Origin of the sequence: Bartonella sp. MR90HLJMH, from assembly GCF_042194115.1 — a bacterium.
GTDB classification, from domain to species: domain Bacteria; phylum Pseudomonadota; class Alphaproteobacteria; order Rhizobiales; family Rhizobiaceae; genus Bartonella; species Bartonella grahamii.
On the sequence record NZ_JBHIMM010000001.1, the window covers coordinates 173015 to 230685 of the forward strand.

38 protein-coding genes, 1 tRNA gene and 2 pseudogenes (2 of these 41 running past the window's edge) are annotated in these 57671 nt (G+C 37.6%); 21 read left to right on the forward strand and 20 right to left on the reverse strand.

Features of this window, described 5'->3' with window-relative positions:
• Window positions 1-721: the beginning of a YifB family Mg chelatase-like AAA ATPase gene (locus ACFIJ9_RS00700; protein ID WP_375635385.1), read on the reverse strand. The gene continues 812 nt to the left of window position 1, outside the view; only the first 721 of its 1533 coding nucleotides appear in the window; its start codon is at window positions 719-721; the stop codon falls past the left edge of the window.
• Between the two features lie 406 nt (window positions 722-1127).
• Here ACFIJ9_RS00700 and ACFIJ9_RS00705 point away from each other — a divergent pair, with 406 nt between their 5' ends.
• From ACFIJ9_RS00705 to ACFIJ9_RS00715, 3 genes and pseudogenes are all read left to right on the forward strand, one after another.
• Window positions 1128-3092, forward strand: coding sequence for an autotransporter assembly complex family protein (locus ACFIJ9_RS00705; RefSeq protein ID WP_375635386.1), 1965 nt, complete (start codon window positions 1128-1130; stop codon window positions 3090-3092).
• Window positions 3092-7750, forward strand: a complete 4659-nt coding sequence (locus ACFIJ9_RS00710; protein WP_375635387.1) for a translocation/assembly module TamB domain-containing protein — start codon at window positions 3092-3094, stop codon at window positions 7748-7750. Before ACFIJ9_RS00705 ends, ACFIJ9_RS00710 begins: the two co-directional genes overlap by 1 nt.
• A 307-nt stretch (window positions 7751-8057) precedes the next feature.
• Window positions 8058-8337, forward strand: a pseudogene (locus ACFIJ9_RS00715) (integrase arm-type DNA-binding domain-containing protein); the annotation flags it as partial.
• Window positions 8338-9860: 1523 nt separating this feature from the next.
• Here ACFIJ9_RS00715 and ACFIJ9_RS00720 read toward each other — a convergent pair.
• The 3 genes from ACFIJ9_RS00720 to infC all read right to left on the reverse strand — a co-directional run bounded on the left by ACFIJ9_RS00720 (window position 9861) and on the right by infC (window position 12768).
• Window positions 9861-11633, reverse strand: a complete 1773-nt coding sequence (locus tag ACFIJ9_RS00720) for an ABC transporter ATP-binding protein (protein ID WP_375635388.1) — start codon at window positions 11631-11633, stop codon at window positions 9861-9863.
• Window positions 11634-11697: 64 nt separating this feature from the next.
• Complete coding sequence (locus ACFIJ9_RS00725) at window positions 11698-11883, reverse strand: hypothetical protein (protein WP_375635389.1); 186 nt, start codon at window positions 11881-11883, stop codon at window positions 11698-11700.
• A gap of 366 nt (window positions 11884-12249) precedes the next feature.
• Window positions 12250-12768: a translation initiation factor IF-3 gene (gene infC, locus ACFIJ9_RS00730; RefSeq protein ID WP_026500140.1), complete on the reverse strand. Its 519-nt coding sequence runs from the start codon at window positions 12766-12768 to the stop codon at window positions 12250-12252.
• Window positions 12769-12963: 195 nt separating this feature from the next.
• Between infC and ACFIJ9_RS00735 the strand changes: the two genes are divergently transcribed.
• The 3 genes from ACFIJ9_RS00735 (at window position 12964) to dapE (ending at window position 15918) form a co-directional block, all read left to right on the forward strand.
• Window positions 12964-13743: an alpha/beta hydrolase gene (locus ACFIJ9_RS00735; RefSeq protein ID WP_375635390.1), complete on the forward strand. Its 780-nt coding sequence runs from the start codon at window positions 12964-12966 to the stop codon at window positions 13741-13743.
• Between the two features lie 31 nt (window positions 13744-13774).
• Window positions 13775-14521 carry a M48 family metallopeptidase gene (locus tag ACFIJ9_RS00740; protein ID WP_375635391.1) on the forward strand — a complete coding sequence of 249 codons (747 nt, stop codon included), beginning with the start codon at window positions 13775-13777 and terminating at the stop codon, window positions 14519-14521.
• A 224-nt stretch (window positions 14522-14745) separates the two neighbouring features.
• Window positions 14746-15918, forward strand: a complete 1173-nt coding sequence (gene dapE, locus ACFIJ9_RS00745; protein WP_375635392.1) for a succinyl-diaminopimelate desuccinylase — start codon at window positions 14746-14748, stop codon at window positions 15916-15918.
• Window positions 15919-17545: 1627 nt separating this feature from the next.
• Here dapE and hemW read toward each other — a convergent pair.
• Complete coding sequence (gene hemW, locus ACFIJ9_RS00750; protein WP_375635393.1) at window positions 17546-18745, reverse strand: radical SAM family heme chaperone HemW; 1200 nt, start codon at window positions 18743-18745, stop codon at window positions 17546-17548.
• The gene (gene rdgB, locus ACFIJ9_RS00755; protein ID WP_375635394.1) at window positions 18742-19389 is read right to left on the reverse strand and encodes an RdgB/HAM1 family non-canonical purine NTP pyrophosphatase; all 648 of its coding nucleotides are present in this window, start codon (window positions 19387-19389) and stop codon (window positions 18742-18744) included. The genes hemW and rdgB overlap by 4 nt, the downstream gene beginning before the upstream one ends.
• A 528-nt stretch (window positions 19390-19917) precedes the next feature.
• Here rdgB and hrcA point away from each other — a divergent pair.
• Window positions 19918-20988: a heat-inducible transcriptional repressor HrcA gene (gene hrcA / locus ACFIJ9_RS00760; protein ID WP_375635395.1), complete on the forward strand. Its 1071-nt coding sequence runs from the start codon at window positions 19918-19920 to the stop codon at window positions 20986-20988.
• Window positions 20989-21112: 124 nt separating this feature from the next.
• Window positions 21113-21775: a nucleotide exchange factor GrpE gene (gene grpE / locus ACFIJ9_RS00765; RefSeq protein WP_375635396.1), complete on the forward strand. Its 663-nt coding sequence runs from the start codon at window positions 21113-21115 to the stop codon at window positions 21773-21775.
• 106 nt (window positions 21776-21881) lie between these two features.
• Here grpE and thpR read toward each other — a convergent pair whose 3' ends face one another.
• From thpR to ACFIJ9_RS00795, 6 genes are all read right to left on the reverse strand, one after another.
• A complete protein-coding gene (thpR, locus tag ACFIJ9_RS00770; RefSeq protein ID WP_375635397.1) occupies window positions 21882-22421 on the reverse strand; it encodes an RNA 2',3'-cyclic phosphodiesterase in 540 nt (179 codons plus the stop codon).
• A 627-nt stretch (window positions 22422-23048) separates the two neighbouring features.
• Window positions 23049-23342 (reverse strand): HPr family phosphocarrier protein, encoded by a 294-nt coding sequence (locus ACFIJ9_RS00775; protein WP_012754483.1) that lies wholly within the window; start codon window positions 23340-23342, stop codon window positions 23049-23051.
• A 17-nt stretch (window positions 23343-23359) separates the two neighbouring features.
• Window positions 23360-23758, reverse strand: a complete 399-nt coding sequence (locus ACFIJ9_RS00780) for a PTS sugar transporter subunit IIA (protein WP_375635398.1) — start codon at window positions 23756-23758, stop codon at window positions 23360-23362.
• A 135-nt stretch (window positions 23759-23893) separates the two neighbouring features.
• On the reverse strand, window positions 23894-24358 hold the full coding sequence (locus ACFIJ9_RS00785; protein WP_375635399.1) for an HPr kinase/phosphatase C-terminal domain-containing protein: 465 nt from the start codon (window positions 24356-24358) through the stop codon (window positions 23894-23896).
• A 23-nt stretch (window positions 24359-24381) separates the two neighbouring features.
• Entirely contained in the window at window positions 24382-26169 is a 1788-nt protein-coding gene (locus ACFIJ9_RS00790; RefSeq protein WP_375635400.1) for a stimulus-sensing domain-containing protein, read from the reverse strand.
• 39 nt (window positions 26170-26208) lie between these two features.
• Window positions 26209-26931 (reverse strand): response regulator transcription factor, encoded by a 723-nt coding sequence (locus ACFIJ9_RS00795; protein ID WP_005774392.1) that lies wholly within the window; start codon window positions 26929-26931, stop codon window positions 26209-26211.
• A 386-nt stretch (window positions 26932-27317) separates the two neighbouring features.
• Between ACFIJ9_RS00795 and lysM the strand changes: the two genes are divergently transcribed.
• Window positions 27318-27773 carry a peptidoglycan-binding protein LysM gene (gene lysM / locus ACFIJ9_RS00800; RefSeq protein WP_012754487.1) on the forward strand — a complete coding sequence of 152 codons (456 nt, stop codon included), beginning with the start codon at window positions 27318-27320 and terminating at the stop codon, window positions 27771-27773.
• A gap of 108 nt (window positions 27774-27881) precedes the next feature.
• On the opposite strand, the gene ACFIJ9_RS00805 is transcribed toward lysM, so the two are convergent.
• Window positions 27882-28436, reverse strand: coding sequence for a copper chaperone PCu(A)C (locus tag ACFIJ9_RS00805; protein ID WP_375635401.1), 555 nt, complete (start codon window positions 28434-28436; stop codon window positions 27882-27884).
• 968 nt (window positions 28437-29404) lie between these two features.
• Between ACFIJ9_RS00805 and dnaK the strand changes: the two genes are divergently transcribed.
• The 5 genes from dnaK to lepA all read left to right on the forward strand — a co-directional run bounded on the left by dnaK (window position 29405) and on the right by lepA (window position 38559).
• Window positions 29405-31297, forward strand: coding sequence for a molecular chaperone DnaK (gene dnaK / locus ACFIJ9_RS00810; protein WP_375635402.1), 1893 nt, complete (start codon window positions 29405-29407; stop codon window positions 31295-31297).
• A gap of 156 nt (window positions 31298-31453) precedes the next feature.
• Window positions 31454-32596, forward strand: a complete 1143-nt coding sequence (gene dnaJ / locus ACFIJ9_RS00815; RefSeq protein WP_012754490.1) for a molecular chaperone DnaJ — start codon at window positions 31454-31456, stop codon at window positions 32594-32596.
• Between the two features lie 856 nt (window positions 32597-33452).
• Window positions 33453-34358, forward strand: a complete 906-nt coding sequence (argB, locus tag ACFIJ9_RS00820; protein ID WP_012754491.1) for an acetylglutamate kinase — start codon at window positions 33453-33455, stop codon at window positions 34356-34358.
• A 32-nt stretch (window positions 34359-34390) separates the two neighbouring features.
• On the forward strand, window positions 34391-35305 hold the full coding sequence (locus tag ACFIJ9_RS00825; RefSeq protein WP_012754492.1) for a DMT family transporter: 915 nt from the start codon (window positions 34391-34393) through the stop codon (window positions 35303-35305).
• Between the two features lie 1448 nt (window positions 35306-36753).
• On the forward strand, window positions 36754-38559 hold the full coding sequence (gene lepA / locus ACFIJ9_RS00830; RefSeq protein WP_012754493.1) for a translation elongation factor 4: 1806 nt from the start codon (window positions 36754-36756) through the stop codon (window positions 38557-38559).
• A gap of 167 nt (window positions 38560-38726) precedes the next feature.
• Here lepA and ACFIJ9_RS00835 read toward each other — a convergent pair whose 3' ends face one another.
• Complete coding sequence (locus ACFIJ9_RS00835) at window positions 38727-38897, reverse strand: hypothetical protein (protein ID WP_375635403.1); 171 nt, start codon at window positions 38895-38897, stop codon at window positions 38727-38729.
• 240 nt (window positions 38898-39137) lie between these two features.
• The gene (gene dapD / locus ACFIJ9_RS00840) at window positions 39138-39986 is read right to left on the reverse strand and encodes a 2,3,4,5-tetrahydropyridine-2,6-dicarboxylate N-succinyltransferase (protein ID WP_375635404.1); all 849 of its coding nucleotides are present in this window, start codon (window positions 39984-39986) and stop codon (window positions 39138-39140) included.
• A 106-nt stretch (window positions 39987-40092) separates the two neighbouring features.
• On the opposite strand from dapD, the gene ACFIJ9_RS00845 reads away from it, so the two are divergent.
• The gene (locus ACFIJ9_RS00845) at window positions 40093-40956 is read left to right on the forward strand and encodes an LOG family protein (RefSeq protein ID WP_375635405.1); all 864 of its coding nucleotides are present in this window, start codon (window positions 40093-40095) and stop codon (window positions 40954-40956) included.
• A gap of 32 nt (window positions 40957-40988) precedes the next feature.
• Here ACFIJ9_RS00845 and truA read toward each other — a convergent pair whose 3' ends face one another.
• The 3 genes from truA to def are packed head-to-tail and all read right to left on the reverse strand — an operon-like array spanning window position 40989 to window position 43199.
• Window positions 40989-41732: a tRNA pseudouridine(38-40) synthase TruA gene (gene truA / locus ACFIJ9_RS00850; RefSeq protein ID WP_375635406.1), complete on the reverse strand. Its 744-nt coding sequence runs from the start codon at window positions 41730-41732 to the stop codon at window positions 40989-40991.
• Between the two features lies 1 nt (window position 41733).
• The gene (gene fmt / locus ACFIJ9_RS00855) at window positions 41734-42663 is read right to left on the reverse strand and encodes a methionyl-tRNA formyltransferase (protein WP_375635407.1); all 930 of its coding nucleotides are present in this window, start codon (window positions 42661-42663) and stop codon (window positions 41734-41736) included.
• Complete coding sequence (gene def, locus ACFIJ9_RS00860) at window positions 42663-43199, reverse strand: peptide deformylase (RefSeq protein ID WP_375635408.1); 537 nt, start codon at window positions 43197-43199, stop codon at window positions 42663-42665. Before def ends, fmt begins: the two co-directional genes overlap by 1 nt.
• A gap of 90 nt (window positions 43200-43289) precedes the next feature.
• Here def and ACFIJ9_RS00865 point away from each other — a divergent pair, with 90 nt between their 5' ends.
• Both ACFIJ9_RS00865 and ACFIJ9_RS00870 read left to right on the forward strand, forming a co-directional pair.
• Entirely contained in the window at window positions 43290-44471 is a 1182-nt protein-coding gene (locus tag ACFIJ9_RS00865) for a DNA recombination protein RmuC (protein WP_375635409.1), read from the forward strand.
• A gap of 111 nt (window positions 44472-44582) precedes the next feature.
• Window positions 44583-45170 carry a hypothetical protein gene (locus ACFIJ9_RS00870; RefSeq protein ID WP_375635410.1) on the forward strand — a complete coding sequence of 196 codons (588 nt, stop codon included), beginning with the start codon at window positions 44583-44585 and terminating at the stop codon, window positions 45168-45170.
• Window positions 45171-46356: 1186 nt separating this feature from the next.
• Here the strand turns inward: ACFIJ9_RS00870 and ACFIJ9_RS00875 are convergent.
• Window positions 46357-46432: transfer RNA gene (locus tag ACFIJ9_RS00875), tRNA-Ala, on the reverse strand.
• A gap of 117 nt (window positions 46433-46549) precedes the next feature.
• Window positions 46550-46930 (reverse strand): TIGR02300 family protein, encoded by a 381-nt coding sequence (locus tag ACFIJ9_RS00880; RefSeq protein ID WP_375635411.1) that lies wholly within the window; start codon window positions 46928-46930, stop codon window positions 46550-46552.
• Between the two features lie 187 nt (window positions 46931-47117).
• Between ACFIJ9_RS00880 and aroA the strand changes: the two genes are divergently transcribed.
• The 4 genes and pseudogenes from aroA to ACFIJ9_RS00900 all read left to right on the forward strand — a co-directional run.
• A complete protein-coding gene (gene aroA / locus ACFIJ9_RS00885; protein WP_375635412.1) occupies window positions 47118-48446 on the forward strand; it encodes a 3-phosphoshikimate 1-carboxyvinyltransferase in 1329 nt (442 codons plus the stop codon).
• The gene (gene cmk / locus ACFIJ9_RS00890; RefSeq protein ID WP_375635413.1) at window positions 48443-49090 is read left to right on the forward strand and encodes a (d)CMP kinase; all 648 of its coding nucleotides are present in this window, start codon (window positions 48443-48445) and stop codon (window positions 49088-49090) included. Before aroA ends, cmk begins: the two co-directional genes overlap by 4 nt.
• A gap of 132 nt (window positions 49091-49222) precedes the next feature.
• A complete protein-coding gene (gene rpsA, locus ACFIJ9_RS00895; RefSeq protein ID WP_026500132.1) occupies window positions 49223-50923 on the forward strand; it encodes a 30S ribosomal protein S1 in 1701 nt (566 codons plus the stop codon).
• 228 nt (window positions 50924-51151) lie between these two features.
• Window positions 51152-57671: pseudogene (locus tag ACFIJ9_RS00900) on the forward strand (GH36-type glycosyl hydrolase domain-containing protein) (it continues 2050 nt past the right edge of the window).

Sequence of the window (57671 nt, forward strand, 5' to 3'; positions counted from 1 at the left end):
CACGGCTATCAAGAGGTGGCAAAATGGAAGGTAAGCGTTGCGCTAACATAGATTTCCCAGCACCAGGAGGTCCTACAAACAAAAGGTTATGGCGTCCAGCAGCACAAACTTCTAAGGCACGTTTGGCTGTTTTCTGTCCTTTGATTTCGCAAAGATCTGGGAGTTCAGTTTCGATAGTATATTGGCGTGGTTGTGGACGTTTTTGAATTTGGGTTCCTTTGAAATGGTTGACTATAGTGAGCAGAGTCTCTGGGGCAAGAATATTTATTTCTGCATTTGCCCAAGCAGCTTCAGGTCCACATTGGAAGGGACAAATCAGTCCTTTATCGAGTGATAAAGCTGTCATGGCAGCTGGTAAAACACCATTAACAGCGGTAAGTGAACCATCCAGTGATAATTCTCCCAAAATGATATAGTCTTGTGCTACTTCAGGAGGGAGGATTCCCATAGCAAGCATTAAGCCTACAGCGATTGGCAAATCATAATGCGAGCCCTCTTTAGGCAAATCAGCTGGTGCAAGATTAATCGTAATCCGTTTAGTAGGCATAGAAAGTCCACAAGCGTGGAGGGCTGCTTGCACACGTTCACGGCTTTCTGCAACTGCCTTATCAGCTAATCCAACAATAGCCATTCCTATTTTACCAGACGAAATCATAACCTGTACATCGACAGGGACTGCTTCTAGACCGCGAAAAGCAACAGTTGTAACACGTGCGATCATTTATTTATTTTCCCCTTTAGACTTTGTAGAGACAATCATATCTATGCATAAAAATCAAGAAGCATCTCTATGGTTTTTTTTATAGAGAGATCTATATACATAGGCAGTTTTTTAGCGTCCTCATGGAAAGTCATTTGTACAAATTTAACCATGATAGTATGGGACGCAATAAAACATTTATAATAAGCTAAATAAATATGTTAAGGAAAAAGAATGAGGCTGTTCGTGTTATACAACAGTGCAAAATTTTATGAAAATATAAGGGGAGGGTGACGTTATGTATCGCAGAGTGTTATTTGATGTGATAAAACGTGTAAAATGTGCAAAGTAATTACATTTACCTTTCTTATTTTTATATTATTTAAAGTATAGTAGATGCAAAGTGTATTATAAGGTATCTGATTTTATGGTATACCAGGCAAGAATTTTGTTAAAATCAGGGACTGTGCGCTGTGTATTTATAGGCTTGTGTTTCGCTTTTGCTTTTCCACAGCCACTTGCTGCATTTGATTTTTTCGGCATACCTTTTTTTGGTCAAAAGAAAACAAATTCTCCTTCAAATTATGCCAAAAGTACAGAGAGATTTTATAAAGTTGATGTTGTTGCACCGCCAGGCGCGCCATTAGAAGGTATAAAAATAGTTAAATCTGTTTCTTCTCTTGTTGCTGATAAAGAGAAAGCATCCGCCAGTTCTTCTGGTTTGCTAGCCAAGGCGCGCTCAGATTATCGAGCAATTCTTTCTGCTCTTTATGCTGATGGGCGCTACGGTGGTGTTATTAGTATTAAAATTAATGGCTTAGAAGTCGCTGATTTAAGTCCGGTAACTCAACTTCCAGCACAATCCAATATTGCTATTACAATTAATGCCGGTCCACAATATGTTTTTAGTATTGCAGATATTGATAAAGTAGCTCCGTTTGAAAAACGTAAAGCGCATAAAATGCCCACAATTGAAGAATTGGGCTATAAAGTTGGGGCTATTGCTAAATCTGAAACCATTTTGAAAGCAGAAAAATGGGCGATAGAAGGATGGCGTCAACAAGGTTATGCTAAAGCTAAAATTATGAAAAGTGAGGTCGTGGCTGATCATGCTGCGTTGCGTGTTGAAGGACGGATTGTTGTTGATCTTGGACAAAAGGCTCATTATGGTCCTTTAAGTGTGCGTAATATAAGTAATAAACCACGTGTAGATTCAGCTTATATCGCATGGATGACCGGATTGAAGCAAGGTCAGAAGTACGATTCCGATGCGTTAGCGAAGGCAAATGAACGTCTTGCGCGCCTTGGTGTTTTTCGCGCTATCAATATACGTGAGGCTGATACCATTAATCCAGATGGCAGTTTACCGCTTTCACTTGTTGTACAAGAACGTAAACCGCGCCGTTTTGGTATAGGCGGTAGCTATTCAACATTAGATGGTGCTGGTTTTGAAGCTTATTGGATGCATAACAATCTTTTTGGTCATGCAGAGGTTCTTAAAATTGAAACAAAGATAGGCGGTGTTGGTAGCAATAAAAAGCAATCGTATAATTTTAAAAATTTTGATTATCTTTTCGGTGGCACGTTTATAAAGCCTGGTGTACTTACGCCAGATACAGATCTCAGGTCAGAATTAAAAATACAACAAGATGTTCTAGAAAATTATACGACAAAAGCCATCAAAGGAAGATTAGGGATTACGCATATTTTCAATGGTAATCTATCGGGACAGGCTGCTGTAGAAGTTTCAAATGGTTATTCACGTGATATTTATTTTGGGAGCCGTAATTTTACAACAATAGGTTTTCCTAGCGGTTTGATTTACGATAGTCGTAATAATAAGCTTAATGCAACAAAAGGTTTATATGGTGAAGTTTTCATTGAGCCTTTTTATGAGATGCGTTTTAGCAACTTTGTTGCAAAAGTAACAGCAGAAGGTCGTTCTTACTGGGCGTTGGATGAAGGGAATCGTTTTGTTTTTGCTACGCGGGCAAAGCTTGGTACAATTCTTGGGAATGATACAGCACAAATCCCCGCGAATACGCTTTTTTTTGCTGGTGGTGGGGGCTCTGTTCGTGGTTATGCTTACCGTAATATTGGTATCAAAACAGAAAATGATGCGGTTGTTGGTGGACGGGCAGTTGTTGAGGGATCGGCAGAATTGCGTGTTTCTTTAAATGACAAAATAGGGTTTGTCGGTTTTCTTGATGGAGGTTTAGTAGGGGAAAAGGCGAATTTTGATTTTTCTCAAAAAATTAAATGGGGAGCCGGTATAGGAGGTCGTTATATGACGGGTCTTGGTCCTTTACGCGTTGATTTAGCCTTTCCTTTAAAGAGAGAGAAGGGTGATCCTCGCATTGGTTTTTATGTGGGTATAGGGCAAGCATTTTAATGAAAAAAGGTGTACATTTATCAGCTTTCTTCTTTGTATTTTTGTTTTTTGGGGTGGGTGGTTTTGTTTTTGCGCAAAGAGGAGATACTCTTCCCTCTAGCGAAATGAAAACAGATGATCGCTCATGGTTTGTTTCTTTAATTGAACGAAAGCTTTCAGCGCCCAATCGTCAAGTTCGTTTACACAATATGCAAGGGACACTGTCTTCTCAAACATCAATTGATGCTATTACGGTCAGTGATAAAAAAGGGGTTTGGCTTAAAATTACCAATGCTAAAATGAATTGGAATCGTCTAGCGTTGCTAAGAGGGCGGATGGATATTAACCAGCTTTCGGCAGAACAGGTTACATTTTTACGCAAACCGCAAGGCAATTCTTCTTTTGTTTCTTCCCTTGAGACGGGTAAGTTCTCTTTACCAAAATTGCCGCTTGCTCTTTCTATCAATACGCTTACAGCTCAACATGTGATATTTGAACAGAATCTTTTTGGTTTTTCTGCTGATATGTCCCTAAAAGGCAATTTCACTTTAGCTAGTGGTAATTTTGATGTCGATATAGCGGCGCATCGTTTAGATGCACCGGGTTCTTTTTCTGTTCTCACCAAGATATCTGATAGTAATCGTACAGCTCAAATTGATATTTCTGCTAACGAACCACAAAATGGTATTTTGGCGAATATTTTTAACATTGAACAACGTCCAGCACTAAATCTCGTCGTGAAAGGTGATGGTACTTTTGATGATTTGGTTATCAAACTTTCTTTAGAGTCTGATCATCATTCTATTTTAGATGGTAATGTTATTCTTGCAAGTGTTCCAGAAGGACACAGTTTTTCTACAAAACTAAAGGGAACACTGAGCCCTTTAATACCTTCTCAATATCGTAACCTCTTCGAATCTGATATAACATTAAAAGCAAAGGCAAGAAGAACAAAAGAAGGTGTGACACACCTTGATCAGATGGTTATTCAGAGCAAAGCAATGAATGTTATAGCCAATGCTGAAATAACTGCCGATGGATTTTTGCGGCGGCTTTTTGTTGATGGCAAAATGGCTCTTGATAACGAACAGGAGTCTGTTCATTTACCTGTATCAGAAGTGCCAAAACCTGCCAATACTCTTGCTCTGAACATTGACTATGGTCGCGAAGGGCAACAATCTTGGAATGGGCGGTTGGTTGTAGGTAATTTAAGCAATAAAAATATTTATATTCGCGATGCAATTTTTGATATGGGAGGAGTAAGCGAAAATCTTGATAATTCAGCTTCTCGTCATGTTGGTGTTCAGGTTAAAGGGACGCTTCAAGGGGTTAAAAAGATTAAGGGAGCGTTAGTAGAAAATTTAAGCCAAGCGGTTCATGTGCATTTAGATACGGATATTGTTTCGAATAAACCAATTTTGATTCATGATTTGAGTGTTACGGCTCAGGGTTTTTCTTCTTGGTTAAAAGGGACAATGGAGGGTTTTGTTTTTAAAGGCGACCTCGGTTTAAAAGCTCAGACATTAACTCCTTTGGAAGCGTTCAGTAAACAATCACTTTCTGGTAGTGCAGATATTAAAGCCAAAGGAACAATCAATTTATTGAGTGGCATTTTTGATCTCCAATTATCAGGAATGGCTGACGATATGAAAATAGGCGTGCAGTCTTTTGATCGTTTATTCAAAGGAAACATCACTCTTTCAGGTGGTGCTACTCGAAATACGAAGGGTTTCATTTTTCGTCATTTTAATTTGAAAAATCAATATACAAACATAAAGGCTAATGGTTATTTTTCAGATGAAAGCGCTAAAATGGATCTATCTGCTGAAATATCTGATTTGTCCAAATTAGATCCAAAGATAAGCGGTGCGCTTACAATTGAAAGTACGGCGAGAGGGCGCAATAGCCATATAAAACTAAATACACGTGCCCATATTGCTGAAGCATTAATCGTAGGGAAGAAACTTCAAAATACAACATTTAACATAGATGCACTTGTAGATAATACAGCACCAGTTACTGCTTTAACGGGGGTGATAAAAGGTGAAGGGATTTTTGCTAAGAAACCTTTGCATTTATCGGCCTCTTTTAAAGATTCTCATAAAATTCGAAAACTTGAAAATATCGATATTAGAGGGGGAAGTGCAAAAATAACGGGTGCTCTTTCTCAACAACTTGGCGGTTTTTTGAAAGGAGCGCTGCATATTGATGCCGATGATATTTCCGTACTGTCAACGTTATTTTTGCAGGATGGTAGTGGAGAAGTAAAAGGAGATTTTATTTTTGATGAACAAAATGGCAGACAAAAAACCAATGTGAAGGCGCATATTAACCATTTGAATTTTTCCAAGAATAAAATAAAAAAATTGGCAATAGATGCTGATATATTCGATCCTTTTGGCATGACACAGTTTGAAGGAGTTATCAATGCAGAACATATTCAAACACCTTTGATAATGGTCAATCGTTTAAATGCTCACGCTGATAGAAATAATGGACAAACGGTTTTTACTGTCCAAGCGATGTTGCATGATACTCTCAATGCACAGCTTTCTGGTCGTTTAATGGTTGAGGAACTTCCAGAAAGTATAAAACGAGAAGTGCAAATTGAAACTGTGGATCTAAAACAACACACTTTTCATGCAAAATTGCTGAAACCATCCATAATTGCTTTTGATAAAGATGGAATGGCAATCAATGAATTAGGAATTGCAATAAATGGAGGCAACATCATCTTAGCAGGGAATATTCAAGATACCCTGAATTTGCAACTTACAATGAATGCGCTTCCTGCTACTTTAGTTAATCTGTGGAAAGCCGATCTTGGAGCAGCAGGGAGTGTAACAGGGCAGGTTATGATTCGTGGTCATTTAACAAAACCTGATATAACTTACGATATAAAAGGTGAGGGACTGACAACCGTTGCTTTTCAAGATAAAAAAATTATGCCTTTTTCTTTTTCTGCTACGGGGAAAACCTTAGATCAAAATCTTACTTTGAATGCAAATTTAACAGGAGAAGGAGTACAAGCACAAGCTCAGGGGCATGTATCTCTAGAGAAAAATAAGCTTGATCTTCATATTAATTTGCAAAATTTATCTGCACATTTGGCAAATGGTTTTATTGCAGGACAAGCGCTTGATGGGACAATGATAGGCAAAGTTGATATTGATGGAACAATGAAGGATCCATCTGCTCATTTTGAGCTTTCTAGTCAAAATTTAACCGCTATGACGCATAAAGGACCGATGTCAATCAATATAAATGCTCGTGGTTCTTATAAAAAATCGACTTTTCATATTGAAAATATGATAGCTACAGGAGATAAAGGATTAGATCTTTCCATCCATGGGCCTGTATCTCTTAATGGTTCAGAGGCAAAATTAAACGTTAAAGGGATAATGCCTCTTGATTTTGTTAATCTCTTATTAGCTAAGCGTGGTGCACATATAACGGGTACAGCAAGAATTGATACAACTCTTAATGGGGCGTTATCAAAGCCACAATTGATAGGAAATATTTCTATAGGCGACGGTAGCTTTTTTGATTCACAAACAAATGTAGGGTTGAATAATATAACGCTTGAAGGCAAATTGAACGGTGATCATATCCTTATAGAGAAAGCTTCAGCTTCTTCGTTTGAGGGGGGGAGAATTTCTGCTTCAGGTCGTATCTCTAATGATCTAGAGACAGATTTGATATTTCATCTTGATAATGCCAATTATAATGATGGTTCTATGATTCTGGCAACATTATCAGGTGAGATGACAATGACAGGTCATTTTTTAAATGATCTTGTTCTTGGTGGTGATATCATCGTTGAAAAAGCTGAAGTTTTTGTTCCTGATCATTTTAAAAGTGCTAAGTTTCTTGATATCAGAAATAAGAATTTAACTAAATCGATTCAAACAACACTTGAACGTGCTGATGTTAAGAACACGAACAAAAGCAAAAGCCGGATTGTTACACAAGAATCTTCATCTGTTGTGCTATCAAATATGCGTATTACAGCACGCAATCAATTTTTTGTACGCGGAAAAGGGTTAGATGCTGAACTGGGAGGACTCATTAATCTAGCAGGTCCATTGAATGATGTGCATCCAGTTGGTGAATTTAGAATGATTCGTGGACGTTTTGATATTCTTTCGCAACGTCTTAATTTTGATCAAGGACAAGCGAGTTTTAGCGGTAATCTTAATCCTACGGTTTATTTTGTAACCAACAATAACAGTGGTGATATTCAAGTCACTGTAACTGTAAGTGGGACGATTGATAATCTTGATATTAATTTTTCTTCACAACCGAACTTGCCTCAGGATGAGATTTTGGCGCGTTTGATTTTTAATCGCTCTCTTAATGAATTATCACCATTTCAGATTGCTCAACTTGCAGCAGCAGCGGCTGATCTTGCAGGTGCTGCTAATACATCTTTGTTGAATACTTTACGAACTAAAATTGGGCTTGATGATCTTGATGTTATCGTTAATGAGAAAGGTAATACAGGCTTACGTATTGGACGCTACATACACAATAATATTTATTTGGGCTTTGAAGCAGGGTCCGATGGAACGACGAAAGGGACAATTAATTTAGATATTTCGCGTCATCTCAAAGCTAAAGGTGCCATAGGAAATGAACAAAATTCTAGTATTGGTCTCTTTTATGAAAGAGATTATTAAAGATTGAATCTAAAAAACAAATTCTTCGTTTTTTGTCTCTCATTTCTAAATCTGAGGAAGAAAACATAGGCTAAAAGTCCTATAAAAAAAGAAGCTTTTTGTTGAGGCGTGAAGAAACATATCTAAAATACTCAATTTTTGTTTATACTATCCTCTAAAGGGATAAAATCTTCACGAAAGACAGTATGTTATTTGCTGTTATATATTTATTTTATAGAAATACTTTACCTTGTTCTCAAAACCATTCGCCTTGTATGTTACAAGCGGAGAATCCTGTGTGGATAAAACTATTGAGAAATGATTAAAAATGCCTCTTATGAATTATCTTGAGAGCTAAGAGCTGTCGCAACATTAGGGGCTAGCACTATAGTGTAAATGGTGCCGGCTTGTTACTCCATAAGCGTAAAGATGAGGGGCTTAATGGATTTATCGTTATACAATTCACGAACGTTATCGCGAAATGGACTTGGGGAGGACTTTGAGAGAGGTCTCTTTAAAACAAGCACCTGAATTTGCAATACAATGGCATTCTGTTCTTACGTGAAGGGCGTGATTCCATTAAAGAACGCGATAAACAAAAGCATGAGATAAGCGTAGAATTTATAAAATATCGATTTTATTTTCAAACGCATTTAAAGCAATATTTTTTAATAATAAAAATTATCTATTATTTTAGATTTTTGTTTATTGTGTTTTTGAATTAGATCACTTTTCTTATAACGAACAGCTCCCCAAACAGAACACTCCAAAATATAACACTATTGTGTTGCAAATTCATGTGCTTGTTTTAAAGAAACATTTCTCAGTGTGCGCTTGAGCCTATTTCATAAGATTGCTTGTGAAATGATATAAAGTACCCCTTATGAATGGTATAAAATCCATACTACCATTGTCAATAAAGGTATAAGTATTTATTAAAGATATAAGCCGGCATTATCATTCTATTTTCCAGCTTCTCATGTTGCCGACAATCTTTTCACTTGAAAATGTAGAGGTATTTTTATTGCTTATCTTAAGAGTTTTTATGCATACACCAATATCTCTTATGACGTACAACAAGTGCTTTTGATTAATTCATCATAAATATAAAGAAAATTTGCAATAAGTAAATTACATCTTATCTTTTATTTAAGATGTAAAGTAATAAATTATGATTATAAATCAAAGTATTAAAATGCAGGTCAAAAGATATTTTTTGTAAAAATGTTTATCAGAGTTATATGTCATATTTTTCTATTTAGGCGGTTAAAAGAAAGAGGAATGTCATTTTACTTTTCATCTGTTTTTTTGCATGTTGAAATCATAGCCTTATATAAGCACTAACGTTGTGCATTTATAAACTCTTCAAGAAGTTAAGGTATTGGAGGAATATCACTTTAGTTTCGGATGTAGAAAAAACAGCAAAGCTTGCTTTAAAGCAAGCTACAACAGTAAAAAAGTTTTATAATAAATCTTCTCTTATTTTTTCAATGTTTTTCTTTTATGCTGAGTGTATCTATAATTTGCAGTATAATTATAATTGTCAGCCTATCCTGTTGTACCATAAAAGACCGACATTTGAGGTGCGGTAATGTAAGGCATGTAAGTCTTTTTGACAAAGTATTTTGAAAGCACGTGGTGAATATTTAGGGTAAGCCTTGTATAAGTGAATCACATAAGTTGTTATCAAGTGGAACGAACTCAATAAAAATCTGGATTGTTTACAGATCCGATTGGGTAGAATCTTTGTTCTTTAGGATGTGTGGAGAAAAAAATTGTCAGTGCAGGGATAAACACGGATAAAGATTGTATTAATCCAGATTCATCATCATAATCCGCGGCAATTTTTTCAAACCTTGATGCTCTATCTTTTAGGATTCGCAACATTTATGAATGTTTCAACACTTATTTGAGGAAGGGAAGGGGTTTTTGAAGTTTCATTGTTAAAGTCAATTGCATTCAACAAAATGACGAGTAAAGTTTTCATCTAAATCCAAGAAGTTTATTTTCAATAAACCATAAATTCTTTGCCAATTCTTGATTGAAGTAATACTTTTGCTTGGTAACAAGACTTTTTTATAAATGGAGCATTACCTTCTATCCATTTTTATTTCAAATCTTATTTAAGAATCTAGAAATTAGGAGGTATGTTTTTGAACTGGATATTATGAAGTTTTTTATAAAACCCATGTTCTTTTGCTAGCAATTCTTTCTGAGTACCTTGTTCAATCAGTTGTCCATTTTGTATGACCACAATTTTATGAGCACGAGCAATCGTTGAAAGGCGATGAGCAATAATGATCGTTGTGCGTCCTTTGGTAAGGTGTTGAATGGCTTCATTAATTTGTGCTTCGGTGTGTGAATCAAGCGCACTCGTTGCTTCATCAAGAATCAGAATTTCGCTATCGTGAATCATTGCTCTAGCGATAGCGAGTCGTTGTTTTTGCCCCCCTGAAAGGTTACAGCCATTATCACCTATCTGTGTATCATAACCATTTGGCAAACTCATAATAAAGTCATGAGCATTTGCTGCTTTTGCTGCTTCGATAATTTCGTCATCACTAGCCCCTTCTTTTCCAAGCCCGATATTATATTTAACAGTTCCTTGAAAGAGAAAAGTATCCTGTCCTACATAGGCCATCAGGTTTCTCAGAGAGCGAAATGTTGTGTAGCGAATATCTTGATCATTAATCAATATGCGTCCTTTTGTGGGGTCATAGAGGCGCATAATAAGGTTGATAAGGGTTGACTTTCCCGAACCGGATGGTCCCACTAATGCTGTCATTTTTCCGGCTTCTATTTCTAGGTTGATATCTTTCAATATCATTTTGTTATTAGTGTATGCAAAAGAAACATGTTCGAAACGAATAGTTCCTTGCGTTTTACTCAGATCTTTAGCTTCTTTATGTTCTATAACTGTAAGGGGACAATCGAGTATTTCAAACATCGTACGGATATTGACCAAGCCAGATTCAATTTTGACACGTACATTTGCTAGCCTTTTTGCGGGTTCATACGCTAAAAGTAAAGCAACAATAAAGGACATAAATTCACCTTGAACACCTGCGCGTTCGGTTGCAAGATAACCGGAAAAACAAATAATACCTGCAATGGCAATACCCGTGAGTGTTTCCATAATCGGACTGGTAATAGCTTCGAGTGTTGCAATATTGTTTGTTTGTTTTTCAACATCACAAATGGCTTTGTCCATTCGTTTTTTCATGACTTCTTCTAGTGAAAAGGCCTTTATGATTCGAATACCAACAGCCGTTTCCTGTACGATTTTGATAATTTCACCAAGTGAAAGGAGCTCTTTTTCCATCAGGCGGCGAACGCGTTTTAAAGCCATTCGAACGCCTAAAAAAGCTAGTGGTCCTACGATTAAAGTAATGGAGATTAACACAAAGTTTTGAATGAACATGACAAGCAACAGACCACTAACGGAAAGCAAATCACGTACAAAAGTTGTGATAATAGTATCAATTATATTACGTACAGCTGTCGCATTATGAGTTACACGAACAAGAAGATCAGATGAAGTGTTATTATGATAAAAAGAGACTCCTTGTTCCATAAGTCGTGCAAAAATTTTACGCTGTTGTTCAGCAATGATACTATTGCCTGCTTTGTTTAGAAAGTAAGTTTGGGAAAAAGTTGCAACTCCTTTGAGAATAAAGATAAAAGCAATGAAGCTAGAAATCAAAACAATTATAGGAAAATTTTGTGCATCAATAATCTGATTAACAACATCACGCATAATCCATGCACTGGTTGCTGTGGTACAAGAAATGATGATCATTGAGAAAATAGCCGCACTGTACCAACGCATATGTTTACGAAAATTTTCTCGCAAAAGGCGGATAATAAGATGTTTATCAAAAGAGGAAATTTGTTTTTTAGCCATGAATTGCTTCCATATTCTCTCATTATTTTATGCAAGATTGAAACATTCTTAATTAAAAAGCCCCTTAATCTTTTTTACAAAAATAGCCTTTTCTTTCAAGGTTCATCACATCAATTTCACGACGGCGAGAGTGAAAAATGTAGTGCAAAGTTTCTGTAAAAGGTATAGTGAAAATTCGTTGTTCATCATTATTTTTAATTTTCAATAAAAGGTAACGGCGAGTTTCACCATTGTATTTACCAATTTCCATATTGTGATAGCCTTTGGCACTTGAAATAGCTCACAAAAAACATTTCTGCTTTTTTAATAATTTTTATGTATCATCTCCGTTTGTGATGTGTAAGCAAACAATTTTGCCGCATTGCATGATAAGAGAGCTTGAAATAAGAAGACCTTACGATGTTTGAGCTTTCTCATTTAATATGCAAAATAACGAATTTAATATGCAAAATAACGAATTCTTCTTATAAATCGATAAAGCATTATTAAACTCTTAAAAGGATTTATACACATTTATAAAACCTTAAAAGCACCACAAAAACTCTATGTGGTGCTTCTAAATAATGCCATACGCCTATTTTGATGAGTTGCATGCAAATATTATTCTAATGCAAAACTATTTAGGTGCTATCACCATCATCATTTGCCGGCCTTCAAGCTTTGGCTCCAATTCAATTTTGGCAATTTCACTTGTATCTTCTTTCACACGCTGAAGAAGCTTTAATCCAAGATCTTGGTGAGCCATCTCACGACCACGAAAACGCAAAGTAATCTTTACTTTATCACCATGATCAATAAAGCGATGAACAGCCTTGAGTTTGACTCCATAATCATGGACATCAACATTTGGGCGCATCTTAATCTCTTTGATTTCGATGACTTTTTGCTTCTTACGTGTTTCAGCAGCTTTTTTTTGGGTTTGATATTTTAATTTGCCCAAATCGATGATTTTACATACGGGTGGCTCCGCATTTGGTACAATCTCAACCAAATCAAGCCCCGCATCTGCAGCCATAGCAAGAGCTTCTTGTATCGCAACAACCCCCTGATGTTGTCCCTCATCATTAATAAGCTGAACATGAGGTACTCGGATATCCTGATTTGAACGTGGTCCGTCTTTTTGGGTAGGTGTCATTTTAAACGGTTTACGAATGGTTTATGCTCCTTAATTTTGATTCAACTACAGTTAATTTAATATACAATTATGCACCTAAAAACAACTATAATTCGTGTCTTTTTCATTATTTGATTTATTACTTTTGGGAATGATTTAGATTATAAAAGTTTTTCTCTTAATTTAAAGGAATTGTTTTATGGAGGATAAAGAATCATGGATCAAAATATTCCTTGTCAGTTTTTTTCGTTTGAGAACACCGCACTTGCAGTACGTTATCGCAAAGGCAGCCATTCTCTAGGTTTAGTTTGGCTTCATGGCTATCTGTCCGATATGTCAGGGGATAAGGCGATGTTGGTTGATAGTTTTGCTCAGAAGAATGATTTGTCCTGCTTACGTTTTGATTACTCTGGACATGGAGAATCTGAAGGTGATTTTTTTCAAGGAACGATTTCACGCTGGGTTAAAGAAAGTTTAGCGGTTTTTGAAAATTATTGTGAGGGGCCACAAATTTTGATTGGCACCTCTATGGGCGGGTGGATTGCGCTAAAGCTTGCTATGATGCTAGCACAGAAAAATAAGAAGCTTGCTGGCATGATATTGATTGCTCCAGCACCTGATTTTACACAAACATTGGTGGAACCAAAATTAGGCCCAGAAGAATGGAAGATTTTGGAGGAAAAAGGCTATATTGAACGACCTGCAGTTGATGATACAGAGCCAATGCCCTTTACAAAAACATTGATTGAAGATGGACGCGAAAATTGTGTTATGAAAGGATGCATTGATGTTGGGTGTCCAGTCCATATTTTACAAGGGATGGAAGATGAAGATATTCCCTATCAGCATACATTGACTTTACTTGATCATTTACCTCTCCATGATGTAACATTGACACTTGTTCGTGATGCAGGTCATCGCTTTTCTCGTCCGCAAGATTTAGATTGCCTCGAAACGGTATTGAGATCTTTTATTAATCAGATTAATGCAAAATAAGGGGTACATTTATTGATGAAGATAAAAATATATGAGCATTTCTAAACAGCATTTTATTTTTTCTGATCGCTCTGTACCTGTACGGGTGCGGGAAAATAAGTGCGCGCGCCGTCTTACCTTACGTATTGATGCGAGCGGACGGAGGATTTGTGTAACAACACCACCAGCGATAAGTCTCTGTACGATTCAAAGTTTTATTGAAAAGCATCGGTCTTGGATTGAGGCACGTCTTGCTCGTGTACAAATCTCTCATGAAAATGCTTATCTCAAAGAGGGGGCAACGATTCCTTTATTGGGTGTTTGCCATTCCATAAAGCATAGAGAAGGACGTGGGGTGACGGAAATTATTGCAGGAGATGCAGAACAAGACCCTCAAATTATCGTTTATGGTCAATTAGAATATTTGCCAAGGCGTGTTGCTGACGTTTTGAAAAAACAAGCAGCACGTATTATAACACCTTTGGTGGCACATTATGCCCATAAAGTAGAGCGTAAAGTCAAATCAATTTGTTATAAAGATACGAGAAGTCGTTGGGGGTCTTGTTCAATAGATAAGCGTCTTTCTTTTTCTTGGCGCCTTGTTATGGCACCAAAAGAAGTTGTGGAATATGTTGTTGCTCATGAGGTTGCTCATCTTGTTGAAATGAATCACGGTCCAAGATTTTGGGCTCTTTGTGAAGAACTATGTCCTGATAGTAAAACGTATCGTGCTTGGTTGAAGGAAAATGCTCATAGATTGCACGCAATTAATTTTGATTCATATAATTTAAAGGCGTAAAAAGCTTTCCAATGAAGGCAATATTTAACGGAACTTTTTGTCGAGTGTTTTGTTGTGTGTGTACTTGCTCATGCATAATGAGGAAGCCATTGAAGCTCTCAGCACGATTGTTCTCCCCTGCTTGGTTTGCTGAGTGTCTTCAATGTTTTTGCTTTATCTTTTTTGTAATTCAGCGTAATAACCTTAAGTTCCGATAACTTATAAAAAAATGGGAAGGGGAGCTTATGCCTGTTCTTACAGATCCACTTCAGCTATTACAAAGACTTATCCGTTGTCCTTCTGTTACACCTCATGAAGCAGGGGCTTTATCAACTTTGGAACAATTTTTGAAAAAAATGGGATTTCATGTTGAGCGCCCTATTTTTACGGATAAAAATACAGATAATGTTGAAAATCTTTATGCAAAAATGGGAAATGAAGGACCCCATCTTATGTTTGCAGGTCATACAGATGTCGTACCACCAGGCGCATTGGATGAATGGACCTATTCACCTTTTGAAGCTGTCATAGATCAGGGAAAATTATATGGGCGGGGTGCTGTTGATATGAAGGGCGGAATCGCTTGTTTTATTGCGGCGTTGGCTCGAGTTCTAGAAAAACAGTCTATTAAAGGAACAATAAGCCTTTTGATCACTGGTGACGAAGAAGGTCCTGCACTTAATGGTACGGTAAAACTTCTGAAATGGGCAGAGCAAAAAGGGGAAAAATGGACTGCAGCTCTTGTCGGAGAACCAACAAGCGTAAAAACTGTTGGGGATGTCATCAAAATTGGTCGCCGCGGATCGATTTCTGGTATCATTACCGTGAGAGGTCGCCAAGGTCATGTTGCTTTTCCTGAGCGGGCAGCCAATCCATTGCCTTTAGTAAATAAGCTTATTCAAGCATTGACACTAAAAGCCTTAGATCAAGGTACAGAAAATTTTCAACCCAGTAATTTAGAGCTAACAACCATCGATACGGGGAATCCCGCGGTGAACGTTATTCCAGCGCAAACAACAATCCGTTTTAATATACGCTACAATGATCTTTGGACAAAAGAAACGCTTATGACAGAAATTGAAAAACGCCTTGCTTTGGTGCAGCCAAAAAATAAGAATGATCAATTACCCTACTATCAGCTTGAATGGATTCCAAGTTTGGGAGATGTTTTTTTGACCAAAAATGATAAACTCGTTAAAACTTTATCCAATGCTATTGAAGGTGTGACAGGGAATATACCAGAATGTTCAACTTCGGGGGGGACTTCGGATGCGCGGTTTATTAAAGATTATTGCCCAGTGGTTGAATTTGGCTTACCAGGGCAAACGATGCATATGGTAGATGAGTGTGTAGCCCTTGATGCAGTGGAAACGCTTACTACTATTTATGAGCGTTTTATTGTTGATTTTTTTGCATGAAGAAATGATTGCTGGTTCAAAAATACCTTTATCTTGTTGTGCCATAAGATATTGCCATTTGAGGTGTGGTAATATGAGACACGTAAGACTTAATATATTAAGTGGGTTTAGAATAAGTGATGAATATTCTTAAGTTGTGATTCTTGCCTGTAGAGTCTTTAGTTAAGTGAATTACATAATTGGAAAGCCAAGTGGGACCTGCTTTAAGAAGCAGAACTGTTTACAGTCCATATTGGATTAAAAATATTCGTTCTTTAAAGTGTAGAAAGGAAGTCAATACGCAATCATATATGGAAAACAGTGAATATTTATATCATAATTGTGTGATGACAGGTTGAAGCCATAAAGACACACAAAAACATGTTGCTATTGTAAAAAATTCGTACAGCATAAATGCGCTCATTCACAGCTCATGCCTTAATATGGTTTCTGCACTCTCATAAAAGGCACTTCTTGTTTCAATTAGCCTCTCTTAGAGTAAAGCCCATAGAGATGCGCTTTAAGTTTGTTTTATTTCATATATTTTCCCCTTCTTTTTTGTCCCCAAAAATTTCCATTGCAAAATCATTACGAGATAGAAGGTGAGCTTATTTAATCAGCTTTAATATTGGTTATGATAAAGATACACAGAAATTCTTTTGTAGCAGCACGTTGACCTCTTTAGACAAGGATTTTCCTAGTGTTATTCTCAATTTTTTAATAAAATAACCTTAAAGGACGCGTACAGACACTCATAAGCATGTACGCAAGTAAGATCATATGGGATTACTATCATTTCGCTCGCTAACAAAGCAATCTCGATTCATATCTGGTATATTTGCCATTTAAGTGCATTGTTTGTTTAATAAAGTTCATGATTTTCCTGTGACCTATAAATCAATACCAATCATACAGCCGCGTATCTCAAATAAATATTGGTTCAGTATTTTTTGCGACAACAGCTTTTATATGCCAGAATAGGATAAAAGTATTGTGTATATCTATTCTTTGTAATCTCTGAAACAGACATACAACCACAACCTCATTGAGGGAAAACATAAAGGTATAAAGGTGAAAATCAACGTGCTTTTTTACTCTCCTTTTTTATTCGGTTTTACGATTTTCAAAAGTATCTAGAGTAATATCTTTTTAAATAATCAGAGCTTAATGCATGGTTTCATGCTTATTTCTCTGGTCCTTTAAATGGTGCCACGATTTCATAAAAAACAATACATTATCGTATTATGCATTCACATACTTGTTTTAAAGAAATTTTCTCAATATTTGTCACATTCGTGCAACTACGGTGCTTATGAATAGTGTAATATAAAATTTTCCGTGAAATGTATAAAGTCTACAGTGCCTCACCATCTTTACGTTTATGAAAAAGAAAGTTAGACCACCATACACTTTCTAGCTCAAAATATTGCGATAGCTTTTAGTACTTAAGGGTGTTCATAAGAGTCCTTTTTACTTCTTTTTTATAGCTTTTATCCATACGCTTCTCTACTTTTAAGGTGTAAGCAAATGGTGGTAACTAATTTACTATAAATAGTTTTGAAATGAGAGAATCTCACGATATTCTAATCTCGCCTTTGCTAGGAAAAATGATAATTATGATTAAAATAAGTATGTTGTTATAAAAACTTTAGTTTGCGAGTTGGCTGATGATGTGATCAAGAACAATACGTCCTTTGGTTGTCGCTTTTAAGCGTTGGTTATCCACCATTTCTATCAATTCTTGGTGTTGTAAATCGATCAGTTTTTCCATTGGGATGCGTTTAGGGCTTAAGGTTTCATAGCGTATAAGTTCTAAGCCTTCGCAAAGGCGTAATCCCATAAGGAGCATTTCATTTGCCTGTTGTTCAGTGGTTAAATGTTCCGTTTCAATACAGCCATGTCCTGTTGTTTCTACCAAATTAAGCCACTGTTCGGGATGCTTTTCATTTATTGTGACATAACGTTCGCGGTTTTCAAGATGTGATGACAATGTTTTTGAACAGGCAGAGGAATGATTCGGTGCGTGCTCAATGAAACGTCCATGTGCTCCTGGACCAAAGCCTGCATATTGGTGATAGCGCCAATAAAGAAGATTGTGTGCTGATTCAGCACCGAGCATTGCATGGTTTGAGATTTCATAGGCAGGAAGTCCATGCAGTGCCGTTATTTCTTGGGTAAGATGATACAGATCTGCTGCTAACTCTGATGGGGGAAGGATAAGTCTTCCTGCATCATGAAGCCGTTTAAAGGCAGTTCCTTCTTCGATCGTCAATTGATAAAGAGAAAGATGGTCCGCTGCCAAATCAATTGCTTGTACAAGTTCAGATTTCCATTGTTCAAGGGTTTGTTCGGGGCGGGCATAAATGAGATCAAAGGATAAACGTGGAAAAATTTGCCGTGCTAAAGCAATGGCACAAAGAGCTTGTTCCACATTATGGAGTCGGCCAAGTTTGCGCAATGCTTTATCATTGAGCGCTTGTATCCCTAGAGATAAGCGATTAACACCTGCTGCACGGTATCCACGAAAGCGTTCTACCTCCACACTGGATGGATTAGCTTCTAATGTAATTTCAACTTTATCATCGACTACCCATTTTTTTGCAAGTGCTTGCAATAGGGCATCGACAGTTCGCGGCTCCATAAGAGAAGGAGTTCCCCCACCAATAAAAATACTTGTAATATGGCGTGGGCCTATTTTGTGGTATTGCGTTTCTATTTCGCGCTTAAAGGCGGTGACAAAACGTGGTTGATCAACACCATGGATGCGAACATGCGAATTAAAGTCACAATAAGGACATTTAGCTGCACAAAAGGGCCAATGAATGTAAATGCCAAAAGGTTCATTCATGAGAATGCTAAAAGGTTTTCTGCCAAAAGTTTGAAAGCACGTGCGCGATGTGAAAGAGGGGGAATATCATTACATTTCCAGTTGTGTTTTTGCTCTGTTGACATTTCTCCAAAGGTATTTTCATATCCATCTGGTAAAAAAATAGGATCAAAACCAAAGCCTTTGTCGCCCCGTGGAGGCCAAAAGAATGTTCCTTCAACGCATCCGCGGAAGTAATCTGCATGAGCATCAGGCCATGCAATGCAAATGACGGATATAAAACGGCATTTTCGTTGGCTTTTTTCTCGCGCTCCGACTTTTTGGAGTTCATTTTCTATTTTTTTCATAGCTTTTGGAAAATTACGTGTGCCATCGGCTTGAATTGCCCAATCAGCGGTATAAACGCCTGGCGCACCCTCCAATGCATCTACCTCTAAGCCTGAATCATCAGAAAGGGCAGGAAGTCCTGTCTTTTTTGCTGCTGAAAAAGCCTTAATATAAGCATTTTCTTCAAATGTTTTTCCCGTTTCTTTTGGTTCTGGCAAGCCCAGTTCTTTTGCCGATTGTATTATTAAATCGAAAGGCGTAATTAAAGTAGTGATTTCATGCAGTTTGCCGGTGTTATGTGTAGAAATGACAAGTTTTTTATCTGCTATGCTTCTCATATAGATTTCTCCAAAAATGAAAGGGGAACTATTTTTGTGCTAAAAACCAGCTTAAATACTCATATACACACATTCTGCTTGATTTTACATGATATGATTATTTTACACGTTTTATGATATTTTATTCCAACAAAATTTTTTATCTTGTACAAAGATAACCTTGCAAAAATATGAAAGGCATGTCTTTTTGATGATAGCACTTTTATGGTAAATTTCCAATTTCCGGCTTGCTCTAAAAGGTGAAATTTTCTACTTATAGCGGTTTTTAAACAATCCAGATTCTCTTAGTCAAATTCTCTTGGCAAGTCCCTACAGCAGACCACTTTATAGATCAACTCTTATCTTAAATATTTTTCACACACTCTAACAAAAAATACCTCCTGCGTAATTTATCAATCATCATTCTGAAAGGTAGCATTTTACGGCTCAATAGGATAATATGCTTTTATACTACTTTAGACTATTTGACCAAACCTTGGCAAAACTTATATAAGAGATGAGGATTTTAAAAGTAGTGAAACAATTGTGATGAAGCACAAAACTATTGATAATGAACTAAAATATCTTGATGAACGTTCACGTGATATTTTTCGCCATATTGTTGAAGCTTATCTTAATGATGGTGAACCTGTAGGGTCACGCAATCTTTCACGGCTTTTACGACAGACATTATCACCTGCGACGATTCGCAATGTGATGAGTGATCTTGAACATCTCGGTTTGATTTATGCACCACATGTTTCTGCGGGTCGAATGCCGACACAATCAGGTTTACGCTTTTTTGTAGATGCATTTATGGAAGCGGGTGATTTGCCAAACGAAGAGCGAGAAAATATTGAAATGCAAGTCAAAGAGGCTGGTCATGCACAATCGGTTGAACATTTTCTTGTTCAAGCAAGCCGAGTTCTTTCAGATCTTTCACGTGGGGCAGGGCTTGTTTTAGCAACAAAACAAGAAGGAACATTGAAACATATTGAATTTGTGCGCCTTGATAGGGAGCACGCTCTTGCCGTTTTGGTGACTCAACAAGGTGAAGTTGAAAATCGTATTGTTCATTTGCCAGAAGGGGTTACTCATGCACAACTGACGGAGGCAACGAATTTTCTCAATGCTCATATTCAGGGGCGAACATTGAGTGAAGCTAAAGAGGAAATTGCACGTTTATGCTCAGAAACACGGGCTGCACTTGATGATTTATCGCATCATCTTGTTGAAACGGGATTAGCTCTTTGGGGAGGAGAAGGTGCTGATCATAAAATACACCTCATTGTTCGCGGGCGTAGCAATTTACTTGAAGATGTGAAAGCAGAAGAAGATTTAGAACGATTACGCCATTTGTTTGATGATCTTGAAACGCGTGAGAGTATGGCACAGCTTCTCGATTTAACGGATGAAGGTTCTGGGGTTCGAATTTTTATTGGTTCAGAAAATAAGTTATTTTCACTTTCTGGTTCTTCTTTAGTTGTAGCGCCTTATCGTGATTCACAACAAAGAGTCATTGGTGCTTTAGGCGTTATTGGTCCTACACGGCTTAATTATGCAAGGATTGTGCCCATGGTTGATTATACAGCTCAACTTGTGTCACAGTTATTGCGTTAAAACGATGCAGGTAAGTATTTGTACTATAAAAGCTCATTGTATTATATACATCGATACCCCTTGATTTTTGTCTGTAGAATTTCGATATCGAGAATAACGAATCTTATGAAGGAATAAAATTTTTATGTCTGATGAAAAAAACAAATTTACTGACGCTTCATTTGAAAATTGTGATTTAAAAAATCCAGCTGATCGTAATACACTTAAACAGGCAGCCGATGAATTTTTAAAAACACATAAAACAGAGGAACACGAAGACGTTGAAAAAGAAAGCAATGAGGTTAGTGATCTTTTAGCGTCTTTGCAGGATGAAAATAAAGAACTGAAAGATCAGCTTTTACGTCTTGTTGCAGATATGGAAAATCTTCGACGCCGTACTATGCGAGATGTGGCGGATGCAAAGGCTTACTCCATTGCTAATTTTGCACGGGATATGTTATCGGTTTCTGACAATCTCAATCGTGCTTTGGAAGCTATTCCAGAAGGGGCGCGGGAAAGTGATGCTGGTTTGAAATCATTGGCAGAAGGTGTTGAAATGACTGAACGTGCCATGATGGCAGCATTAGAACGTCATGGGGTGCAAAAAATCCATCCAGAGGGGCAAAAATTTGATCCTCATTTTCATCAAGCGATGTTTGAAATTCCTAATGCCGATGTTCCAGATAATACTGTTCAACAAGTTGTTCAGGCAGGCTATATTATCGGGGAAAGGGTGTTACGTCCAGCTATAGTGGGTGTAGCCAAAGGAGGAGCAAAAGAAGCTTCTGTTGAAACTGATTCTGCTTAAAACACATCAATAATAAATCTCCAACATAAAATGCAGTATTCCCTGCAATTACACATATATGAGGTCTTTTCTCAAAGAGTTTTTAAAGGGTGTTATAAACACCCTTTTATCTTTGAAGTGCCCAACTTCCTTTTATAAGATACACGGCCTCGCTTGAGGGAGATGACGATGAAAATAAAACAAAGTGATCGACCTCAAAAGGAGGGATAAAAAAATCATCTTGAAAAGATAGATAAGAAGAAAGATCTTCAAGATTGATATCAAATATTCGTGCAAGAGTAATATGCGGAATAAATTGTCTTTCATCAGGCTTTAACTCTAATTTATTCCGGATATATTGCATCTTTTCATGTAAAAGATTAAGCTTTTCACAAGGTTCAATGCGAACTACAAGAGAATGGGGAGCATTTTCTGAACCAAAAACTTCAAAACCATCTATTTGTAGCATAAAAGGAGAGAGCTTTATTGTATCAAAGGCGTGCATAAGTGCATCTGCGGTAGCACTTTCAACTTCACCGAAAAAAGATAAGGTGACGTGAAAATTTTGCGGGTTGATCCATTGCGCTTTTGGTAAGCCATTTTGCAACGATACAAGTTGTTGTGTTGTTTGTTGAGGAATCTGAAGGGCACTAAATAGACGACCCATAATATTATCTCCTTATAATGAAAGATGCTATTCCAAACACAATATAGATAATAAAAGCGAGGCATGTACCATAGAAAATAAGGCAATAGTATTGAAAAAGAATGTCTAAAAAATGCTTACTATAATTATGAGCGTACAAAGCTTATTCGTTTTAAAAAATGGTTATGATATCGATAAGAATTGCGTTTTCATGAGCTGTATCACAATGATGTGCAATGGAAGATTCCTTGTGTATTATAAAGACTACAAATTTAGCAGAAAATAAGAAAAGTTGATAGATTTTTGATGTGCTAAATTATTTTGACATCTATCTTTAGCTTAAAATAAAGCATATTCTAATACAAGGTGAAGAGTTCTCTTTTTCTGTAAAGATTTAATTATACGATTAAGTCGGGTAATAGCCGTAATACGCAAAACTATTCAAATTGATCAAATAATGTTAGGAAAGGAAGGAAAAACTCCAGTATAATAAAATTACTATAAACTTTTACATTTATGATAATTATGCTAATCTATAATGGATATGAATATTGGTATAAAAGCGGGAAGAGAAATTAAAATTCAAAATAATGATGGACAATTCCTATTTTCTAAGAATCATCATCCTTATTTTATGGTGAGAAAGCGTTAGTTTTCCTCTCCAAAGTTGTTATTGATAAGCTTTTCAAGAGCATTAAGAGCATCTGTTGCTTCTGGTCCTGAAACACGAATGGTGAGGTTACAACCGGATGAAGCCGCTAGCATCATAAGTCCCATAATTGATGATCCACCAACGATTTTTCCATCCTTTTCAACTTCAACAGTAACATTAAAATTGTCAACAGTTTGTACAAATTTTGCAGAAGCACGTGCATGCAAGCCACGTTTATTACAGATATTGAAATGACGACTTATACATGGGAGGGTATCTTTGGAAAACATTGGTATTTTATTATCCGCTATAAAATCATACTTGGTACATTAATATATTTACGCCCTGCTTCTTGTGCTATTCTTAACGCGTCTGATAATGAAATATCAGGACATTTGCGAATAGAAATCAGTTTAATAAGCATGGGCAAATTAACACCCGCAATCATTTCAACGCGTCCTTTTTCAATAGCAGGAACAGCTATATTCGATGGTGTTCCACCGAACACATCTGTTAATATGATTACGCCATGATCCGTATCTGTATCGGTTACTGCGGCTATAACATCACCTCGGCGCTGATCTATATCGTCATCGGGATAAACGCATATTGTTGCGAACTTTTCTTGTACTCCAACAACATGTTCCACGGCATGTAAAAATTCGACAGCCAGCTCACCGTGCGTTACAAGCACGAGTCCAATCATTTACGCAAACTCCTGTTAACTAATAAGATCCGACCATATTGGTGGGAAACACATTTTACAAGGCTTTGTCTTGCTGCCAAGAAAAATTTGCAAAAAAAAGGCAAAAATAGTGATTTTTTTATCTTTAGAAAAAAATTAGACAGATTTTTGCCATATTTTTCTAAATAAAAATGCTTCAATAGCTTGACAAATGGCTGTACAATCGGCTTCACGAAGAGAGGGAAGTTTTAAAAGAGGAATGTGCAAATTTTCAAATTGAAAAGTTTTATTTGTGGAAAAACGTTCATATTCCGGACCGAGAAAAATAACACAATCGATAGTTGTGTGCTTTTCAAATTCCATCATATAAAGACCAACGCCACGAATCTCGATACCGCCCTCTAAATTATCAGGAGTGTATCCGTGAAGCTTTCCATTTTCCGCACGCAACATTGTATAATCATCACTGATAAGCTTCGCTTCACGTTTTGACCACTCAGCACGATCGAGCAAAGAAAGGGTAATGGTTGATTTTCCTGATCCCGATGGACCCATAATTAACAGCCCCTTGCCGCCCAATTGAAGGCAATTTGCGTGGAGTATTTCACATTTTGTTTTCATGCCTTTTACTTTGGATAAAAGATTTATTTAGCGAGGGGAAGCATAATAATAAAACGTGCACCAGTTTTACACTTTCCAAGTGTAGGATCAATAATATTTTCGGCTGTAATTGTCCCATTATGAGCTTCGATGATTTGCCGACTAATAGAAAGGCCAAGTCCAGAGTTTTGTCCAAAAGCATCTTCGTTTGGTCGATCTGTATAAAAACGCTCAAAAATGCGTTCAATATTTTCTGAACGAATACCTGGGCCATTATCTTCAATGGTTAAAATAAGGGTTGAAGCATGACTTTTCATAGTAATGCAAATTTTGCCACGATTACGAGGAATAAAAGAACGTGCATTTTCAAGAAGATTTGAAATCACTTGCCCTAAACGGAGTTCATGTCCCAATACAAGATAGGCTTTTCCATGAGGACGTGGGACAATATTAAGGCTTATATCAATGGTTTGCGTATTACGATACACTTCCTGAACAGCATGAACAAGACTTTCCAAAAGCGGTGTCATATCAACAATCTCTGCGGTTTCTCGTGCAAGCTCTGCATCGAGCCGCGATGCATCAGAAATATCTGTAATCAACCGATCAAGACGGCGCACATCATGTTGAATAATTTCAAGCAATTTCTCTTGTGCTTCTTCATTTTTAGCCAGAGGGAGCGTTTCAACAGCACTGCGTAGAGAGGTGAGAGGATTTTTTAATTCGTGGCTTACATCAGCAGCAAAGCGTTCAATGGCTTCAATACGCATATAAAGGGCATTAGTCATATCACGAATAGAGGTTGAAAGGTGACCAATCTCATCTTCACGCATTGAAAAATCAGGAATTTCTACACGCTGATTATTGCCATTACGCACTCGATTAGCCGAGGCAGATAATTTACTTAATGGATGGGCAATCGTATGGGCCAAAAAGAGAGAAAGAACCAAAAGTACGCTGCCTACAACGGCAAAAACTTTAAAGATAACCAGTCTTTCACCTTTTACAATGTTATCAATATCAGAACCAGTGGTTGAAAGAAGAAGAGCTCCAACCACTGCGCGATAGCGTTGCACAGGAACGGCAACAGAAACAATTAATTGACCTTGTCTGTTGCGTCTTTTAGCTGTAGCAAGAGATCCGTTTAATGCGCGGTACACTTCTGGATAAGCAGCAATACCACTGGTTTTTGTTTGTTCTCTGTCAAGAGCAATACCTTTACCATAAAATGTGCTTGAATACCATGAAGTAAGGCGATCCCACATGCTTTGTTCTGTTTTAAGTGGGGGTAAATCATAACTAAAAACTTCTCCACTAGAATAAAGAACGCGCGAATCAAGAAGGAGAGTAGCATCACGATCATAGATACGTGCTCTTGTCGTTTTAGGTGTGATGAGACGCCGTAAAAGAGGGGCAACTTGCTCAGGGTTAATAGGGAAATCCCAAGAATCGGTTGATTGAGGGGCGGGTGTAACGCTTTCACCAGTTTGTAACTCTAAGAGTTTTTGGGGATCAATGAGGATAGAATTTGTATCTACTGTTGCAGAAGCAGCAATAGCCCCAGCAATAATTTTTCCTTGGGTACATAAACTTTTAATTTTTGCTTCAATTAAACCATCGCGAAATTGGTTAAGGTATAAAATGCCTGTAACTAAAATGGCAAGGGCAGCAATGTTTAATATAACAATGCGACGTGTGAGGCTGGAAAAAAGCAATTGTCTAAAGAGACGTTGTGTTCGGAGATGCAAACGGGCAAACATAAGAAATGGCGTTGAGGATGTACCATTAACGGTTGTTTTTTGTAAAGTTTCCAGTTGAGAATTGTCTGTCATCGATTTGATTGCCGTTCAAATTTTTGCGACAAAGTAGTTTTATACCTCGTGGAAACGATAACCTACACCATAAAGTGTTTCAATCATTGCAAAATCATCATCCACTTGTTTAAACTTTTTACGCAGACGTTTAATGTGACTATCAATGGTGCGATCATCTACGTAGACTTGATCACTATAGGCAGCATCCATTAAAGCATCACGACTTTTTACAACTCCTGGTCTTTGTGCTAAGGTTTGCAGAATCAAAAACTCCGTAACGGTTAAAATAACAGGTTTATCTTTCCATGTACAGGTGTGGCGTTCTTGATCCATCACAAGATCTCCACGTTTGAGAGAAGAGGTGGAAGAAGTTCCTGTAGAAAGTGGTTGGTTACGTGCATTAGAACGGCGCAAAATGGCTTTCACGCGTTCAATGAGAAGACGTTGGGAGAAAGGTTTAGTAATAAAATCATCAGCTCCCATTTTGAGACCAAATAATTCATCAATTTCATCATCTTTAGAGGTAAGAAAAATAACTGGAAGATCAGATTTTTGACGTAAACGACGCAAGAGTTCCATCCCATCCATTCGGGGCATTTTAATATCAAAAATAGCTAAGTGTGGAGGGTGAAGTGTGAGACCCTTGAGTGCAGATGCTCCATCTGTATAGCTTTCAACTCGATAGCCTTCTGTCTCAAGCGCAAAAGATAAAGACGTCAAAATATTGCGATCATCATCAACAAGTACAATCGTTTGTGTGATTGTTGGTGTATCTTTCATGGTTTCTTAGACCTTTCTATTGCTGTGGTAGCAAATTACCCACACTTATTTATATGGGAGTTCATATTTTTTTTGCAAAACAAATATGATACAAATTGTAGCAAAGTAAAAAACCTTTTGTCATTACTGTAAAATCTTGTTTTGCTTTCATAATTTATAATGTTTCTACGTCTATTAAGATCCCTTCGTTTGAGAGAAAATTTTCATAAAGGCTTTTTTTATCAAGGTTTATTACCAAGTTGATTATTGTATTTGTCCCATAATTGAACAGGTATAGTTTTGATTGTTGAAGTTTAGAAAATATGCCTATGTGTTTTAAGAGCAAAGAAAAGAATGTGGCAATATATGCACAAAAATTTGTTTCTGCTACACGAAAGGAGGTTGTAATGGGATTTTTTAATTTTATTAAAACTGTAGGGGAAAAGTTAGGTATTGGGGACCATGAACCAAAAGAAAAAGATTTTAAGACAGCATTTGATCATTTTCAACTCGGTACAGAAAAAGTAAATATTCAAGTTGAAGACGGTAAAGCTATTTTAAGTGGTGAAGTTCCAGACAGGGAAACACTTGAAAAAGCATTGCTGGTTGTTGGCAATTCACAAGGTATCTCTTCTGTAGATGTTGATCAATTAAAGGTTATAGATACAACGCCCAGAAAACCTTCTCGCTTTTATGAGGTTAAATCTGGTGATAATCTTTGGAAAATTGCTGAAGAGGTTTATGGAAAAGGGCAAGGTAATAAAAACACGTTTATTTTTGAAGCCAATAAGCCAATGCTAAAATCTCCCGATAAAATTTATCCTGGACAAGTTTTACGTATTCCTGAAATTGACCATAGTTAATTCATCAAAGGGGAGAATTTTTTACTGATGGCATTAAACAAAAAATAAAGAAGCGTACAAAAATTTCACGCTTCTTCATTTTAAGAGTGTGTATTATAAAAAAGGAGCTTAGTGGCTAGGAGAGGATTTAGAAGGTGATGGTGCTTTCATAGCGTTTACAGAGAAATCAACATCAATCGTTCCTGCTTTCTCAAATGTCAATTTTGCGCTAATTTTATCACCTAACTTGAATGGTTGTGAAAGCCCCATAAACATAATATGATCACCGCCAGGCTTAAGCGTGATTTCGCCATTTCCCGGAATTTCAATGCCATTGTGCATTTTTTCCATTTTCATAATATCATTAACGACAGCCATGGAGTGTATCTCTGTTTTTTTTACTCCGTTTGTGGAAATAGAAACCAAACGGTCTGGGGTATTACTGTGATTAATAATGTAGAGATAACCGCTACCAACTCTTATACCTCTAAGTGTTTCGCGTGTCCAAGGATTGAGAATTTCTATGTCGCCAAGTTGATATTGCTGAGCACCTGCAGGCAGGGTTATACCAGCAAAGAGAAGAGCACACACGATATTTATGATAACCTTTTTGTATGGATATTGTGTATTTATTATATTCTTAAAGATAAGATTTGTTATTTTCTTAATAATAGATGTCATCATTGATTTACCCTCCTTCATAAGATTCACACTTTGAATAACTTTTCATTTTAGCAGAGCTTTTATTTAAAATAAAAGAAAGAAATGCTAAAATGAAATTGATTTGAATATGAGAATAAAAATCATAGAATTCTTTGATTTTAAAGGAAGACAATAAGGTTTACAATGACAACACACCTCTTAACGCTTCCGTGTTCATCTCATAATAGTGTTTGTAAATGGTATAAAATCTATGATGCACTACTATTTTACTTAATAAATATATAACACAGAGCAATCATCAACTACTTTACCAATTTTTAATATTACGAAAGCTCTTGGTATTTTAAAGCATTTATACAGAGGCATTTTTATATATTTTCAAGTTCAAAATTATACAGTTAAGAAAAAACGCTTTAGGTGAGTTTAAAACACATCTTTCAAATAGCAGTAAACAATGAGACCGTTAAAAGGAGAATTTTTGAAAGGAGATCGATAGATAATACCTCTACTGATATGAGCATTAGATATGATGACTATTTTAGTCCAAGGAAAATTTATAATATTCGTGATATAAATTATTCGCCTTTTAAAAAGCTTTTACGTGAGTATCATTTTATTAATGATGAGAAGATCAAGAGCGAGAGTGCAATCACTCTTTTGTTTTTTTAATTTTTATAGAAAGATATATTTATTGAGAATTGCAAGAAAAATATATTATGATCTCAAGTTTCTCATAAATATGGTATTTATGGGTCATTAAAGCGCCTATTTTAAAATAAATTTTTTATTTTGGAGATGTTTCTCTCATTATTCTCTTGTAGCAATAAAAGCCTGTTCTTATATACGAGGCAGCAAGGCTTATTGCGACTTGCAATTTTTTATTATTTTATGTTGCTTGAAGCAATGTATGGGCTTTGAGTGTTATGAGGAGCTGTCTTAAAAAGATGCTTTATGAAGGTTGAGGTAGCTTGCTGAATGGAGATTATAATATGGCAAAAGTAATTGGTATTGATTTGGGGACAACGAACTCTTGTGTGGCTGTTATGGATGGCAAAAACGCAAAGGTTATCGAGAACTCAGAAGGAGCACGAACAACACCTTCCGTTGTTGCCTTTACTGATGGGGGAGAGCGGCTTGTTGGACAGCCTGCTAAACGGCAGGCGGTAACAAATCCCGAAGGGACAGTTTTTGCAGTTAAACGTTTGATAGGGCGTCGTTTTGATGATCCTATGGTTGAAAAAGATAAAGCACTTGTGCCTTATAAAATTGTTAAAGGTGACAATGGTGATGCATGGGTTGAAGAAGCGGGTAAGAAATATTCTCCATCGCAAATTTCAGCTATGATTTTGCAAAAGATGAAGGAAACAGCAGAATCTTATCTGGGTGAAAAAGTTGAACAAGCGGTTATTACTGTTCCTGCTTATTTTAATGATGCGCAACGTCAAGCGACTAAAGATGCGGGTAAAATTGCTGGACTTGAAGTTTTACGGATTATTAATGAGCCCACTGCTGCTGCTTTAGCTTATGGTTTGGACAAAAAAGACGGAAAGACAATTGCTGTTTACGACCTTGGTGGTGGTACATTTGATATTTCAGTACTTGAAATTGGAGATGGCGTTTTTGAAGTTAAATCAACCAATGGAGATACGTTTTTAGGGGGTGAAGACTTTGATATGCGCTTGGTCGGTTATTTTGCCGATGAGTTTAAGAAAGAGCAAGGAATTGATCTGAAAAATGATAAATTAGCTTTACAGCGCTTAAAAGAAGCGGCAGAAAAAGCAAAAATTGAGCTTTCTTCGTCACAGCAAACAGAAATCAATTTACCATTTATCACGGCAGATCAATCAGGTCCCAAGCACTTAACAATGAAATTGACTCGGGCAAAATTTGAATCTCTGGTTGACGATTTAGTGCAGCGCACCATCGAGCCTTGTAAAGCTGCGTTAAAAGATGCTGGATTAAAGGCCGGTGAGATTGACGAAGTTGTTTTAGTGGGTGGTATGACACGTATGCCCAAGATTCAGCAAGTCGTGCAAAGCTTCTTTGGTAAGGATCCACACAAAGGCGTTAATCCTGATGAAGTTGTTGCAATGGGTGCTGCCATTCAAGGGGGTGTATTGCAAGGCGATGTCAAAGACGTTTTGCTTCTAGATGTAACACCTTTATCCTTGGGGATCGAAACCTTGGGTGGTGTTTTCACACGTCTCATTGAGCGTAATACCACTATCCCAACAAAAAAATCTCAAGTTTTTTCAACAGCTGATGATAACCAGAGTGCTGTGACCATTCGTGTTTTCCAAGGTGAACGGGAAATGGCGAGCGATAATAAGTTATTGGCTCAATTTGATCTTGTTGGTATTCCTCCAGCACCACGTGGTATACCTCAAATTGAAGTTACTTTTGATATTGATGCGAATGGTATTGTTAATGTTTCGGCCAAAGATAAGGGAACTGGTAAAGAGCATCAAATTCGTATTCAGGCATCAGGTGGTTTAAGTGATGCTGATATTGAAAAAATGGTACAGGATGCGGAAGAGCATGCAGCTGAGGATAAAAAACGCCGTGAAGGTGTTGAAGCCAGAAATCAAGCGGAAGCTCTTATTCATTCAACTGAAAAGTCACTCAGTGAATATGGCGATAAAGTATCAGCTGAAGAAAAAGGACAGATTGAAACAGCAATATCTGATTTGAAATCTGCGCTTGAAGGCAGTGATACTGAAGAAGTAACAACAAAGATGCAAAAATTAGCTGAAGTCAGTATGAAGCTTGGACAGGCTATGTATGAAGCCTCACAAGCAGCGGGCGCTGACACTGAAACAGATGCAAAGAATGATGATGTTGTTGATGCTGATTTTGAAGAAGTTAATGATAAGAAGAAATAGTGTCAGCATGTGTGTTGATTAATTTATAAACCCGGCCTTTGAAATATAAGGCTGGGCTTTATTATTTGAGTGAGTTGCAACTTTGTTGCTAAAAATATAAATTAAAAGCAATCTTATCCATAAGATGGATGACAGAGAAATTATCAGGAATACATGATGAAGGTTGACTATTATGAAATTCTTGGCGTGACTCGTGAATGTGATGATAAAAAGTTGAAATCTGCTTTTCGTAAGTTGGCAATGCAATATCATCCTGATCGCAACGCCGGGGATAAAGAGGCAGAGCGAAAATTCAAAGAAATTGGCGAAGCCTACGAAGTCCTCAAAGATCCCCAAAAGCGTGCTGCTTATGATCGATTTGGTCATGCGGCTTTTGAAAATAGCGGTAGTCAAGGAGGAGCAAATCCCTTTGGAGGTTTTGCTGCTGGTGGTGGATTTGCTGATATTTTTGAAGATTTTTTTGGCGAAATTATGGGAGGTGCGCACCGTAAGCGTGGTGATGGTCGCGAACGTGGTGCAGATCTGAGTTATAATATGGAAATAACCTTAGAAGAGGTATTTTCAGGAAAAACTGCAGAAATTACTATTCCCAGTTCCGTTACGTGCGATGTTTGTGAAGGATCAGGAGCGAGAAAGGGTTCTAAGCCGCAAGTTTGTGGAACATGTCATGGATCTGGTCGTGTGCGTGCTGCACAAGGTTTCTTTTCTATTGAGCGAACATGTCCTTCATGTCATGGACGTGGTGAAACTATTACGGATCCATGCCCAAAATGTCAGGGGACACGACGCATAGAGAAAAAACGTTCATTGAGCGTGAATGTTCCAGCTGGTATTGAAGATGGAACGCGTATTCGCCTTTCTGGTGAGGGTGATGCTGGTATTCGTGGTGGCCCCAATGGTGATCTTTATATTTTCCTTTCCGTTAAACCGCATGAGTTTTTTCAGCGAGAAGGAGCAGATCTTCACTGTCGCGTTCCTATTTCAATGGTAACAGCTGCTTTAGGAGGAGAGTTTGAAGTTTCCGATCTTGATGGTGTTAAAGCACGTGTTAAGATCCCAGAAGGGACACAAAATGGACGTCAATTCCGCCTTAAGGGTAAGGGTATGCCCATGTTGCGTCGGCAGCAAGCAAGGGGTGACCTTTACATCCATATCACGATTGAGACACCACAAAAATTAACGCAAGAACAACGTGAACTATTGCAAAAATTTGAAAAACTTTCAAATCATGAGAATTCACCGCAATCACATGGCTTTTTTTCACGTATGAAGGAATTTTTTGAAAATATTTCTGGTTAAATATGTGAATGTTCTCAGAATAGATTAGAAAAAACTTTTGGAAGGTTATTTTAATTAAGCTTTCTATAGTCTTATTTATCTGTGAAAAGCATTTTTTTCTTGAAAAGAAAAGAGAGAAACGATTAATTTAGGGTAAGTAAGTGCCTGCCGCTGATAGTTTTTTACATTTCACGAGTTTTATGGATAAGTCTTATTTTTGAGTATCTATGATATTTTAAAAAGGGCTTATCCATACAAGAAGAACGCAATTGAGTGACTAATTTCCAGTGTCATGATAACTGCCTTTATGCATTCAGCATTTTTTGTATTTATTGTTTTACTCAAAATGTCTTTTTAAAAGCCCTATACTAAAACTGTCAAATAGGTAGTAGCCTATCAAGAAGTAGCTAAATAAGCTGTTAGACAATCCATCTTTTTCAAATAAAATATCAATTCCTCATAACCAATTTTATTTTTGGCATTTTTGATAGTCTTAAAAATTGCTTGGATAAGGTTACAGAGCTAAGTCAATCTACTTCTTATCTTGGTGATCTGTTAATTTTATTATTATTTTATTATTATAAGAAAATTTTGTTTTTATCTTACAAAATCAATGGTTGTATATATTCTTATTCATTGTTAAGTATCCATAAGCATAAACTAACGAGTCGAATGTACGGCATAGCTTTAAAATTTTTTCAGAACTTTGCTTTTCAATTTTATACATAAAATCATAAAATAATAACGTTTTGTACGCCTGTTTTGTTTAATTTTTCGCTGTCAGTTTTTTGAGGAAGTTGTTTTCTTGTTTCATTTCGTTATTACTTTTCCTAAATTCCACTAAGAGATGGTAAAAAGTGATGAGGAGGCTCTATTAATGGATGATGCTAAAAACGGTGCTGTAGATGTTTTAGAAAAACAAGCAGCATTTCTATCGTCTGCTTTACCATATATGCAAAAATACGAAAATGAAACGGTTGTGGTAAAATATGGCGGTCATGCTATGGGTGATCCTGCCTTGGGGCGAGCATTTGCGCGTGATATTGCTCTATTAAAGCAATCGGGGATTAACCCTGTTGTTGTTCATGGTGGAGGACCTCAAATTGCTGAAATTTTGATGAAAATGGGGATTGAATCACGATTTGAAAACGGTTTACGCGTAACCGACGAGCGGATTGTTGAAGTCGTTGAAATGGTTTTGGCCGGTTCCATAAACAAAGAAATTGTCGCTCTCATCAATGCAGAGGGTGAATGGGCAATAGGATTATGTGGTAAGGACGGCAATATGGTTTTTGCCGAAAAGGCTTATAAAACTGTCATTGATCCTGATTCGAATATTGAACGTGTTTTAGATTTGGGATTTGTTGGTGAGCCTATTGAAGTTGATCGCACATTGCTGGATCTTTTAGCATGTTCTGAAATGATACCAGTTCTTGCTCCTGTGGCTCCAGGACGCGATGGAAAAACCTATAATATTAATGCTGATATTTTTGCTGGGGCTATTGCTGGTGCATTAGAGGCTAAACGCCTTTTATTTCTCACTGATGTTCCTGGTGTTTTGGATAAACAGGGCCAACTTTTAAAAGAATTGACAGTTTCTGAAGCAGAGAAACTTATCAAAAATGGGACAATTTCAGGAGGCATGATTCCAAAAGTAGAGACTTGTATAAAAGCCCTTCAAAATGGTGTGGAAGGTGTTGTCATTTTAAATGGTAAAACTCCTCATTCTGTTTTACTAGAACTGTTTACCGAACAGGGAGTTGGAACGCTTATTGTTTCATAAATTGTGCGGAAAATTGGAGGAGAAAGCCTTTCATGACAAATATAAAACAGCTTAAATATCCTTTATTAAGTAAGCCAGAATTGGCAATATTTGCTGCAACAATATTGTGGGGTATTACATTTTTAGTCATTCATATTGCGGTACGCTATAGTGGTCCCCTGTTTTTTGTTGGATTTCGTTTTATTATTGCATCTCTTATATGTGGAGCAATTTTTTGGCGCTCTATAAAAGGTATAACGGTTTATGAAGTTTTCGCTGGGATGGCGATTGGTTTAGCCATGTTTTTAGGTTATGCTTTTCAAGCAGCTGGACTTCAAACGATTATTAGTAGTCAGTCGGCTTTTATTACAGCGCTTTATGTACCGATGGTTCCAATCTTGCAATGGATTGTTTTTAAAAAACCTCCCCGTTTTGCTTGTTGGGTTGGTATTGTTTTCGCTTTTATTGGGCTTGTTCTTGTTTCAGGACAAAAGCCGGGGAATTTTGATTTTTCAAAAGGCGAAATTTTGACTTTGTTAGGCGCTTTAGCGATTGCTGGAGAAGTCATACTCATCGGAATTTTTGCCAATAAGGTTGATAGTCGGCGTGTGACCATTATTCAGTTATTTTTTAGTGGTTTTTTTTCATTTTCTTGTATGCCTTTGATGGGTGAAAGCATTCCTGAATTTTCGTGGGTATGGTTTAGTATTGGCATCGGATTGGCATTAATGAGTGCCATCATTCAATTGGCTATGAATTGGGCACAAAAGTCTATTTCTCCTACACGTGCAACACTCATTTACGCAGGTGAACCGGTATGGGCTGGTATTGTTGGGCGTTTGGCTGGAGAGCATTTATCCCCGTTAGCATTATTAGGTGGCTTGCTTATTCTGATTGGGATCATTGTGGCTGAATTACAACCTTCACAATGGCGTAAAAAAAATAAAGCAATTGAAAAAATTGATTAGCTATGCACCTTTGCTATTATGATTTTATTACATGAGATTTTTGCTTGCAAAGTTTTCATTTTTGAGGCTTTTTTAAAATATGAAGATAAGGAGGCTTTATAAGCTATTCCAGCTTTTGTATAGCAAATTGGAGTAATAATATTTATCTGTTTGCTTAACCTCTGAAACGGGAAGCCAACCTTCATTGAGTCAAAGCATGAAGTGGTAAAGACAAAAAACAACACTCATCTTTACTGTTATTGTTAAATTTAGCTTTACAATTTTCAAAAACATCCATGGTAATTTTTTTGAATAATAAAAATTACGCACCGTTGCACGTTATTCCTTTTGTTATTTCATGGGATCACGCTTTTCACGTAAAATAGAACGCCTAAAGCAGCTTCCCATAATGTTGTATATTAACGCGTTTTTTAAAAAGACAATTTTCTTAATATACATCATATTCATTGACGGTCCGCGTGAAGTATAGAAAAACCACAGAGCATCATCGTTTTACTTAAATAAAAGGCACTAGCATTTTCTTTGTCAGTTCTCAATATTACGACAGCCTTTGGCATTTAAAAGAGAGAGGCATGTTTACTCATTTCTTAAACGTTTTTATCCATATACTAGCCCTGTTTTATAATGGGGAAGCAAAAAATTTGATTGATTCATTATGAAAAGATTTAAAATGAGAAAGGCTCGCGATATTCAGAGTTTTAATTTAAATTGAAAAACAATAAACGATCATTATAAATTAATGCATTATCCAATGAATCGAAGAGGATTGGTGTTTTTTATCTTTAATGGACGGAGGAAGGAGTTGTATAAAAAGTACATAAAAAGATCACTCAATAGAGCATATTTCTAAAGTTTTAAAAATTGAGAAGAAACTCCCTCGATATTCATGTTATTTTATATAAGATTGCTAAAAAAGCAGGTTATTGCGTATAAATAAAAAAGCACTTCCTGCGAATTTTATTGCAAGCTTAAGTGATATACACGCCCATCATATAAATATTATAACATATTGATTTATAATTAATATAGAATTATTCACATTGAATTAGAATCCTGAATACCGTAAAACTTTCTCACTTCAAATCGTTTTCATATTAAATCAATCCAAATCTACTTGCTTACACGTTACAAGAAGGTGGTCCATGTGGGTAAAAACTGTACAAGAAAGGCATATCTCTTATAAACTCTTTCAAGTGTAAAGGATTGTTGCAACATTGGAGGTTGGCAAAATGTGTGATGGTGCCGGTTTATCCAGCATATGAGTCATAAAATAAGATGTGAAAATATCATTTTAGTACCGTTGGATTTAATTTAGCAAATAAAAGCCTCATTTTTTAGGTTATGAAAAGTTGTGTTTTGAGAAGCTTTTTAGGTTTATATTCTTTTGATAGAAGCCGGAGCATAATTGGTCTTTGCGTTTTGTATTATTCTTTGCTAAATCGCCTTATATGACAATAGATCGTAATTATATTCGTAATTTTTCCATCGTGGCGCATATTGATCACGGCAAATCCACTTTAGCTGATCGTTTGATTCAAATAACAGGTGGACTTGATACACGTGAGATGAAAGAACAAGTACTCGATTCCATGGATATTGAGCGTGAACGTGGAATTACTATTAAAGCACAAACGGTACGTTTACACTATAAGGCAAAGAATGGTGAAACCTATATTTTAAATCTTATGGATACACCTGGTCATGTGGATTTTGCTTATGAGGTTTCGCGTTCATTGGCAGCTTGTGAAGGTTCTCTGTTGGTGGTGGATGCAAGCCAAGGTGTAGAGGCGCAGACGTTAGCAAATGTTTATCAAGCCATTGATAATTCCCATGAGTTGGTTGTTGTACTCAATAAAGTTGATCTTCCAGCAGCAGAACCTGAGCGTGTTAAAGAACAAATTGAAGATGTGATAGGCATTGATACATCTCAAGCAGTAGAAATATCAGCAAAAACAGGTTTGGGTGTTCCTGATGTTTTGGAGGCAATTGTTACACAATTACCACCTCCACATACAGGCGATGTTGCAAATCCCTTGAAAGCAATGTTGGTTGATAGCTGGTATGATGCATATCTTGGTGTCATTGTTTTGGTACGAGTGATAGATGGTATTTTAAAAAAAGGCCAAACCATTCGTATGATGGGTACGGGAGCAAAATATCCAGTTGAGCGCGTTGGGGTGTTTACACCTAAAATGGTACAAGTTGATGAGTTAGGACCAGGCGAGATTGGTTTTATCACTGCCTCTATCAAAGAAGTAGCAGATACACGGGTTGGGGATACGATTACTGAAGAGCGCCGTCCTTGTGAAAATGCTTTGCCTGGTTTTAAGCCGGCGCAACCAGTTGTATTTTGTGGTCTTTTTCCAATTGATGCTGCCGATTTTGATGATTTACGTGCAGCCATGGGCAAATTACGCTTAAATGATGCGAGTTTTTCTTTTGAAATGGAAACATCCGCGGCTTTGGGATTTGGTTTTCGCTGTGGCTTTTTGGGACTTCTTCATCTTGAAATTATTCAAGAGCGATTAGAGCGTGAGTTTAATTTGGATTTAATCGCGACTGCACCTTCGGTTGTTTATCGCATGAATATGAATGATGGTTCTGTTAAAGAGTTGCACAATCCAGCGGATATGCCTGATGTGGTTAAAATTTCTTCAATCGAAGAACCATGGATTCGGGCGACAATCATGACTCCTGATAATTATCTTGGGTCAATTTTAGAGCTATGCCAAGAGCGGCGGGGGATACAAGCTGGTTTGTCCTATGTTGGAACCCGTGCTATGGTAACGTACGATTTACCACTGAATGAAGTTGTTTTTGATTTTTATGATCGGCTAAAATCAATCTCAAAGGGTTATGCTTCTTTTGATTATCAGATGGCAGATTATGCAGAAGGGGATTTAGTTAAAATGTCTATTTTGGTAAATGGAGAGTCTATAGATGCATTGTCTATGCTTGTGCACCGCACGATTGCAGAAAAGCGCGGGCGTTCCATGTGTGAAAAGCTGAAAGATCTTATTCCCCAGCATATGTTTCAGATTCCAGTTCAAGCGGCTATTGGTGGTAAAGTTATAGCGCGCGAAACAATTCGTGCTTTGCGTAAAGATGTAACAGCGAAATGTTACGGGGGTGATGTCACGCGTAAGCGCAAACTTTTGGAAAAGCAAAAAGAAGGCAAAAAGCGGATGCGTCAATTTGGAAAAGTAGAAATTCCACAATCGGCATTTATTCAAGCACTCAAAATGAACAAATAATGAAAAAAGGAGTATTTCTCTTATTGATTGCGCTTTTGCTTTTATTAATTGATTCAGGTGCTTAAAGAACACTTTTAAATAGAATTGCGCTGTGCTTCATGTTTTTGTGTATTGCGTAATGATGTCATGCTTCTCACGTAAAACAGAATGCTTTAAACGAAATACATTTATGTTGCATATTGGTGTGCTTGTTTTAGTGAATCATCACTCAATGCATCAAATTCCATTTCACAATGGAGGCTGTGAAAAATATAAAGTAACATACACTGTGAATGATATAAAATCCATTTGGCATCACCGTCTTTACGCGTCATAAAGGTGCAAAGCGCATCTATCATACTCTTTTTTAGCTCAAAATATTATGACAGTCCTTATCATTTGAGAGAATTTTCATTAAAAATATTTTTACTCTTTTCTTAAAGTGTCTCTTGCCCACACACCAACTGCGTTTGTAACACGCAAGGAAATGATAGTGATTAGATTCACTATGAAAGGATTTGAAATGAGAGAATTTTTGTATTCGAGGTTATTATTCAAGTAAAAAAACGATGAAATATTATTGTGAATTAATCTTGTGTCTAAGAACGTAAAAGATCATTAATGGATGTTTTTTCTCGTGTTTTTTGATCAACGCGTTTTACAATAACAGCACAATAAAGGCTTGGTCCTGCTTCACCATTTGGTAAAGGTTTTCCAGGGAAACAACCTGGCACAACCACTGAATAGGCTGGTACTTCACCGATAAAAATTTCACCTGTTGTACGATCAATAATCTTTGTAGATTTTCCAATAAAGACTCCCATTCCCAAAACAGCACCTTCACGGATAATACAGCCTTCAACAATTTCAGAGCGAGCACCGATAAAGCAGTGATCTTCAATGATTGTTGGGTTTGCTTGCAGTGGTTCCAAAACACCTCCAATACCAACACCGCCAGAAAGATGGACATGTTTACCAATTTGTGCACAAGAACCAACGGTGGTCCATGTATCAACCATTGTACCCTCATCGACAAAAGCACCAAGATTAACAAAGGATGGCATCAATATAACGTTGGGTGCAATGTAAGCAGAATGACGTACAATGGCTCCAGGAACGGAACGGAAAGCAGCACTTTTAAAATCGGTCTCTTGCCAACCAGAGAATTTTGAAGGAACTTTATCCCACCAATGTGTTCCATTGATTCCACCAGTAATAATTTGCATAGGATTAAGCCGAAAAGAGAGCAAAACCGCTTTTTTCAACCATTGATGAACATGCCATTGTCCATTTTTTTGTCGTTCTGCAACACGGATTTCACCGTTATCAAGAAGGTTCAATGTATGTTCGACACTCTCACGGATTTCGCCTTTTGTGGTAGTATCGATAGAATCGCGATCGTCAAAAGCTTGTTGAATAATCATTTCAAGTTGTGTGAGATGGGGCATGACGAGAGTTCCGTTAAACAAGTTGAAAGCTTCAAGGTTTATTCTCTATGAACTACGCGAAGAAATGTGTTCAGTCAATAAAACGATGAGGAAGTAGGACAGGTGCATGAAAAAAGGCTGTAAAGAAAAAAGAAAAGGAGAACAAGAAAATTGGACACCACTTCTCCATACGAAGGATGCTCTACAACAAATACATAAAATCTCTAATTCAGCACAAATGCGTTCGTCTACTTATCGTTTAGCCTATATCGATCAAGATTTTATGATGCGTCCAGAGTTGCGCTCACAACGTATTGGTCTTGAATTTTTAAAGCCGGAAATAACCCTTAAAGAATATGATATTCAATCAACAGTTGTTTTGTTTGGTGGTGCGCGTATTCCTGAATCTGGGCAAGCGGCGTGGGCTGCAAAAAATGAAATACAAAAGAAAAATTTGCGTGCTATGTCACATTATTACGATGAAGCGAGAGAATTTGCGCGTTTGTGCTCATTTTATTCTGCTACGACAGAATATCGTGAATTTGTGGTTGTTACGGGGGGCGGACCAGGAATTATGGAGGCGGGAAATCGTGGTGCTTGTGATGTTGGTGCCCCAACGATTGGTTTGAATATTATTTTACCACATGAGCAGGAACCTAATTCGTATGTGTCGCCGCATTTGTGTTTCAATTTTCATTATTTGGGGATGCGCAAAATGCATTTTTTAGTACGAGCGAAAGCATTAGCTATCTTCCCTGGAGGATTTGGGACTCTGGATGAATTGTTTGAGACGTTAACTTTAGTACAGACGGGGCGTATGAAACAGGTACCAATTTTATTGTTTGGCAAAGAATTTTGGAGCAATACTATCAATTTTGAGTATCTATCTGAACAAGGTACAATTTCTCCTACTGATGTTAATTTTGTGAAATTTGTCAATACAGCAGCAGAAGCTTTTGAAGAAATTCGTTCTTTTTATAAACTGCCTTAATGACTTTTAAGACGTTCACTCTTGAAGGATAATTAATACTCTACTTTGGTTAAATAAAGTCCTGAAGGAGGAGCAACAACACCACAATGTTTACGATCTTTAGCATGAAGAGCTGCTTCGAGATCTTGAGCTGTCCAACGTCCAATACCCACTTCCATGAGGCTTCCTGCGAATGAACGGATTTGATGATGAAGAAAAGAACGGGCTTGCGCATAAAGGAAAATTTCTTCACCTTCTCTTTGAATATCGAGGCGGTCAAGGGTGCGAATAGGGCTTTTTGCTTGGCAATGTGCGGAACGGAAAGTGGTAAAATCATGTTTTCCTACAAGCTTTTGAGCAGCTTCATGCATGGCTTCAGCATTAAGAGGCTTTGGCAACCACCACACGCGTTTGGCATTTAAGGCTGGTGGAGAGCGACGATTAAGAATTTTAAAAAGATAATGGCGTTTTACAGCGGAAAATCGTGCATCAAAGTCATCAGGGACATTTTGTACGTTTAAGATTGAAATCGCTTCTCCCTGTTTACGTAAAAGAGCATTGAGCGCATCACGTACAGTATGGGGATGCCAGTTTTTTATGAAATCAACATGCGCAACTTGTCCCGTAGCGTGTACGCCCGCATCGGTTCTTCCTGCTGTTGTTATGGTCAATTGTTGTCCACTAAAGGAAAAGAGTACCTTTTCAAGAGCTCCTTGTACAGTGTGAAGTTTTACTTGACGCTGCCAACCAGCATAATTTGAACCATCATATTCAAGAGTGAGTTTAAAACGTGGCATCTTAAAAAACAGCAGAAATATAAGCACCTCGTAAAAAGGTTGCGCTATCAAGGACTTTACCACCCGATCTTTGGAGAGAGGTTATTTCTATCCGCCCTTGTCCACAATGGACAATCAAAGAATCTGGTTCGATCCGTCCAATTTCAAGAGAAGGACCTGTTGTTAAGCGACTATCAAGAATTTTTACACGTTCTTCTCGTCCCCCAATATTCATATTGCACCAGCAACCAGGAGAAGGAGAGAGCGCGCGAATATGCCTCTGAATAAATTCTGCAGGTTTTGTCCAATCAATGCGGGTCTCTTCCTTTTTGATTTTGGCAGCATAGGTGATGCCTTCCTCTGATTGTGGGGTTAGTTTAAGTTGGTCTTTTTCAAGAGTTGATAGGGTTTCTATCATAAGTTCTGCGCCAATATGTGAAAGTTTGTTTGAAAGCTCAGCAGTGGTGGTGTTATCAGTAATGGGGATGGAGCGAGAAAGAGCGATAGGTCCCGTATCAAGTCCTTCATCCATTTTCATGATCATGATACCTGTTTCTTTATCGCCAGCCATAATTGCACGCTGAATAGGTGCAGCACCACGCCAGCGTGGTAAGAGTGAAGCGTGGGCATTAAAACAACCAAAACGGGGTGTTTCAAGAATAGCTTTGGGTAAAAGGAGTCCATAGGCAACAACAACAGCAACATCAACAGAAAGTGCTGCAAATTGCTCCTGTTGTTCGATTGTTTTGAGTGTTTGTGGCGTAAAGATGGGAATAGATTTCTCTTTTGCTACATTGTGAACAGGTGAGGGGATTAATTTAAGTCCTCGACGTCCTGCTGGGCGAGGGGGTTGACTATAAACAGCAACAACATCATGACCTGCATCCAATAAAGCACGTAAAATAGGAACAGAAAAATCTGGTGTCCCCATAAAACTTAATCGTAAAGCCATTACAAAACTGCTTCCTGCATGTTTTTTTCTTTTGCGCGTTTTTTAAATTTTCGTATCACCATATCGCGTTTGATCTTTGAAATGTAATCAATAAAAAGGCGCCCATTTAAATGATCAATTTCATGCTGCAAGCAAGTTGCCAAGAGATCGTCTGCTTCAATTTCTGTTTGTTTTCCTTCACGGTTCTGGTAGCGAACACAAAGGCGTTTAGGACGTTCAACCTCTGCAAAATAGTCAGGAATAGAAAGACAACCTTCTTTATAAATATTACGCTCATCTGAAAGCCATAAAATTTCAGGGTTGATAATAACAAATGGTTTTTTCTGCTCATCTTCAGAATTTCCAGAGACATCTATAACCAACATACGTAGCGGTATACCAATTTGAATAGCAGCAAGACCAACGCCCTTAGCACTATACATGGTTTCCAACATATCATCCGCAAGTTTTTGAAGAGCTGAATCGACCTGATCAACGGGCTTGGACACTTCCCGTAAAATCGGATCAGGTAAAGTAACTAAAGATCTCATTGGCATAAGTAGAGATTAATCAATGGTTTGTTATTGGTCAATATTGAATAACGGATTCTTGCGTTTTTTTACAATAAGAGCGTTATATTACAATTTATGTTTGATTCGTTTTTTTCCATACTCGCTGGAGAGTTTTTTTCTAAACTAATGCTTTTGCTTTTATTTATACTTGTTTGTTGGGCATTTTTTATGTTGATACATTCTCATCGAAAAAAAGCATTTTTGGAAAATGAAATTGCTGAACGCGCACGTGAGGCACAAATGCAGATGGCTACCTTGCTGAAAACACAAGCTGAAATGCAAGGGAGAATGCAAACGATGGCGGAAATTTTTGGTCAACGGCAGGCTGAATTGAATAAATCACTCAGTGAGCAACTCAATGGGATGACAACAAGCTTAGGCCAAACACTTCAGGTACAGACCAAATCCACTTATGAAAATTTGAATCGTTTGCAAGAGCGTTTAGCAGTGATTGACGCGGCACAAAATAATATTCAATCGCTTACGGGACAAGTTGTTCAGTTGCAGTCCATTTTAAGCAATAAGCAGACACGTGGTACTTTCGGTCAGGGGCGGATGGAAGCAATTATTGCCGATGCCTTACCAACAAATGCTTATGTTTTTCAGGCTGTTCTTTCCAATGGAAAACGCCCAGATTGTCTCATTCATATGCCCAATAAAGCCCCTTCTCTTGTTGTTGATGCTAAATTCCCTCTGGAGGCTTGGAATGCTATGCGTAAGGCAGAATCAGCGCAAGAGCGTCAAGAGGCAGAACGCCAATTTCGTACCGATATGGAAGTCCATATTCGTGATATTGCACAAAAATATTTGATTCCTGGAGAAACCCATGACACTGCTTTCCTTTTTGTGCCATCTGAATCGATTTTTGCAACAATTTATGAGGACTTTGAGGCATTGGTACAAAAATCCAATAGAGCTCATGTGATTATTGTTTCACCATCTTTGTTGATGCTCTCTGTCCAAGTGGTACAAACCATTATGAAAGATGCACGGATGCGTGAACAAGCGCACTTAATTCAATCAGAAGTAGCAAAATTGATGGAAGATTTTGGACGAATGGATATACGTGTTCGTGCGTTACAGAAGCACTTTCACAAAGCAGGTGAAGATATAGAGGGAATTTTGATATCGTCTTCCAAAATTATGAAACGGGCAAATCGCATTGAAACTGTCGAATTAAAAGAGAATCATTCTGAACCAACAAAAATGACAACATTGGCTCAGTCGCAAACATTGCGTTTTGCTGACGAGGAATAAAGCAAAGCAAGCTTCTTAAATATCACAAGTCAGATCATGTTCTTTATTGATTGGTAATATTTTTTTAGTATCTCTATCTTGTTTTATTTCTTAAACGAGAGGAATAGGAATATGCGACACCTTTTGTTTTTAGGGGCACTGGTGTTTCTGCTAGATGGGTGTGCAACAACCACTCCCATACACACGAACAATGCGTGTGCTATTTTAGCACAAAAAAATGGTTTTTTTGACAATTGGGGTAAGGCTTCTAAACGTGCAGAAATGCGCTATGGGATTCCTATGTCTATTATTCTTGCAACCATTAATATGGAATCGAGTTTTCGTCACAATGCACGTCCTCCACGTAAAAAACTACTTGGTTTTATTCCATGGAAGCGTCAATCGACAGCCTATGGTTATTCTCAAGCGCTTGACAGTACATGGGCAATGTATCTTCGCTCTACGGGCAGATCTTTTGCATGGCGTACGAATTTTGCAGATTCTGCTGATTTTATTGCTTGGTACCATCGCCAAAGTGTTCAACGCAATGGGGTGAGATTTGATGATGCATATAGCCTTTATTTAAATTATCATATGGGACATGGTGCTTATGCGCGTAGTGGCGGGCATGTCTCTGCGGCACTTTCACAGGCAGCACAGCGCATGGCAAGGATATCGAGGCTCTATGAACAGCAATTAAAGAGATGTGGATGGCGTTAGGGAAGATTTTTGAAAATCTCAATTAGAGAATTGTTTTGGTAAAATTATTTGAGAGCCAAATTTCTTATGGCGTGATAAGGCTGTATCGTTTTTCTGATTGTTAAATGAAATAAATTGTTATTTTTTAGAATAAACCAAAGAGACAGAAAGCTTTTGCAATGCACAATATTTTGAGAGCACTCTCAATATTTTTACCTCTGTTGTTTAAAAAATTTACAATGAAAACTATCTTCTATTTGGTTCTGACATTTCTCACAGGGCTAAGTACCAGAGATTATTGAATAAAAATTTTAAAATTTAATATTATTTTTTATTTTCATTATGCGTATTGCTGACTGATTATTACATGAATATTTTCTTTGTTAGCGTATAAAAGAGCAATCAAAAGAAATGCAATTCGAGCATCATATTAAAGTAAGAATCTCGAATGGCGTAGGGTTTTATCATTTCAGATCTCTTGAGGTTGAATCAATAAAAACCATTGGCTTGCACATAACAAGCGCAATTGGCATGTGGATAAAAACTGTGAAAGAAAAGACTAAAAATGTTTCTTATGAACATTCTCAAATGTAAGAATTATTGGCAACATTGGGAATTAGCACATATAATGATGGCGCACGTCGCTTTCACACCTCAACCTTTTTTGTGACGTGCAAGAAAACAAAATTAATTGATTCAATATGTTATTTGAGCGTTAATACACCTTAGTATTGAGTAGGTAGATGCTACTCAAAGTAGGCAATTTTTTAATTGGCAGGACATTTGATCAAGCTAAAAATACTCGAAAAAAGTTCTGATTCGCAATAATTGAGAAGAATATTTTAATATTTTATTCCCTCATCTTTGTTTAGGTACTTCGTACCTTTTAAAAAGATATCGATAACCAACATATTATGATTTTGTGGAAATATTGTGATAAAGGTAATTCAAATTTTGTCCTTTAAAACAAGGCGTAAGTTAAACAGCTCTTTTTCTGTTTCTGTGCAAAGCATAAAAAATTATCTACTTTCACGGTTACGACAGTAAAATTTTATAATCCAACAAATGATTAAAAACGTGTTATAATACCGCTAAAATGCAAGCAACAGGCGCTATTGGAATGATGATTAATAGCGCATAAACCTTTTAAATTGATGCACACATTCTCTATTATAATTGATTCCCTTGATAGAATAGCTGGTCCTTTTGGTGGAGCTAAGCGGGATCGAACCGCTGACCTCTTGCATGCCATGCAAGCGCTCTCCCAGCTGAGCTATAGCCCCTATAAAAACAATTTTTCCCAAAAGGAAAGTATACAGTTTCAGCTTTTCTAGAACGATCAAAATTGAAGATCAAGAAGAATTTACATTCAATGGAAAAGATGTCCTCTTTTACTTCTCTTAAGCATCGTCATCATTAGAAACACCGCCTCCGAGAATATCAGTAACGTCATCATCTTCATCGTCATCATCATGAGATAAAAATGTATCATCGTCATCACCAAGATCTACATCACTATCTTCTAAATCAGGAAGATCGTCATCTTTAGAATCCTCATCATCCTCTTCAAGAAGCATAAAAGCAGATTTTTCAAGTGCTGTATCAAGCTCTTCAGTATCAACGTCTTCTTCATTGTTTGCCTCAGCTGCTGCAACTTCAAAGTAAGAACGCGGATAAGAAATTCCTGTATAGGGCGACACAATAGGATCGCGATTTAGATCGTAAAATTTTTTTCCCGTTTCTGGATCAACACGTTTAGTTCCAAGTTCTTTTTTTGCCATAAACCGTGCCTCTTTGATTAACTATTATTCCATTAAAAGATAAATTCTATGGTGCTTAATCGAAAAATAATGCCTTTGTCAAAGATAAATACACCGTTTCACAGTGATTTTTTCATGACGTCTTTTAAAGCATGTGCTAAAGGATGCACAATTTCATAAAAGTTAGATAGAATTAAATAGAATTTCCATGCAAAAAGCAATCCCTATAACCACCTATAAATCGAGTAGTCTCTCTGGAAAAATTAAAATACCAGGAGATAAATCAATCTCTCATCGCTCTCTTATATTGGGAGGATTAGCAAGTGGTGAGACACATATTCATGGATTACTTGAAAGCGCTGATGTACTCAATACAGCTGCTGCTATGCAAGCTATGGGTGCCTGTATTATTAAAAAAGATGGCTTATGGACCATACGAGGAACAGGGAATGGTTGCCTTTTAGCTGCACAAAAACCTTTAGACTTTGGAAACGCTGGAACAGGTGCTCGTTTGGTTATGGGAATGGTTGGTCCATATCATATGAAAACAACCTTTATTGGTGATGCTTCTCTCTCTAAACGTCCAATGGGACGTATCCTTGATCCACTGCGTCTCATGGGGGTTGAAATTGAAGCAACGCACGACGATCACCTTCCTTTAACGCTTTATGGTCCGAAAATGGCTAATCCGATTCGTTACCGTGTTCCAATAGCTTCCTCCCAAATTAAATCAGCAGTCCTGCTTGCTGGACTCAATACCGCCGGCATTACAACTGTTATTGAACCAGTTCTGACACGAGACCATACGGAAAAAATGTTAAAAGCATTCGGTGCACAACTTGAAATAGAAAAAGATAATGAAGGTGCGCGTTTGATTCATCTTAACGGTCAACCCCATCTTACTGGACAAACGATTCATATTCCGGGTGATCCTTCTTCTGCTGCTTTTCTAATTATCGCAGCCCTTCTTGTAGAAGACTCTGATATCACCATTGAAAATGTTTTGATAAATAACTCTCGAATAGGACTTATCGAAACATTGAGGGAAATGGGTGCTCAAATTGAATTTTTGAACCGACGTCAAACAGGTGGAGAGGATGTTGCTGATCTACGGATAAAATCATCGGTTCTTAGAGGTGTTACGGTGCCCAAAGAACGTGCTCCATCAATGATTGATGAATATCCTGCTTTGGCAGTAGCAGCAGCCTTTGCAGAAGGCAAAACAGTGATGTTAGGAATTGAAGAATTGCGTGTAAAAGAATCAGATCGACTGTCTGCTGTTGCTCAAGGACTCGAAATTAATTGCGTAGACTGTGAAGAAGGTCAAGATTTTCTTATTGTTTATGGGAAAGGTTCTGCCAAAGGTTTGGGTGGTGGACATGTCTCCACACATCTTGATCATCGAATTGCTATGTGTTTTCTCATTTTTGGGCTTATATCAGAAAAACCTGTTACCATTGATGATAAACGAATGATCGCTACGAGCTTTCCAGAATTTATTCCTTTTATAAAACAACTTGGGGGGAAAATTGCTTGAAGCCTTTTGTTATTGCCATTGATGGACCTGCAGCCTCAGGCAAAGGAACCTTAGCACGCAAAATTGCTGCACATTATCGTCTTCGCCATCTCGATACGGGTCTTACTTATCGTAGTGTTGCTCATACGCTTTTACAACAAAATTTAGCTCTTAATGATGAAAAAAATGCTATTATTTATGCTAAAGAACTTGATTTTAATACCTTAAATCCTGCCCTTCTTTCTTCTCATGAACTTGGTGAAGCGGCTTCAAAAATAGCGATTAACCCTGCTGTACGCAAAATTCTTGTCGAAAAACAACGCAACTTTGCTAAAGTTTTGCCTGGCTGTGTGCTTGATGGACGTGATATCGGAACTATTGTTTGTCCTGATGCCGATATCAAGTTTTATGTTTTAGCCAATGTTCAAACGCGCGCCAAACGTCGCTACCAGGAGATTTTAAAAAAGGGGGTTCAAGCAAATTATCATGAAATCCTAGCTCAACTTGAACAGCGCGACAGTCGCGATATAACCCGTAAACAAAGTCCACTAAAACCAGCAAAAAACGCCCACTTGCTTGATACGTCAGAATTGAGTATAGAAGCAACATTTGAAATTGCATGTAGTTTTATTGATCCAATCATAAAAATGCATATAATTGGATAAATTCGTTAAGGTGACTTCCAGCCTCGCGCTAACTTTTTTTCCTTTATTCAAGGAAAAAGGCAGGGAGTTGCTTATGTTAACACTAACCTAGCGCTCATACCTTATAACACAAGGTATATATTAGGAGTTCTTATGTCACAATACAATCCCACAACAGCGGATTTTGAAGCCCTTTTAACAGAATCTTTTCAAACCAATGATCTTAATGAAGGATCTGTTGTTAAAGGTCGTGTTATTGCAATCGAAAAAGACATGGCCATTATTGATGCTGGTCTTAAAGTTGAAGGACGTATTCCTCTCAAAGAATTTGGAGCTAAAGCAAAAGACGGTTCTTTGCAAGTTGGCGATGAAGTTGAGGTTTACATTGAACGCATTGAAAATGCGATGGGCGAAGCTGTTTTATCCCGTGAAAAAGCACGGCGCGAAGAAAGTTGGGTCCGTTTGGAGGAAAAATTCAATGCTGGTGCACGCGTTGATGGAGTGATCTTTAGCCAAGTAAAAGGTGGTTTTACAGTCGATCTTGATGGTGCTGTTGCTTTCTTGCCGCGCAGCCAAGTTGATATTCGTCCCATTCGTGATGTTTCACCTCTCATGCATAATTCTCAGTCCTTTGAAATCTTGAAGATGGACCGTCGTCGTGGCAATATTGTGGTCTCACGTCGTACTGTTTTAGAAGAAAGTCGCGCCGAGCAACGTTCAGAAATTGTACAAAATCTTGAAGAAAACCAAATCGTTGAAGGTGTGGTGAAAAATATCACAGATTATGGTGCCTTTGTTGATCTTGGTGGGATTGATGGTCTCTTGCACGTTACAGATATGGCATGGCGGCGTGTTAACCACCCATCTGAAGTCCTCACAATTGGTCAAACGATTAAAGTCCAGATTATTCGTATCAATCAGGATACACACCGTATTTCTCTTGGAATGAAACAGCTTGAAAGTGATCCTTGGGAAAGCATTAGTGTTCGGTATCCGATTGGTAAAAAAATTACGGGTGCTGTCACCAACATTACTGATTACGGTGGTTTTGTTGAAATTGAGCCAGGAATCGAAGGGCTGATCCATGTTTCTGAAATGAGCTGGACGAAGAAAAATGTTCATCCTGGGAAAATTCTGTCTACATCACAAGAAGTAGAAGTGGTTGTTCTTGAGATTGATCCTTCTAAACGGCGTATTTCTCTTGGCTTAAAGCAAACATTTGAAAATCCATGGGAAGCTTTTGCCAATAAATTTCCTGTCAATTCGCAAATTGAAGGAGAGGTTAAAAATAAAACAGAATTTGGTCTGTTTATTGGGCTTGAAGGCGATGTTGACGGTATGGTTCATTTGTCTGATCTTGATTGGAACCGTCCTGGTGAACAAGTCATTGATACTTACAATAAAGGCGATATCGTTAAAGCTGTGGTCCTTGATGTTGACATTGAAAAAGAGCGCATTTCTCTTGGAATTAAGCAGCTTTCCAGCGATAAAGTTGGAGAAGCAGCTGCTTCTGGCGAATTGCGAAAAGGTGCTGTTGTAACATGCGAAGTGATTGCTGTTAACGACAATGACATTGGTGTGAAATTGATTGACCACAACCTTGAGACAACCATTCGGCGTGCTGATCTCGCGCGTGATCGTGATGAGCAACGTCCTGAGCGTTTCGCAATTGGGCAAAAGGTTGATGCTCGCATCACAGCATTTGATAAAAAAACACGTAAAATTTCGGTATCGATTAAAGCTTTAGAAATTGCAGAGGAAAAAGAAGCTGTTGCACAATATGGTTCTACAGACTCGGGCGCTTCTCTTGGTGATATTCTTGGTGCTGCTTTAAAAAAACAAGAACAAGATTAATCATCAATCATTAAAGTTGACGGTGTTATTAAGGTCACTCATTTTAGGGTGACCTTTTTATTTTCTAAAAAAATTGTCTGCTTATTTTCTAATTATTGCGTAAAAAATTATAACTGCTTGCAACTAAAAACAAAAAGTTTGTTTTTTTGTCTATCAACGGTTCACTATTCAGATAAAATGCTTACAATTTAAATAAAAAACGATGTAATTGAATAACAATGGGACATTATGACGTGCATAATACCTTTCATAAAGTGCTTTTTTTCTCAAAAAGAGAAAAAAAACATTTTATTAATACGGATTTTCCTCTTCGTGCAATTTATAAGGTACGGGAAGATCTTTATAAATTAGGGCATGATATAGCTTCTGGTAAAGAAATTTTACTCCCTGAATATGAAGGAGTAGAAGATTTTCGCAAGAGATTGAATGAAAATGCGAAACTTATTCTTAATGCCTTTCATACCAGTGATTTTGCAGCCCGAAATGATGAGACTATCGCACCGTCTGCTCAATGGCTCATTGATAATCATTACACCATTGATAAAACTATACAAAAGCTACGTCGTAATCTACCTAAGTCCTTCATAAAGCAACTTCCTCTTTCTACACACAAAGCGGGAATACCACGAATTTTTGCTTTAACTTGGCTTTATATTGCGCATACTGATAGCAGCTTTTCACAAGAAACACTCACTGCTATGACCAATGGATTTCAAGAAGTTTGTGCGCTCACAATTGGTGAATTGTGGGCTCTTCCTTCTGTTATGCAAATGCTGCTCATTGAAAATGTCCGTCGTCTTTCAGTACGTATCGAAAAAGCGCGACATATGCGCCATCTTGCTAGTCAAGTGGCTGATAAAATTTCTCTTGTAAAAAATAAAACAAATCTACACTCTCTCTTTACGCAGTATAAACCATTTACTGTTGATCCAACGTTTTCAGCACATTTATTCTATCGCCTACGCAGTGCATCTGTCGATTCAACCGTAGCATTAACTTGGCTTGAAAAGCAATTGAAAAGCCAAGGCAGTAGCTTAGAAATTGCAACAGCTGATGAACATACCCGACAAGCAGCAGATGGTGTGACCATGGGAAATATTATCCGTGCTCTTAAAGCTATAGATGATGTTGATTGGACAGCATGGTTTGAAACAGTGAGTTGTGTCGATTCTATTTTGCGTAAAAATAGTGATTTTTCTGAAATTGATTCTCACTCACGCAATATTTATCGACAAGTCATTGAAAAAGTTGCACGCTTTTCGCCTCTTAGTGAGCTGGAAATTGCACATAAAGTTGTAGAAATGACAAATTCCACTTCTAAAGATATGCCTCATCATTCTTGTGTGGGGTGGTACCTTGTTGATGATGGTCGTGGCATATTTGAAAAGGCTTGTGGATATATCCCGCCCTTTCTCATAAAATGGACACGAGCTTCCTGTTGCTCAAAATTGAGAGTCATCGCTATTCCTGTCTCTTTTCTGACGCTCGCTCTTTTGCTTGTAATTTACGCCCTTTTACAAATATCTGGCATGACATCATGGATGTCTTTTTGCTTTACTGTATTAGCGCTTTTTCCTGCTATCGATGCTGCTTTTGCTTTATTTAACACTGTTGTTTCATGGTTTATCCCATCAAGACAACTCATTGGCTATGAATATAAAGAAGGTATTCCAAAACATGCACGGACAATGGTTGTTGTACCTACTTTGATGACATCACGCGATGATATTGATGAACAAGTGCGCAATCTTGAAGTGCACTATCTTTCCAATCCTAAAGGTGCCATTCATTTTGCGCTCATTACAGATTGGGTGGATGCTCCATTGAGAGAAACGCAAGATGATCTTGATTTATTGCACTATGCGCAAAAGAGTATTGATAAACTCAATAGTCGTTATCATCGTGATGAACTTCCTCTTTTTTTCCTTTTACATCGCCGACGCCTTTATAATACAAGCGAAAAATGTTGGATGGGATGGGAACGAAAGCGAGGAAAACTTCATGAACTCAATCGGCTCTTAAGAGGCGATAAAAACACAAGCTTTTATCCTCCCAAGCCACACCTTCCTATGGATTGCCGTTTTGTTATGACGCTGGATTGTGATACACGTCTTACTCCAGAGAGCGTCGCGAAACTTGTTGGAAAGCTTAACCATCCACTCAATCATCCCATTTTTGATCCGCAAAGTGGAAAGGTTGTAAAAGGCTATAGCGTTTTACAACCACGCATTATTCCTTCTCTTACAACAGGAAAAAAAACATCAATTCTCCAACGGGTTTTTTCTATCAACCGTGGCATTGATCCTTATGTTTTTGCCGTTTCTGATACTTATCAAGATCTTTTAGGAGAAGGTACCTTTATCGGTAAAGGTCTTTATAATATTGATGCATTTGAACAAGCGCTTGATGGCAAAATTAAAGAAAATACTATTCTTAGTCATGATCTCTTAGAAGGAGGTTATGCTCGTACTGCTCTGGTAAGTAGCATAGAAGTCATTGAAGACTATCCAACCGCTTATAATATTGATGTTATGCGTTATCATCGCTGGATTCGCGGTGATTGGCAGCTTTTGCCTTATCTTTTTTTCCACCGTCAAATAAGTTCCGTGACGCGTTGGAAAATGCAGGATAATTTACGTCGTTCTCTTACTCCACTTATGTGGTTAATCGCAGCATTTGCAGGATGGACTTTTTTGTCTTTCAAGAGTGCAATCGTCTGGCAAATATTCTTGTTGTTTAGCTCCTTCATTTCTCCCATTCTATGTGTATTAAAAACGCTTGTCTCGTCCAATATAGATCATTCTTTGCGTGGACATTTTCAATTAATTTGGAACAAAACTGCTCTTACAAGCGCTGATATATTTCTTAAAACAACGTTTCTTGCTCATTCGGCGTATTTTATGACCGATGCGATTATTCGTACACTCTATCGTATGACGATTTCAAAACAGCATCTTCTTGAATGGAAAACTTCTGCCGCAACAAAATCAATGCCCAATAGTTTGCGCTTCTATGTTTTTATAATGGCACCAGCATCGCTTATTGGTGTCCTTACTGTAGCACTTTCTCTTTTTTCTGATAGTTTTGCAAGCTTGATTGCTTTTCCTTTTGGGATAGCATGGTTTTTTTCACCCTTCATTGCTTGGATTGTGAGTCAACCTTCAACCTTTCAAGATAGTCTTGATCTTTCTTCAAAAGATGAAAAAAAACTTCGCTCTATTGCACGGCGTACATGGCTTTATTATACAACCTTTGTCAATGCACAAAACAACTATTTGCCTCCCGATAATTTTCAAGAAGATCCTGAACCTCTTGTTGCTCAACGTACATCTCCTACGAATATTGGCGTTTATCTCCTTTCTATTATTGCTGCACGTGATTTTGGCTGGATTGGTTTTGAAGAGACCATTACCCGTATTGAATGTACATTACGCTCTCTTACAAAAATGGAAAAGTTCCGTGGTCATCTCTATAATTGGTATGAAACGGATACACTCAGGCCTCTTTTACCTACTTATGTATCAACCGTTGATTCAGGAAATCTTGCCGGTCATTTGATAACACTCTCTTCTGCCTTAAGTGAATGGGCTGAAAAACTGCCTCTTTTTTTTCAAAGTGATCGAGAAGGCTTATCGGATGTTCTTGCTATTCTTGAAGAAACTGTCAAAGAAATTCCAGATCATCAACCCAATTTACGCTCGTTACGTCAAAAAATCGAAGAAAACATCATTCGTTTTCATGACTCTGTCTTCACTTTTGTAAAACAAGAAAATACGATTCCTTCTCACATCATAGACCTTTCACATGCAGCCCACGATATTGTGCACTTAGTCAGTGAACTTGACCACAAAATTCAAACGATAGAATCTGCTCGTGCGCTTTCTTGGGCTAAATGCCTTATCGATACCTGTAACGCTTATCATCATGATGCGACTGCTCATTGTGATACTGAAAAATTACGTAAAAAACTAAACAGGTTGGCTATAGTAGCACGGCAAATAGCCTTTGATATGAAATTTGACTTTTTAGAACAGCCTAAACGGCATCTCTTATCCATTGGATATCGTGTTCAAGAAAACAAACTCGATGAAAATTGTTATGATCTACTTGCTTCAGAAGCACGTCTTGCAAGTTTTTTTGCTATCGCAAAAGGAGACATAAAACTTAAACATTGGTTTCGTCTTGGTCGACTCCTCGTACCCATAGGTTGGAAAGGTGCGCTCCTATCATGGTCTGGATCGATGTTCGAATATCTTATGCCATCTCTCGTAATGCATGAACCTTTAGGATCTCTCCTAGATCAAACAAATCGATTGATTATTCATTGTCAAATACAATATGCTCATAAACGGGAATTGCCATGGGGTATTTCAGAGGCCGCATTTAACGCTCGCGATCATTTAATGAATTACCAATACGCTCATTTTGGTGTTCCAAACCTCGGACTCCAACGTGGTCTTTCACGCAATGCTGTCATTGCTCCTTATGCCAGCCTTCTAGCGGCACAATATGCTCCTGCTTGCGCTGTCGCTAATTTAAAACGACTCCGTGATCTTGGAGCTTTAGGAACATATGGTTATTATGACTCTGTCGATTTTACCCCTTCACGCGTGAAAACAGGGGAAAAATACGCTGTTGTACGCAATTATTATGCGCACCATCATGGCATGTCTATCCTTGCTCTTAACAATGTTATTTTTCAAGGGCGAATGCGTGACCGTTTTCACCGTGATCCCATTATTGAAGCAACGCAATTGCTGTTACAGGAAAGAGCGCCTCATCTCATTCCTATTATTCATACCAAAGCTGTTAATCGTATGCGCAATAAGTCTCAAGCACTTGACGCCGCTCCTTTGCGCATTATTACAAACCCGTTGCTCAAACCACGAGAAACGTTACTTTTGTCTAATGGCTTTTATTTTACCATGCTAACAGCGAATGGTTCTGGTTACAGTCGGTGGCACGATTATGCGATTACGCGTTTTATTCCTGATGCAACAGAAGATCAACAAGGTACTTTATTCTTCTTACGCGATACGCATAGTGGACGGTGGTGGTCTGTTACTAGTGAGCCAACACGTGTTATTGAAGAAGAAGCTGTCAGCATTTTTACAGATGAAAAGGCTGAATATACAAAAATGGTTGATGGTATAAAATCAACACTTGAATGTCTTATTACATCTGAAGGATGTGGCGAAGGTAGACGTATTCAACTGATGAATACGACAAATAAAGAGCGCCTCATTGAAGTGACTTCTTATGGTGAATTAGCGCTTGCCACAATGGATACAGACCAAGCTCATCCTGTTTTTTTCCGTATGTTTATAGAGACAGAAATTGCTGAGGAAGGTAAAACAATTTTTGCCAAAAGGCGCAAACGCTCACCTAGCGATCCTGAAATCTATGTTGCCCATTTTGTCTCTAGTACAACAGATATTCTCCAAGAGACAGAAGCTGAAACGGATCGCTCTCTGTTTATTGGGCGGGGTCGATCTATTCATCGGCCCGCTGCATTTGACCAAAATGCTCGTTTCAGTAACAGTCAAGGTTGTGTTCTTGATCCTATTATGTCATTGCGATGCCGTATCAAAATTTCAGCATATGGAAAAGCAGAACTTATTTTTTGGACTTTTGCTGCTCATACAAAAGAAGCGCTGCATAATCATATTAAACATTATCGACAACCCGATATGTTTCAAAAAGAACTTTCAAGGGCATGGACGCGCTCACAAGTCGCACTGTATCAGAGCGGAACCCAGCCTAAAGAAGCTATTGTCTATCAAAAATATGCCACATCGCTTATCTACCTTGATCGAACATGGCGTCTTTCTCCTGAAATATTAGCAAAAACGCTTGGAAAACAGTCCGATCTTTGGCCTATGTCCATTTCAGGAGACAATCCACTCTGTCTTCTTAGGTTAAATAACGAGGGAAATATCTCTGTACTGCGCGAGCTCCTTAAAGCACACGAATATTGGCATATGCGCGGACTCATTGTTGATTTGGTCATTCTTAATGAACAAACATTTTCCTACATACAAAATACACAACGCGCTCTTGAGTGGGTCTGTGAATCTTATTATCACCACACGCAAAAAGCAGATGAACGCCAACATATTTTCATGCTTCGACGCGATCAAATGAGTGAACAGAGTTTTAAAACGCTTCTTGCATCAGCGCGCACCGTTCTTGATGCCCAAAATGGCTCTTTATCTGAACAGCTTAAACGACTTGATGAGAGTGATTTTGATCTTACAGTTCATAAAAATTATCATGAATTGCATGATCAATTAGATTCCCCAAAGTATAGCGAAGGAAGGCAAGTTACAATACAAACTGAACAAAATTTTTTTGCTTCCATTGGTCTTATTAGCCAACAAAAACCCTCCTCTTTTCCCATAAATGGAGAAGATCTAAAATATTGGAATGGTTACGGTGGTTTTAACCAGTATAACCATTATGTAATACGTCTTCATGGACGTACAACTACACCGCACCCGTGGATTAACGTCATCGCTAACCACAAATTTGGTTTTCATGTCTCTGCTGAAGGTGCAATTTTTACTTGGGTTAACAATAGCCGTGATTATAAATTAACTCCTTGGGCAAATGATCCAACATCTAACCGGCCAGGAGAAGCACTTTATCTGGTTGATCGCCAGTCTTTAAAACGTTTTTCACCCGTTTCTGCTGTAGAATGTGATGAAAATATTGTCTATGAGGCTTGTCATGGTTTTGGATTTTCAAC

What these genes read in the sequence shown, in the direction of transcription:
- rpsA (WP_026500132.1), top strand. Translation starts at nt 49,223, where the DNA reads ATGTCACAATACAATCCCACAACAGCGGATTTTGAAGCCCTTTTAACA.
- truA (WP_375635406.1), bottom strand. Translation starts at nt 41,732, where the DNA reads ATGCCACGTTTTAAACTCACTCTTGAATATGATGGTTCAAATTATGCT.
- fmt (WP_375635407.1), bottom strand. Translation starts at nt 42,663, where the DNA reads ATGGCTTTACGATTAAGTTTTATGGGGACACCAGATTTTTCTGTTCCT.
- ACFIJ9_RS00785 (WP_375635399.1), bottom strand. Translation starts at nt 24,358, where the DNA reads ATGAAAACAAAATGTGAAATACTCCACGCAAATTGCCTTCAATTGGGC.
- dapE (WP_375635392.1), top strand. Translation starts at nt 14,746, where the DNA reads ATGCCTGTTCTTACAGATCCACTTCAGCTATTACAAAGACTTATCCGT.
- ACFIJ9_RS00795 (WP_005774392.1), bottom strand. Translation starts at nt 26,931, where the DNA reads ATGAAAGATACACCAACAATCACACAAACGATTGTACTTGTTGATGAT.
- ACFIJ9_RS00710 (WP_375635387.1), top strand. Translation starts at nt 3,092, where the DNA reads ATGAAAAAAGGTGTACATTTATCAGCTTTCTTCTTTGTATTTTTGTTT.
- ACFIJ9_RS00705 (WP_375635386.1), top strand. Translation starts at nt 1,128, where the DNA reads ATGGTATACCAGGCAAGAATTTTGTTAAAATCAGGGACTGTGCGCTGT.
- ACFIJ9_RS00880 (WP_375635411.1), bottom strand. Translation starts at nt 46,930, where the DNA reads ATGGCAAAAAAAGAACTTGGAACTAAACGTGTTGATCCAGAAACGGGA.
- grpE (WP_375635396.1), top strand. Translation starts at nt 21,113, where the DNA reads ATGTCTGATGAAAAAAACAAATTTACTGACGCTTCATTTGAAAATTGT.
- dnaK (WP_375635402.1), top strand. Translation starts at nt 29,405, where the DNA reads ATGGCAAAAGTAATTGGTATTGATTTGGGGACAACGAACTCTTGTGTG.
- argB (WP_012754491.1), top strand. Translation starts at nt 33,453, where the DNA reads ATGGATGATGCTAAAAACGGTGCTGTAGATGTTTTAGAAAAACAAGCA.
- ACFIJ9_RS00825 (WP_012754492.1), top strand. Translation starts at nt 34,391, where the DNA reads ATGACAAATATAAAACAGCTTAAATATCCTTTATTAAGTAAGCCAGAA.
- ACFIJ9_RS00845 (WP_375635405.1), top strand. Translation starts at nt 40,093, where the DNA reads ATGAAAAAAGGCTGTAAAGAAAAAAGAAAAGGAGAACAAGAAAATTGG.
- thpR (WP_375635397.1), bottom strand. Translation starts at nt 22,421, where the DNA reads ATGGGTCGTCTATTTAGTGCCCTTCAGATTCCTCAACAAACAACACAA.
- ACFIJ9_RS00725 (WP_375635389.1), bottom strand. Translation starts at nt 11,883, where the DNA reads ATGGAAATTGGTAAATACAATGGTGAAACTCGCCGTTACCTTTTATTG.
- ACFIJ9_RS00735 (WP_375635390.1), top strand. Translation starts at nt 12,964, where the DNA reads ATGGATCAAAATATTCCTTGTCAGTTTTTTTCGTTTGAGAACACCGCA.
- ACFIJ9_RS00775 (WP_012754483.1), bottom strand. Translation starts at nt 23,342, where the DNA reads ATGTTTTCCAAAGATACCCTCCCATGTATAAGTCGTCATTTCAATATC.
- hrcA (WP_375635395.1), top strand. Translation starts at nt 19,918, where the DNA reads ATGAAGCACAAAACTATTGATAATGAACTAAAATATCTTGATGAACGT.
- ACFIJ9_RS00790 (WP_375635400.1), bottom strand. Translation starts at nt 26,169, where the DNA reads ATGACAGACAATTCTCAACTGGAAACTTTACAAAAAACAACCGTTAAT.
- ACFIJ9_RS00870 (WP_375635410.1), top strand. Translation starts at nt 44,583, where the DNA reads ATGCGACACCTTTTGTTTTTAGGGGCACTGGTGTTTCTGCTAGATGGG.
- ACFIJ9_RS00835 (WP_375635403.1), bottom strand. Translation starts at nt 38,897, where the DNA reads ATGATAGATGCGCTTTGCACCTTTATGACGCGTAAAGACGGTGATGCC.
- hemW (WP_375635393.1), bottom strand. Translation starts at nt 18,745, where the DNA reads ATGAATGAACCTTTTGGCATTTACATTCATTGGCCCTTTTGTGCAGCT.
- ACFIJ9_RS00805 (WP_375635401.1), bottom strand. Translation starts at nt 28,436, where the DNA reads ATGATGACATCTATTATTAAGAAAATAACAAATCTTATCTTTAAGAAT.
- ACFIJ9_RS00720 (WP_375635388.1), bottom strand. Translation starts at nt 11,633, where the DNA reads ATGGCTAAAAAACAAATTTCCTCTTTTGATAAACATCTTATTATCCGC.
- aroA (WP_375635412.1), top strand. Translation starts at nt 47,118, where the DNA reads ATGCAAAAAGCAATCCCTATAACCACCTATAAATCGAGTAGTCTCTCT.
- dnaJ (WP_012754490.1), top strand. Translation starts at nt 31,454, where the DNA reads ATGAAGGTTGACTATTATGAAATTCTTGGCGTGACTCGTGAATGTGAT.
- lepA (WP_012754493.1), top strand. Translation starts at nt 36,754, where the DNA reads ATGACAATAGATCGTAATTATATTCGTAATTTTTCCATCGTGGCGCAT.
- rdgB (WP_375635394.1), bottom strand. Translation starts at nt 19,389, where the DNA reads ATGAGAAGCATAGCAGATAAAAAACTTGTCATTTCTACACATAACACC.
- def (WP_375635408.1), bottom strand. Translation starts at nt 43,199, where the DNA reads ATGCCAATGAGATCTTTAGTTACTTTACCTGATCCGATTTTACGGGAA.
- infC (WP_026500140.1), bottom strand. Translation starts at nt 12,768, where the DNA reads ATGACACCTACCCAAAAAGACGGACCACGTTCAAATCAGGATATCCGA.
- lysM (WP_012754487.1), top strand. Translation starts at nt 27,318, where the DNA reads ATGGGATTTTTTAATTTTATTAAAACTGTAGGGGAAAAGTTAGGTATT.
- ACFIJ9_RS00740 (WP_375635391.1), top strand. Translation starts at nt 13,775, where the DNA reads ATGAGCATTTCTAAACAGCATTTTATTTTTTCTGATCGCTCTGTACCT.
- ACFIJ9_RS00780 (WP_375635398.1), bottom strand. Translation starts at nt 23,758, where the DNA reads ATGATTGGACTCGTGCTTGTAACGCACGGTGAGCTGGCTGTCGAATTT.
- ACFIJ9_RS00865 (WP_375635409.1), top strand. Translation starts at nt 43,290, where the DNA reads ATGTTTGATTCGTTTTTTTCCATACTCGCTGGAGAGTTTTTTTCTAAA.
- dapD (WP_375635404.1), bottom strand. Translation starts at nt 39,986, where the DNA reads ATGCCCCATCTCACACAACTTGAAATGATTATTCAACAAGCTTTTGAC.